This window comes from Stenotrophomonas sp. YJH_SMC_48-3 (assembly GCF_059369375.1).
Map to the genome: position 1 here is coordinate 52,314 of NZ_JCAFSQ010000011.1, position 57,477 is coordinate 109,790.

Here is a 57,477-nt window from a genome sequence, read left to right on the forward strand (position 1 = left end):
TCGCGGTGACCAGATGGAGGATGGCACTTACAGCGAGGCTCCGGACGGGCAGCAGCTGCTGTTGAAGTCACCCCCCGTGACGCCGGTTGTCGTGGACGCATCGAGCATCGGACCGAGCATGATGCCGGCGCGGTTGGAACAGGCGGTGGGTGATGTGATGGCCCGGTTGGGCCGGGCGGCGTGGTCGGCCAGCGACTGTGCGGATATCGACCACGCCACGGGTTACATGGGCCTCGGCTACTACGCAGGAACAGCCATCACCGGCCGCGCTGCGTTGAATTCGATCCTACCCAGCTACGGTGCCGGCTGCTACCAGGATCCATCCGGGGTGCTGCGCTTCGCCCGCGTGACCGCGCCCGAGACCTATGTCGGCGCGTTCGCCTTCGACCTGTCGGAGGATGATCTGGCGGCTGATCTGATCATGGTGCCCGATGATGCTCCGAACCTGACTCGACGCATGGCCTACCGACCCAACGGCCAAGCGCTGGGCGCGTCAGACCTGGTCACCGACGTTGTCGACGTGCCGCAGTCCAGGCGCGACGAACTGACCGGCCTTTACCGGGGGCAGGTGTATGGCGCTGGTCCGCTGCACGCCCACTACCAACGGGCAGAGGCTGCTGACCCGGTCATCTCATTGTTCTGGCATGCGGCCGACGCGCAGCAGGAGATTGATCGCGTCCTCGGCCTGTACCGGGTGCAGCGCCACTTCTACCAGCTGGCGGTGCGTGGTGATCAGGACTTGGCGCCCCTGCCGGGACAGATCGGCCGGATCACCTACGGACGTTACGGCCTCGACGACGGCAAGCCGGTGCTGGTGCGCCGTGTAGAGCGCAACCCTGCCACGGGGGACGTGGTGCTGACGGTGTGGGGATGATGACGTGTTGATTGGATATGGCATGCCGGCAGTCGCGACGGTGACCCTCACCGGTGGCACGTGGTTGAGTGCGGACCAGGGCTCGGCCCTCTTCGACGGAAAGCCTGGCAGGGCGTCGCGCATCCGCCGCACCAGCTCGCTGGCGATCACGATTACCCTGGCCGAGGCTGTTGTGCCGGGGATCATCGCGATTCTCGGCCTTAACATTCCGCCAGGCGTCCAGGTGAGCGCCGCCGGCGCGAGTGCCACCACCGTGCGACTGCCAGACGGCAGTGTCTGCGCCTGGCTGTTCCCGCAGGCCAGCGCCTTGGTATCGACGGTGTCCGTCGAGATCGACACAACTGCCACGAACGTCGACGTGGGCGAGATCGCGATCTTTCCGGCAGTCGAGGTGGGTATCAGCGACGGTTGGGCGGTGGCCACAACCGACAGCAGCGTGCACACCCGCACCAAGGGCGGCCAGGTCAACACGGTTCCCGGGCCTCTGTACCGCCGGCTCACCTGCACCTTGTCCGGCCGGGCGACAGCTGCCGTGCGCGGCGGTGGGCTGGGCGGGACCGATTGGGAGACGGTGGCGGCAGCGATCGCGGGGCGCCGGCGCTCCTGCGTTGTGCCGCAGTACCGGGACATGGTCAGCAAGGCATTCGACCCACTGCTAGCGGCGCGGTCGGCGCTCTACGGCTACCCGACACAGCTGCCATCGGCGGAGAACATCAGCCGGCAGTACTTCACGGGGTACATGGAATTTGAGGAAATCCCGACGTAACTGGCATGATCCCCGCAGATATCGGGAGGTTCTATGAAGCATCCAATCAGGTTGGCGCCGGTGCTGCTGCTCTCGCTGGCAGCTGGCTGTTCGACGGCACAGGACGATGGAGTCAAGCGCGGGTTGCTGAACTGCATGAGCGCGATTCAGGCGGCGTCAGCGGACCCGAGCCGCACCAAGGTGCCGTACGTAAAGGACATGGGATCCGCCAACGAACACTATTTCGCCTGGCCCGCCGGGGCCGGGCTGGTCCTTTCCGAAACAGGCGGTTCCACGAAGCCTGCATCCGCGTCGTGTGTCACGAACGCTGAGGGAACCGTGACACAGATGACCATCAACGGGTCGGAAATCCCGATTCCGTAGAACATCTTTCCATCAGCCCCAAGCCCGCCATGCGCGGGCTTTTTTTTTGGAAGCGCGATGAGCCTCTACACCCTTACCGTCGACCTGCTGCTGAAGTCGGGATCGTTCGAGCGCGACAGCGGGAAGGCCGCGCGCGTCGTGCAGCGCGACATGGCTACGATCCAATCGTCTATGTCAGACGCCGCACGCCGCGGCGCCGATGAGGTCGCGGCCGGATTTCGTCGGGTAGCGACTGAGGCGGTGGGTCTTACATCAGCCTTGGTGGCCGTAAAAGCCGCAATTGGCAAGGCCGACGAATGGACGAACCTCAACAACAGGCTGCGACTGGTCACGCAGGGCCAGGCGCAGTTCGCTGCCGCGCAGGCTGACGTGATCCGGATTGCCGGCGCAGCGCGACAGCCTCTGGGTGCGACTGCGGAGCTGTACCAGCGAATCGCGATGAACCAGGAGGCCCTCGGTCTGTCTGGGAGAGACTTGGCACGCGTTGTCGAGACCATCAGCAAAACGATGGTGATCAGCGGCACGTCCGCGGCGGGTGCCGATGCCGCCCTCGTGCAGCTGGGTCAGGCGTTTGCCTCTGGCACCCTTCGAGGTGAAGAGCTGAACTCGGTACTCGAGCAGGCGCCAGCCCTGGCCCAGGCCATCGCCAAGGGCCTGAACGTACCGATCGGGAAACTGCGTGAACTGGGCGCCGCGGGCAAGTTGTCGTCACAGCAGGTGATCAACGCGTTGCAGAGCCAGGCTGGCGCTGTGGACGAGGCGTTCGGCAAGATGGATTCCACCGTTGGGCAGGCAATGACGCTGTTCAACAACAACCTGCAGGTCATGATTGGCCGTGCCGACCAGGCAACCGGCGCATCCAAGGCGCTTGCAGCCGGCATCGGTGCCCTCGGCAGCAATCTGGAGATGGTAGCTGTCGCCGGAGCCGCAGTCGCATCTGGACCGCTGCTGAAAGCCCTACTGGCGCGGGTCGCTGCGGCCAACGCTGGTATGGCGGCAGATCGGGCCGCAGCGGTGCAGAACTTGGCCGCTGCGCAGCAGCTCGAGCTGCGGACCCGTGCCGCAATGCTCGATGCGGAGGCGGAGGTGCGCCGCACGGCTGCGATCGGCGGTAGCGTGTCCGTGAGCAGCAAAGCCGCTGCAGCGACCCTTGAGCATCGACAGGCCACGCTGCTGCTGGCTCAGGCGCAAACGCAGGCTGCAGCGGCCAACGCCGGCTGGCTTGCGCGTGCTGGATCAGCGACGCTTGCCATGCTGGGAGGTCCGGCGGGCATTGTGACGATGTTGGCCACTGCCGCCGCGGGCTGGTTGATCTTCCGCGACAACACGAAGATTGCGTCGGCTGCGCTGATCGATTTTGGTGGTGCGGCTGACACTGCCATCGAGAAGTTCAAGACCCTCAACGCCCAGATGCAGGCCGGCGAGATCCTTCGACTGCAAAAGGAGATCGACGAGAACTACCGGACCATCACCAGCTCGATTACGGAGATGGTCGCTGCGGCGACGAACTTTGCCACCGCGAGCCAGGCTTCAGAGTTCATCCAGGAGACGCAGCGGCTGGATGCCGCCTTTAAGGCCGGCAAGATTGGCGCCGACGAGTTTTCCAATGGTCTGGAGGCGGCATGGCGAGCAATGATCGCTGGCTCGCCAGCTGCCGCCACCGTGGCCAAGAGCCTCACGGAAGAAACCGCTGCCGCGGCGACTGCTGGCAGGGAGGTCGATCGTAAGCGTGCGATCCTCGACGCCTTCACGGGCAGCAGTAGCCAGGCGAAGAGCGCAACCGACGCCCTGTCGGGCTCGTTCAACGTTCTGGGAGACTCGGCAGGCGCGGCTGGCAAGCGCATCGCGTCGGCAATGCAGTCGCTGCCGGGTCAGCTCGCCCGCGTGGGCAAAAGTGCTGCCGAAGTTGCAAAGCTGGACGTGAACGACTGGTTCAAGGAGGCCCAAGCCAGCGGCGTCGACTTCTCCAAGCGCGATGACCCCAAGGTCAAGCAGTACATCGAGCAGGGCGCACAGTACATCCGGCTCCAGACGGAGCTGGCCGCTGCGCAGAAGAACTTCACGGAGTCGCGTAAGGCGTCGGCAGCCGCTGAGCGCGCAGGCGCCAAGGATCGCAAGGCAGACGCGGAAGCGATCAAGCGCTACAACGAGCAGGCTGCAATGGCGGCGGCAACGATGGCCGGGCCACTAGCCGAGGCCACCGAGCGACAGAAGCAGCTCGAGGACAAGCTGAAGGAGGCGCTGAAGGAAGGGCGCATCGAGCGGGCCGCGTACAACACGCTGATCCTGGAGTCGCAGAAGGCGTTGGAGCAGTCTAGCGCGGAGATTAAGAAGGCACTGGCCAGCCCCGAGGCGCTCCTTGCAACGATGGATGCCGAGGTCGCCATGCTGGGCAAGGTCGGCCGTGCGCGTGAGCTGTCGCGGCGCGAGATGATGAACGAGCGGGACATGCGGCAGGAGCTGCAAAAGGCGGTGGAGGCCGCTGGCGGCAAGGAGGCGCTGGCGCTGTCCAAGGGGGCGGCGAGCTACGAGCAGTACGAGCAGTCCATGCTCGGCGCCGCCCGGGCATCGGCCGATCTGTCGCTGCGTGCGGAGGAGGCTGCTGCCAACGTTGAGGCGTGGGCCGGCGTGGTCATCAACGGCGTGGGCGATGCCGCCGACGCCATGGCCGACTTCGTTGCCGGCGGCATGCGGGACTTCGACAACCTGTGGGACGACCTGAAGGACGCCGCCAAGCGCGGCCTGCGCGATCTCGCCCGCGAGTTCCTGCAGCAGAAGCTGGTGATCCCGATCCAGACGCAGATCCTCAACGGGATGAACGGGCAGGGCGGTGGCTTGAACCTGCAGAGTCTGATGGGGTTGTTCGGCGGCAATGGGTCTGCGGCCGGCGGCCAGAACGTGAGCACGGTGGCCGGGCTGCTTTCCAAGGGCCAGGGCCTGTTCGGGTTCGGCCGTTCCGCCGGGGCCGCAGCGGGAACCCTGACAGGCTTCGGCGACGTGACCAGCATGGCCGGGATGACCGGTTCCAGCTTCTCCGGGTTGATCGGTGGTGGCAGTGCAGGAGCCGGCGCAGGTGCGGCGGGTGCAGGCGCTGCTGGCTCGGCAGCGGCGGCGGTCCCCATCATCGGCTGGATTGTCGCCGGCATGATGAAGAACGCCCAGTTGTTCGACCAGGGCTGGAACATCGCCAATGGTGAGAGCTGGGCCGGCAAAATCGCCACCGCCGGGGCTGTCGGCTTGGCCGACAAGGGGTTCCGCGCCTTGGGCTTCAACGACAAAGTCGCGTCGATCCTGTCCGGCTCCAGCATCCACGCGAAGCTGTTCGGTCGGCAGGCTCCCAAGGTCACCGGGCAGGGCATCACGGGTAGCTATGGCTTCGGCGGATTCGATGGTCAGAGCTATGCCGATATCAAGGCCAAGGGCGGTCTGTTCCGCAGCGACAAGAAGTGGACGCAGTTCGGCGCGCTCGACCCCGGCATCGATCGCACGTTCGATATGGCCGCGCGCCAGGTCCGGGGTGCTGCAACCGATCTGGCCAAGCAGTTGGGTATGGATCTGACCCAGAAGCTCGGCAGCGTTAAGGTGGACCTGGGGAAGCTCCAGTTGTCGGCCGACTCCACTGAGGCCAAGGCGCAGCTGGAGGCATACCTCAGCGACATGACCAATCGGTTGTACACCGAGGCGGTCAAGGCGGCGGGGTTCGGTGGCCAACTCGACGGCTACTTCGAGGCGTCGGATGTGTTCACCGCGCTGAGTGCGTCGATCGCGCTGGCCGTTGGCAACGCCGATGAGTTGGGCCGGGCGCTTAACGGCCTGGAGGTCGACAAGGTCAACAAGGCGGTCGACTACTTCCAGGATCTGGCCGCCGTTGCCGGCACGGACCTGGCCAGCCAGGTGCAGAAGGTGACCGGGCTGCTCGGCAACTACGCCAGCCTCATGGCCGACGTGAGCACTCAGCTGATGACGGCCAACCTGACGCAGTACCAGTCGCAGGCACTGTCGATCGAGCGCACGTATCGCCAGCAGGTGAAGTCGGCGAACGACTACGCCAAGGCGCTCGGCTTGTCTGGCGCTCGGGCGGAGGACCTGGCCAAGATCGAGGCGCTGCGTGCCACCAACATGGGCAAGCTGCAGGCGCAGATCGACAAGGACAAGAAGGCCATGCAGTACGGCCTGTCGATCAGTGACCTGTCGCCGCTGACGGACCAGGAGAAGCTGGGCGAAGCGATGAAGGAGCTGGAGCGGGCGGTGTCCGGTGGCGACACCAGCGCCGCGCAGGCGGCCGCTCAGGCCGCACTGGGCTTCGGATGGAACCTGTACGCCAGCGGGCAGGACTACAACAGCCTGTATGGCCGGGTCACCGGCCTCATCGATGGCATGAAGGTCGGAGATCTCAATCAGCCTGACGGAACCAGCATGGGTGCGCTGGCCGACGCCATCGAGGCGCTGCCGGACAACTTCAGCCGGGCCGTGTTCGACCTGGTCGTGAACAACGACGCTCAGACGCAAACCACCGCCGCCATTCAGCAGAGCAACGCTCTGCTCGCCGAACAGAACCAGCTGCTACGCCAGCTCGTGTCTACCACTACCCAGGGCGTACGCAACGCCAGCAGTTCAGCGCTGCGCGAAGCACTCAACGCGAGGTAATCAGCAATGCAAGCAAGGAAACTCACGCTGGTAGAAATCGGCGTGGGCGGGCTGCCGTCCGCGTCTCCGGTGGCGCCGCGCTTTTCCACATGGTTCCCGGTGCCCTTCAAGGCGCCGGACGTGCCGCCGGCGAACGGGGTCAATCCCACGCCGGTAGCCGACGGCGTCGTGCTCGAATGGGACGCCGTCGATCTGGAGGGTGTGATCTACGTCATCTCGCGCAGCGAGAGCCAGGACGGCCCTTGGACGGAGATCCACCGCACCACCGAGACGCGGTACGTCTACAGCGACGGCAGCGGCAAGACGTGGTGGTTCCAGATCACGCCGACCGTACGCGGCAAGACAGGCACCGGAACCGTGGTGGGTGTTGTTCCGCCCACCACTTCGAAGGTCCTGGCCGAACAGCAGGCCAAGCTGGCGGCGGAGATCAGTGCCCGCATCCAAGCGATCGCAGACGAGGCGGCTGCTCGCGCCGCCGGCCTGGCGCAGGCCGCACAGGACTTGGTCGCCGAGGCGCTGCTGCGGCAGCAGGGCGTGACTGAAGCCATGCAGGCGATCAGTGCCGAAGCCCAGGCGCGGATTGATGCGCTCCTGAACGAGAAGATGGCGCGCGAGGCGGCGATCAGCCGCGAGGAGCAGCTGCGGCAGAGCGCCGATGAGTCGTTGGCGCGGGCGGTGTCGGAGGTCGCGGCCGGCAGCGGGACGCAGTTCGACAGCATCAAGCTCTGGCCGTTCAATCAGACCATTGAAGGGTGGACGGGCAACGGTGCGCCGACGCTCGTGGATGGCTGGCTGCGGCCCGCCAACCATGCAACCGCGCCGTGGGTGCAGTCACCGGTGGCCTTGGCCGTAGACGGCAGCGCATACCGCTTCGTGAAGCTGCGCGTGAAGCGCGTGGGCTCGCCGACGTGGAACGGATTCCTCCAGTGGATCACCACCACGGACCAGGCATGGAACACGCAGAAGCGTGTGGCCATCCCGGAACCGGCGTGGGACGTGAACGGCGTGGCGACCGTCGACGTGCAGGACATTGCGTGGTGGCCGGCCACGGTGGATGCGATTCGCCTGCAGCTGGGGGCGGCGCAGACCGTCGCCAACTACTACCTGATCGACTACATCGCCGTCGGTCGTCCGCAGCCCGGCGCGTCGGTGGCGTTGGTACAGGAAGAAACCCAGGCGCGTATCACCGCAGATGCCGCTGAAGCTCTCCAGCGCAACACGCTGGCCGTTCAGATGCGTGGCAACTACATCGGAACGGATCCGCTGCAGCTGACTGCAGGGCTGGCCTACGAGGAGCTGAAGGCCCGTGTGGCTGCGGACTCGGCGCAGGTGCAGCGCATCAGCACGATGGAGGCCCGCATGCCGGCCGGTGCCGGTTCGCTGGCAACTGCAGCATCGGTTACGGCGCTGCAGGAGGCGACCGCCACCACCACGAGTGCGCTGGCTCAGTCGATCACGACGATCAACGCCGCTTTGCCGGCGATGATTACGCAGGGCAGCAACATGGTCCTGAATGGCTCGTGGCAGTCCGGCAAGGACGTGGGTTGGACCTACGACCCGGGCGCAACCGGCACCAGCTGGCCGGCCACGGAGGGCCGTGCCGGTGGCATGTGTGTGCGCTTCGATCCAGGGGCCATCCGGCAGAAGGTTGCGTATGCAAATGGTCGCACCGCGATGCCGACGAGCCCCGGCAAGAAGTATCGCTATAGCTGCTGGTATCGCAGTACCCCGGACTTCAATGGCACGCCGGGCAATAGCAAGATGCGACTGGCGAACCAGAGCGGGGAGCTGCTCGGGGGGGCAACGTTCTTCGTCGCGGACAAAGCTGCCTGGACCTACCTCAGTGCCGTGTACGCAATCCCGGACAACACGTCGATCACCGGACTGCAGTTGGGCATCTATGCCGACAACACTGTCGGTACGTTGTGGGTTGACGATGTTGTGCTGGAGGAAGTGACCGAGCTGCTGGCGAATGCCCAGGCGATTTCGGACCTCAGCACGAAGGTGACGCAGCAGGGCGACACGATCACCTCCCAGGCAGGGCAGCTGACTTCGCTTCGCAGCGACTTGACCAACGTTTCCGGCAAGGCAGACGCCAACGCATCGGCGTTGCAGAACCTGACCACCCGAGTGACTACCGCCGAGGGCAAGATCGATTCCACCTCGACCAGCATCACCAAGCTGCAGAGTGACCTGTCTACGTCGATCCTCAGCGGCGCTAACCTGATTCAGGACGGAAGCTTTGAGACGCGTAAGGCGGGTGACGCCTATGGCATAGGGCGCATCACGGACACGTTCGCGCGTTCCGGGACCAAGGCTCTAAGCCTGACCGCCACGGGGGCGATCCGCGACGTGTCCCTGATCGAGTTCCGTACGAACGGCAGCCGCGTGTTCTACGCGGAAGTCTGGGTCCGCAACGATCCCGCGAACCCGCTGACCACCGGATCAGGTGACGGCACCGTCGGACTGCAGGCTACCGTGCGCCGCAACAATGGCACGGTGGCCTATCCGAACGTCCAGGTGATTCCTGCAAAGAACGTGGGGTCGGAATGGACCAGACTATCTGGGTACGTGCCCGTGGGGGACGACGTTTGGAGCTTCATCGTCCGTGCCACAATCCGCGGCGGGGTGACCAGCGGCGACGTGATCTACGACGACGCGTTCGTCATCGATGTAACCGACGCGTACACCGCCCAGCAGGGGGTCAACGCCACTGCAGATGCCGTGACCGGCCTGGCCACCCGTGTTACGGGCGCAGAGAACAAGGCTGCGGCGCAGGCCGAGCAGCTGACCGTCCTGTCCAGCACGCTCAATGCATCCTTCAACCGAGGCGAGAACCTCAACGTCAACGCGATGTTCGACGGTGACATGGCGCCGTTCGTCAAGGGGAACAGCAATCAGCAGAACGGTGATGTGACCTGGGTCTCTGGTGGCGGACAGCAGGGCAGCGCAATTCAGATGGTGCACAAGGCAGGTGCAGCCGGTTCGCCGTTCGTTTACGCCAACGGCGGTCGCTGGGTTCCACTGAAGACGGGGCGCACCGGTCGCAAGCTGCGTACTGTGATTGTTGCCAAGGTGGTGGCCGGTGGTGCAACGCTGACCGCGCGATGCCGGGCTCGGGATACCACAGGCGAGGGCAACAACGACCAGACCACACCGAACCTCACGAGTGCCTGGCAGCGGTTTGTGCTGGAGCACCCAGTGGGCGACGCTCGCACTGAGGTAATGAGCCAGGTCTGGATCACCAACCGCGGAACTGGCGACGCAACGGTCCTTGTCGATCGCATTGAGTTCTACGACGTGACCGACGAGCTACTGATCAGCGCCAATGCTTCGGCGACGGCCGGGCTGACCACGGCGGTTAACCAGCAGGGCAGCAAGCTGGACGCAACTGCGCAGGACCTGGTGAGCCTGAAAACGCAGGTAGGCAACGTCAACGCTACCGCGTTCAATCAGATGCAGACCACGGTGCAGCAGCACGAGGGCAAGATTAACGCTAACGCTTCGGCTATCCAGAGCGTACAGGCGGGTCTCAGCGGGAAGGCTGATGCCACGGTTGTGCAGGACATGCAGGCGACCGTGCGCAATTTGGGTGGTCAGAGTAACCTGATTCCTAACAGCACCTTCCCGGGGTGGAGTCCTTCCGGCTGGGCATGGCTGTCCAACGGCTACCACTGGCATGATCTTGGTAATCCGACCGGTGGCAGCGATTGGAATCCACCGGGTGTCTTCGGGCTGGGATCCGTCAGTGGCGAGACAATTCCCAATAACGCAGGCGATTACTTCTCCACCAACACTGACATAGCAGTGGAGGCAGGTAAAACTTACTGCGTATCTGCATACGTGGCATGCCACCGTTCCAAGGTGTACCTGTACGTCGAGTTCCTCAGCCAGACGGGGGGAATCTTGTCTCAAATTGGCTGCCCGGAAGTAGTAAGCCACCAACCGAGCCCGGTTACCTTGGATAGCCTGCGTCGAGTGTTCGGTATCGGCAAGGCCCCTCCCGGGGCTGTCAAAGCTCGCGTAGTCGGCCTCGTGCGAGGCACTGGGGAAGCAAACCCGTACTGGTGGATTTTCCGACCGATGCTTTCTCAGGTTGAAGAGGGTGCCACGCAGCCGCCCCCGTGGTCTTCCGGTGGTATGGAATCGAGTACCGAGTGGTCGGTGGACATGCGGGCGGACGGGTATATCGCGGGCGTTAAGTTGGGTATCCGCAATCAGACTAGCGAGTTCAATATCCTCGCCGACACGTTCCGCGTGTCCTCGCCCTCGGGCGGCCAGCGGACGGAGTTCAGCGACGGTCATTGGCGCACCTTCTACCCGAACGGGCAGCTCGCCACACGTGTGGGTTATTGGCCGTAGCAGGCCGGCGGGAGGCGCCTATGCCCTCCCGCCAATCAACAGAGGAGCAGACGCATGCCCGCAGGCATCCAGACCTTCAACCCTGACGGGTCGTTGGAGATTGATTACACGACCCGCTTGGGGTTGTTCATTGGCACGGTTCAGACCGACGCTGTGCACGGTAATTCGACTTGGGTGGGACCGCTGCCCCCTGGGGATTTCCTCTTCTATGTGGTGCCTCCGCCGGCACAGCCTGGTCGCACGCCAACCGTCTGGTACTCGGATGGCCGGGTCTACTGGGGAACGGATGTGGATGCCAACGGGCAACCAGTCTTCTCCCTGGTCCCGGCAACTGTGCTGTACGGAGTGCACTGATATGCCAGCAGGCTTTGAGGCGTACACCCCATCTGGAACAGTGCAGGTCCGCAGCGACCTGCTCAACTTCCACCTGCGCCACAAGTTCGATATCAACGAGGCGGGCGCCGTTGCCTACCAGGTGTCGGGGATCGTAGTAACCCGGTACGTCACGCGTGACTTTCAGGCCAAGAGCCCGGTGGTTGCCGTCACGGGTCCGAACAACAACTTCGGGCTCAGCGTGATTCTGACCAATCTCGGCGGCAACAACTGGCGCGTGTCAGCCTACACAGGTTCATCGTTTGTGTTCGGCACGGTGTGGGTATACGACTCGGTTGTGACTGGAACACCGGGCAAGACCGGCATCGAGGTCTACCGAGAGCACACCGGCGAGCTGGCTTTCGCTTCTTGGGCAAAGCCCCTTCGGATCGTAGGCGTGACAACTGCCCCGTTCGGGGCGGCGGAGGGCGCCTACATGCAGGTCCCGGCTGGTCGGCGCTACGCTGTGATCTCGTCTCGTTCGTGCCAGCGGATCGAGCGTGGTGTGGGGTTCCGGTTGACCGGGCCGCAGGGGGATGGAACGGGCGCAGCGGGGTCGGGACGCTTCTACTATGCCGGCGCGACTGCCCTGATACCGCAGTCAGACAACGCCACGCAGTTCAGTGCATCCGGCCACTTCGTGCTGATCGACGTGACCGGGCATTGACTTCGTAAAGGCAGCGTCTAGCCGCAGGTTCCGTCGTGCTTCGGTTGAACGCTATGCCACGGGTTGTAGTAGATCCTCGCGGTTGTTCCGCGGCGTGTTCACCGCCCGGGTCACCCGATAGGCTTCCATCGCCGGCGGCTCGCTGGCCAGCAGCATCGCCATCGCATCGTCCGGACTAGCGGCCATCCACTCATCGATCTGGCCGGCATGCAACCACACCGGCATGCGGTCGTGAATGTCGGCCGAGACGCCGCTGCTGTCGCCGGTGATGATGGTGAAGGTGCCCAGATTGCCCTCGGGCAGCAGGGGACTGGTGTCCTCCCACAGGCCAGCGGCCAGCAGTGGCCCGGTGGCGTGGATGAACCAAGGGTCCTTCTTCTCGTCGATCGGGCTCACCGACCACTCGTAGTAGCCGGCCATCGGAATCACGCAGCGGCGCTTCTTGAAGGCCGACCGGAACGCCGGCTTGGTGGCCACCGTCTCGATTCGGGCGTTGATGGTCGAGCCCTGCAGGCCCTTGGCCTTAGCCCAAAACGGTAGCAGCCCCCACGCCAAGCGGGTGACCTGCCGGCCTTCGCCCCGGTCCAGGATTACCGAGGCCCGCTGTGTCGGCGCGAGGTTGTAGCTGGGCTGGATTTCGGCCAGGCCGGGGGCAAGGTCAGCCAGCCCCGGCTGGCCGAAGTCGACAACGGGCAGCTGGACGAATCGGCCGCACATGGCAAGTCAGGCCGGCATCGCTTGGGGTAGCGTATGCCCCAGCACGTGGCCGCATTCAACCAGGCGGGCGTTGCTGACGGCCTGACGCTCGCCGCATCCGGCGCACGCGAGTAGCGTGCCGCCTGGCATGGTCTCCAGCTGCGGCGCCTTGGAATGGGTGATGTGCTTGCAGTGGTTGCAACGGACGCTGATTGCGCTGACTCGGTGGAGGTTGCCATCGCGGTCGCGTACTGCATCAAGATCGAGAACGTAGAAGAGGCCTGTATCGGGCATTGCGGTGTACCAAGAATTTTTGGGGATGCTGCCCTGATCGCTGCCTCCGTCTTGTGATGAAGGTCCGCATTCAGCATCACGCTTTCCTGAATTGTTGTGCAAGTTGTCGCCACCTCACGTAAACGTTCTCACGCGTCTGTTAGGGTCGTGCCTCATCAAGGAGGTGCGCAATGCCCATCAGGGCGGTTGTATACGTGAGCAGTGCTGGTGAGGAGATCGCTGGCGACAAGCTGGGCCTGTCCAACGGAAAGTTGGATCAGATTGTGGACGACGCGGCCCGGTTCAACCGTAATGCTGGGGTTACGGGGGTGCTCCTCTTCGATGGCCAACGCTTCCTCCAGTACCTGGAGGGGCCAGAGGATGGGCTATCAGTGGCCTATTCGAGAGTGCTGGGCGCCAGCAGCCACAACGAGATCGTAGAGCTGCAGAGGGGCAGGGTGGGGCAACGCCGCTTGCCGTTCTGGCCAATGAAGTGGCTTCCAGTCGAACTAGCCGAACTGAAACGGTTGGCTCAAGCGGACTGGACCAGATTCAATCAGCGCGGCGACGCCGAGGATGCAAACCCAGCGGCCATGGATCTTTTGGCCGGCCTGGTCGAGCCCTACGCTGTAGCCGCTTGATCCCCTTGCCGATGCTCCCCGATCTGCTCGGTGAGCACGGTGAGCGACTGCTGGAAAGCGGCGGCGAACAGATCGCCGTCGCTTTGCATGTGCTTAGAGGCGATGCTGGGCAAAAGACTTAGCCAAGTATCGGAGAGCCGTTCGGGTGCTGGATGAGTCAGCGTGAGTACTCGAAGCGCGTATTCCGCTGCCTTGAGATAGCCGCGGTGCATCTGAAGTTCGGACTCGCACGCATGCAGGCGATCGAGGATTTCCGTGATTTCGGTCGTCATGACGGTCTCGACAGTCGGTGGTGGGGGAGGCGATAGTCTGGCGACCTCCGGGCGAGTCCGCTATGAGCATCCTCAACGTTCTGTTACGTCCTGACCAGCTCTTGGTCGCGGTCGATACCCTCGCGGAGGACGCTCGCACCGGAGCGCATTCGTCCGGCGCAAAGATGCTGCTTATCCCGCAGTACAACTTGGTGTTGGCGGCACGCGGGTCCACTCAGTTCTTTCTTCGCATCTACGAGCTCGCGCTCCAAGCAAGCTTCCGGGCAGATTTCACAATGGAGCAGCTGACAAAGGAGCTCGGGCTTGTGATCGACAAGTTGTGGCCAAGCTATGAGAGAGCGGCTGCCGAGGCGAGTCTGCAAATGGACGCGTTGGGCACGGAGTTGGTGCTGGGCGGTTGGTCGCCAAAGAGCGGCCGGATGGTGGCTACTGCGTATGCCAAGAGCGACAGCTCTAGGCCAGCAATTGTGCAACCGCTGGAGGGTGGCTTAGCTTCGCCCGGAGAGCCTCTTGCCGGAAGGCCAGATAGCTTCGCTCCGGCTGATGTGCTCGCAGCTGGCAAGATCCAAGCGGCATGGCTTAATAAGCGGGTGGGGCGGCAGGTGGCCGGAGGGCGGCTTCTTGCTACGGTGCTTCGGGAAGGGCAGGTGGTGACCCAGGACTTAGGTCAGATCTAAGTCCTTTGGCGTGAGTCCTGCAAGCTCCTGGGTGGCAGGCAGCTCAACTCGGGGCGCGTGAGCAGCGTCGTGTCGGAGTGAGGTCGTGGCTGGGCTGAATCTCGGCCAGGCGGGGGCGAGGTCAGCCAGCCCCGGCTGGCCGAAGTCGATCACGGGGAGCTGGACGAATCGGCCGCACACGGACGGTTCCTGGGAGCAGGGCCTGCTCTGGTACGCTCAGCAGGCCAACTATAGGGAAGTGGATCCATGTCGGAGTACCCCGAGGATCATGAAATTCGTGTCAAGTGGAGTTGGTTCCAGATAGCGATTGTGGTGGGGGCCACCGCAATTCTCTGGCTCGCGTTTTGGCTCTTGATCGCACCTGAGCATGAGCGGGTGAAGACAATACTGACCTTGGCAGGCCTGAACATCGACATCGTGGGGGTGGTCTGGGCGTCGTTGACCCCGCCGTATTTCGGCACATTTCTCGATGGGGGGCTGGTTGAGTACAAGCGGCAGAAAGCGCAGGAGGGGGCCTTCCGCTTCGGCATGTCTCTGGTCGCCCTGGGCTTCTTGTTGCAAGGGTTGGCCACGATCCTGTGAAGGGTTAAGGCAGTGGTCTGAGGATCTGAGACTGCAAGTCGTATCCTTCCGACCATGCGCTCTTCCCACTGCTTCAGCACTGCCCCGATCCCCTCTGGCTGGGTCCAGACGGGTGAGCGCTGGGCGCTCTGGTACAACGGCCGCGAGACGGCCAGCGTCACACCCGACGGCGGTCCCGGGGTCAGGCTATGGATGGAAGGCCAGAAGATGTGGCAGGTGAAGGAAGTGCGCGCGGCCAACGTCCGGCAGGCGAAGCGGTACGCCGAGCGCTGGTGTGCGGCTAGGCTCTATCCCGATCTGCCCCTGCGCCAGGCAGTCGCCCGGCTGACCGACAGCACCCCGACCCAGCCGCCGGCGCCACTGCCGGGCCTGCCGCCAACCCGCGAGCAGCAGCAACAGGCCCGGCGCCTGGCCGAGGCCGGGGCGAAGGAGATCGAGCGCATCAAGGCAGCACTTGAACCGCGCAAGCCGCCGGCAGAGACGAAACCCCGAGCGAGGGACGCCCGCACCAAGGCATGGGTGAGGGCAGGGCTGGAGCAGATGCGCCGGGGGGTCTGAGTGGCGCCGAACTGCTCGCTTAGTGCTGTGGCGGTTGGTCTTTTCAGCTTGTCATCGCCGAGTGGGCAATGAACGCCAGGGAAGGCAGGGAGTAAGCGGACTCCAGAATCACTAACCACGGCCGATCTTCACGTTGTCTAGCATCATGCGAAGCAAGGATGGCCCTGTCCAGACCCGCTTCTGTAATTCGCACTGGGATGTGAGATTTGTGAAATATTCCCGGTCTGAGGTGACAATTTCCGTCACTTCTTGCCGTTGCTGAATGGCGTGGGATCCTTTGTGCGGCAGTACTTCCGGACTACTTGTAGTTGACACTTTTACATGAGAGAGTGCCCATCAAGGGTTGACAAAGTTATTTGGACCCTTGATGGCTCGGAAATTACGGGCTACAATAGGCGGCTCGCTGAGCCGCGAGTGTAATGGCAGGGGCGTCAAAAAGTTTGAGGCGAGTGCTCTCAACCCCCAGCTTCTATAGGAGTTCGTCATGGCTACCGAAATGAAAAATGCGCAGGAAATGCTCTACGGCGCAACGGGCCTGAGCGTATCCAATTTCAAACTATTCCCCGGCAGCAGCCGTGAAGTGACGGCTGAGCAGATCGCTGCCGAGATCACTCGGGCGATCTCCGAGATCGCCCAGATGCCGGTCACAGCTGACTGACAGATCGTGGTCGCCCCGATGGGGCGCATAGGGATAGTTTAGGAATTCGCCAAGGATGAGTTACCGCGAGCTGTATGAGTACTGTCAGAACTTGTCTACGCCGATCAGCCGCCGCGATTTGATCGCGAACGTCTGTCGACTGACGGGTAAGCCGAAGCCCCGCGTGATCCACCACAGCTTGAATCCCGAGATCGTGCGGGGCTTCATTGTCGTGCCTGGAAATGCTGAGCATGCTTTCTCAAGATGGGTCTACGGACCTGGCGGCAGCGTTATCGTTATTGCGCGAGAGATGACCTATTGCTGGCACCGCCTGGTTGTCGTCAAGGAATTGATGCACCTCTTTGATGAACCGCTGCAGATGGTAGGGGCGGCCGATATTTTCCATACCCTGGTATCTGAATTTGTTGCGCCGACGCCCGAGAGGTCAGAGGCATTTCGCTCAGAGGCTCAGGCGCTCTGGATGGCGCTGGGTGTGCTGTGTCCCGAGCAGCGCCGTCAAGAGTATGCACGGATGAGGACGGCTGGGGAGATCGACGACATGTCTATCGCCGAGGCGCTGAAGATTCCGATTCGGTATGTTCCTCACCTCTTCCACGATTCCTTCAGGAGGATCGTGGATAGCATCCAGTAAGTAACAACGCCCCTTAATATGGGGCGTTGTCCGTTTAGTGGGCGGGAGCGGTGGATCTTCTGCGTGGTGCTCTTCGGCTGTCAGTCGCGGGAGATGGGAAGGACCGAATAGCCTCGCCTTCGTGCGTAGTCGAGTCCTCCCCCGTGGAGCGTGTACAGCGGTACTAGATCTTGATTCCAACTCATTTTGACCCATTCCACTCTGTGGAGTGCTTGCAACGCCTGTTCAACGTCGGAGCTTGGATAGGCGGATGTATCCATCTCGTGATGCGCTAACAGCGCGGCGAGCTCAGTCACAGTCAGTGCCTTTCGGTCGACTAGCCGCAACCCCTTGATGCAGTCGATCTGAACCCTGTTAGGAAAGAAGAGCAGCTTCCTCGCACTTGAGCACAGCTGAGTCCACGCGCTGTCTTTCGTTGGCGCTTTGTTCGGGTCAGTCTTGGCGACAGGCCTCAAGATACTGTGCGCGTACCACCCCAAGGTCGTTCCTACGGCAAGCACCCAAAGAAACGCCCACGGGTGCTGCTGGATCAGCGGCCAGTATCGTTCAATCGAATCCATTCCTTTCCCCTGGCGCACAGAGGCGCTCCGCAATTGGTCGCTTAGGCTTAATTTTAGCCTGCATGTTTCGATCTTTTGACAACGCATTGCGGAGCTAAAAAGTTGGTTAAGTCATTGAATTTACAGAATTAGTGCTGAGCTTCCCAAGCTACTGACGTGGGTTCGATTCCCATCGCCCGCTCCATGTCTCCAGGGTATTCACCCCCGGCAGACGCGGCGTACTCGATGCACCACACCCAGCTCGAGCGTGTGGCAGCAGCGCCGCAATCTCCTCCTCAGTGTTGGGCTGTGGCCCCTTCGAACCATAGCTGGAGTGGCTTATGCGCCCGCTTGCGGCCGGGCGAAGTCCACCAGGTCGGAAGGATAGTGCGGGCAGGTGCGCAGCGCGGCATCGTCGCCGCCATACAGCACCACCAGCGCTGCTACCTCCAGCGCCCAGTAACCCCATGCATGCGGTCCGGTCAGCCGTCGGGTCCGCTTCTGAGCCTGGGGCGACAGTAGAAAGAAGTCACGGTAGTGCACCTGCAGGTAGCCGGTCAGCAGGGATGGAACGAACGCTTCACCGTCGCGCAACGGCGCGAACAGCTCGGCGAACGGGCGCGGATGGAATATCGCATCGCTGGCTTCGGCAAGGCCCAGTGCCGGTGCGCTGAGGCAGTCCAGCACGCGGTCGGTGTCGAAGCAGAGCACCTTCTCCACCAACGCTGGAAGACGGTCCTGCGCATCCAGCAGCACGCCCAGTGACAACAGCTGCAGGGCGTACTCGTAGTGCTGCGTTGTGCGAGGTTGCAACGGCGCGGCAAGCGCGATGTCGTGGCCCTGCTGTTGCAGGCTGTTCCGGGCAATGGCCAGCAAACGTGCATGCTCGAGCCAGAGTTCTGCAACGTCGGCATGCATCTGCTGCAATGCCGTGGGGGCGAATCCATGGTCGATGCCTTTCAGCAGCAGGTTGCTGCCGGTCTGGGCAACCGCTTCCCAGCCGTACGCATGTTCCAGCGCCGCATGCCCCTGCAGCGGTTCCTCCGCAGGGTCACCGCCATTGCGCGCATGACGCGCAAGCAGGGCCATGCCCGCGTTCCAGTCTGCCTGCCAGTCCGGCAGGCGAAGCATGCGGCGCGGTACTCCCGGATCCTTGGCCAGTGCTCTCCATCGCGGTAGTACGTCCAGCAGCAGATTCCGGCGGTTCACGGCAGTCATCGGTTCCATCATCAGGGAAAGTCTAGCGGCAATGCCGGTTCGACCCCCATTGCCTGGCACCGCGTTGAAGGTTTGAATGGTGCGCAATCGCAGTCACCATGCCCGCATGACCGTTGATCGAATCGCCCTCCGCCGTTTCACCCAGTGGCTGCCGTTCCTGGTCCTGGTCGCCATCTGCGTGGCCTGGTGGTCGCCGCTGGGCGTGGTTGTCGCCCTGGCCGCGTGCCTTGCAGTGGGTGGTGTGCTGCAGCGCCTTGATCTGGTCGGCGATACCGTAGGCGGCGCACTGCTGCGCTCGCGGGCGACGCTGCCCTTTGCTACCCGGCCGCCCACGCATGATGTCCTGTTGGATTGGGGCGAACTGGGCATGGGAGGTCCGGCCTACAGCACCCAGATGCTGCGCGATGGCGCCATTGTCGAGGGCGTATCCACTGGAGGCAGCCACGACGCCAGTGGCGAGTGGCAGACGCTGGCGGGAAGCGGGCTGCGTGTGGCCAGTGGCTATGTTGATCGCAGCGAAGCGGTGATCGTCTACGACGAAGCGGACAAGCGGGTGATGCACCTGCAGGCGATTGTTCCCAGCCTGTTCTGGCAGGAACTGCACGAGCGCCGGCAGCTTGGCGGGGATGCCGAAGCCGCAATGTGGTTGCGGGATATCCCCTGTCGATCGACCACACTGCGGCCCTGCCGGGGTCTATGGCTGGAACCGGAGCATCCCGCGCTGGCCGCCGGGTTGCCGCAGGCATTGCGGCATGTCCTGCCGGATGCCCGGGTGCTGCAGGCCATACCGCTGCCGCCCGACGATCTGCGCCTGACCGCGCATCCGACGCTGTTCGCGCGCATCTGCCCGTACGCGCTCTGTCTTGATGGCGAGCTCAGTGACCGTCACGCTTGCGATCTGGAAACGGTGATTACCAGCCCGTCCGGACGGTGCGTGGCGGTGGCGGGCAGCGTGCTTGATGGGGATCTGCGTCCCATCGAGGGCGTATGGCTCGTCCACTGGCAGGGGTGTTGGCAGGCCATTGGGCGCCGTGCGACGGGCGGCAGCGGCAAGGCCCGCAGTGGTGCCTGGATCGATGTGATCGAGGCCGGCGATGACGGTTCGCTTCGCTGCGAAGCCTATGAGGAACACTGGACGTTCGACGCGATCACACGCATCCCCACGCCACACACGGCGCTCGCCCTGCCTGTGGAATGGCGGGAAACCGCGCTGGCCGTGCGTGTCCGCGATGGGCACTTCTCGCTGCGCCTGCCCCCGCGCTGATCAGCGGCGGCAGGCATCCCTTGGATGAGCCATGAGGATGTCCCCGGCGACGGTGCGGTCATCGCCGGAGACGGTGCGGCGACTATCGGCTGTCAGTCTGAGTAGAAGCCGTTGCCAAGGGTGCCGGGCAGGCTGGGTTCCGGCCACGGCATCAGTGATGTGCAAGCGTCATACAGCGTGCAGAAGTCCTGCCGCAGTTGCGCAGGCACCCAGCTGCCGTAGGACACGTCGGTCGAGTCGCCCTGGCAGGCGTAGGAAACATCGATCCAGCGGGTATTGGCGTGTGAGGCAACGCCTTGGTGCTGTGTCTTGCCCGTGCAGTAGCGCAGGCCCTGGCCGATCAGGGTGTTGTTGGCATCGAAGTAGAGCCGGGAGACTGCGTGGGTCGGCGCAGCCCGTACGTCTGCGGCGCCTCCCACCAGGCCAAACAGCAACAACAGCGGAATTCCCATTCGCATCTGTGGTTCTCCTTGGATTGTGCAAGCCGGCCGTTTATGTCCATCAGCCGGCAACGGCATATTCGCACAGCCCCGGCAGGCATGCAGATGCGGTGGCCTGCGGGGCATCATCCACCCGCCACACGCCCGCGCTATGCTGCGCGCCTGCCGCCCGATCCTGCCGCGATGAAGCTCGCCATCCTGTCCCGCAACAGTTCCCTGTATTCCACCCGCCGGCTGGTCGAGGCGGCACGCACGCGTGGCCATACCGTTCGCATCCTCGACCCGCTGCGCTGCTACATGCGCATCGCCGCCGATGGTTTTTCGATGCACTACAAGGGCCGGCCGATGACCGGCGTGGACATGGTCATCCCGCGCATCGGTGCCTCGATCACCCGCTATGGCACCGCCGTGCTGCGGCAGTTCGAGCTGATGGGCGCACGCACCCCAAACCCCTCCGACGCGATCCTGCGTTCGCGCGACAAACTGCGTGCGCACCAGCTGCTGGCCGCCAAGGGCATCGACATGCCTGTCACCGTGTTCGGTGACAACCCGGATGACACCGTCGACCTGTTGTCCATGCTCGGCCCGCCGCCCCACGTGGTGAAGCTCAACGAGGGTACCCAGGGGCGGGGAGTGATCCTCACCGAAAAGGCCAGCGCATCGCGCGGCATCGTCGAGGCCCTGCGCGGGCTGTATGCCAATTTCCTGATGCAGGAGTTCATCGGTGAGGCCAAGGGCGCCGACCTGCGCTGCTTCGTGGTGGGCGACCAGGTGGTGGCCTCGATGCAGCGCCAGGCGCCGGAAGGCGACTTCCGCTCCAACCTGCATGCCGGTGGCACTGCGGTGGCGGCCAAGGCCAGCCGCGCCGAACAGCAGGTGGCGGTGCGTTCGGCCAAGGCGCTGGGCCTGTCGGTGTGCGGGGTGGATCTGATCCGCTCCGCGCGCGGCCCGCTGGTGCTGGAGGTCAACTCCACGCCGGGGCTGGAGGGGATCGAAGCCGCCTGCGGGGTAGATGTGGCCACGCGCATCATCGAGCACGTCGAGAAGCTGAAAAAGCCATGACAAATCAATATTTTGAGATTCTCATGGGCAAATGAGGCCGGCTTTAACATGCCTTTAATCGGCGCCGGCGTAGCCTTCAGCGAACCGCAGCTCTGCCTCTCAGCAGGATCGGTATCGGGATACGACTTCAGACCCAGGCGGGCCACCGCCTGGGTCTTTTTTATACCTGCCGGAAGTCCCTTGTGGAGGCCGCGTGACGGCCGTAGAGTGGCCATCGTTCCTGGATGGATCCGGAGGCTGGCGATGTACCGCATCACGATGATCGCGTTGTTGCTGGGGTTGTCTGGCACTGTCTCCGCCAAGCCGGAGAAGACCGCCATACAGATGGACGGGCAGGCACCGGTGGCCGAGCAGGTCCGGCGGGTTGAAAGGGCCCTTGATGATGGCGAGTACAGCGAGATTTCCGCTGACGACCGCGCCCAGGTGCAGCAGGCACTGGTGCGCATCACCCAGCGCATGGGGGACCACAGCACGCTTCAGGAGCTCCCGCCGCAGGTCCAGGCAGAGGTCTTCAACGACCAGGAGCGGATCAACACCGTTCTTGTCCGCGCCCACGAAGACAGCCGCCAGATCTGCCAGCACACCCGCACCACGGGCAGCAACATGCCCAAGAGCCGCTGCCTGACGGTGGCCGAGCGCCGCCGGATCGAGGAAAAGGGCAAGGCCCTGCTCAACGACCAGCGCACCTTCAACAATCTCACGCCTCCCAGTAACCGCTAGCCGGGCCGATTGCCGCCCGAGCGACCGGCACTTGCTCGCGTGAAGGCGGTGCGAATACAGTCAACCCTCAACTCAAACAAGGATTCGTTTGTCATGAAGTCCCTCCTGATGTCGGCGGTCCTGGTCTCGGGCCTGACCCTGGCCACCGCCGCCTCCGCATCCAGCCAGGCCGGTGAGGTCTTTATTCCGGGCAAGCCGCTGCAGCAGCAGATCGAGCGCATCGAAATCGAACTCAACGATGGCGAGACCTACAGCGAGCTGAAACAGGCCGACCGCAGCCGCGTGCGCGAGGCGCTGGTGCGCATGCGTACGGCCGTCGAGCAGCATCCCGACCGCGATTCCATGCCTGAACAGGTACGAACCGATGTCTTCAACGATCAGCAGATCGTGAACACGGTTTTGACACAGGCCCGTGAAGATAGTCGTCTAATATGCCAACGTGAAAAGGCCACGGGTTCGAACCGGTCCACGACGCAGTGCACGACCGTAGCCGAGCGCGCGCGACGGAAGGACAAGGCACAGCGTGATATGGGCCAGGCCCAGCGCGTCGGCAAATTCGTCAATTAGAGGTGACAGTGAGAATCCTGGTAATCGAAGACAACAGCGACATTGCGGCCAACTTGGGCGACTACCTGGAGGACCGGGGCCACACCGTGGACTTCGCGGCTGACGGGGTTACCGGTCTGCATCTGGCCGTGGTGCACGAGTTCGACGCGATCGTGCTGGATCTCAACCTGCCAGGCATGGACGGCATCGAGGTCTGCCGCAAGCTGCGCAACGAAGCGCGCAAGCAGACCCCGGTACTGATGCTCACCGCCCGCGACTCGCTGGACAACAAGCTGGCCGGCTTCGATTCCGGCGCGGACGACTACCTGATCAAGCCGTTCGCGCTGCAGGAAGTGGAAGTGCGTCTGAACGCCCTGTCGCGACGCGGCAAGGGCGTGCAGACCCGCGTGCTGGAAACCGGCGATCTGGAATACAACCTGGATACGCTGGAAGTGCGCCGCCAGGGCAAGCTGCTGCAGCTCAACCCGACTGCACTGAAGATCCTGCAGGCGCTGATGGAAGCGGCCCCGGCCGTGGTGACCCGCCAGGAACTGGAAACCCGCGTGTGGGGCGAAGAACTGCCCGATTCGGATTCCCTGCGCGTGCACATCCACGGCCTGCGTGCGGTGGTCGACAAGCCGTTTGAAGTGCCGCTGATCCAGACCCGCCATGGCATCGGATACCGCATCGCCACCCCGGAAGCCTGATTCGGTGGCAAGCAAGGGGGAGCGCCGGCGCACGCCGTATCGGCGGCGCCTGCGCAGCCGCATCATCGTTTCGTTCGTGTTGTTGGGCTTCTGCCTGACAACGCTGTTCGCGTTCGCCACCAACTGGGCCCGCTTGCGCGTGGAAAACCAGCTGGTGGAAGAGCTGATGAACCGCAACATCGACGAGTATGCGCGCCGCTATTACGAGCACCCCGGGCATAACCCGGATGCACCGGTGCTGCAGATCAGGGCTTATGCCTATTCGAAGGACAAGTTCGACCGGGTGCGCGAAGAACGCGCGCAGTGGGCGGGCTTCTCCGATGGCATCCACAGCGTCAGCGGTGATGAGCACGGCGAGCCGTACTCCTACAAGCTGGCCGTGCGCAAGACGCCGGACGCCTGGTTCTTCCTCGCCTATGACATGACCGACAGCGTGCGCGGCGGCAAGCAGCTCAACCGCGCGCTGGTGCTGTCGGTGCTGGTGTTCAGCCTGCTGTCACTGGTGCTGGGCTGGTGGTCGGCCTCGAAGGTGATGAAGCCGGTATCGGACCTGGCCGCACGGTTGCGCGCCTACCGTGGTGGTACCAGTGACCCTGAGCCGCTGGCGCCGCGTTTCCCCGATGACGAAGTGGGGCAGCTGGCACAGGCACTGGACGACTATTCCTCGCGGCTGACCGAAGTTGTGCAGCGCGACCGTGAGTTCAATGCCGACGTCAGCCATGAGCTGCGCACGCCGCTGGCGGTGATCCGGGGTGCCACCGAGCTGCTGCTGACCCGGCCCGGCCTGGACGAAAAGGTGCTGCAGCGCCTGCAGCGCATCCAGCGTGCCGAACAGCAGTGCAGCGATCTGATCGGCGCGTTGCTGCTGCTGTCGCGCAACGAACGCGGTCAGGGCACCAGCAACGTGGCCCGCGTAGCCGAGCAGCTGCTGGACGCGCACCGTGCGCAGCTGGGTGGCAAGCCGCTGGAGCTGGTGCTCGAAGGTGAGCGCAACCTGGTGATCGATGCGCCCGAGGCGGCGCTGTCGGTGGCACTGGGCAACCTGATCGGCAATGCGGTGAAGTACTCGCAGGACGGCGAGGTGCGCGTGTTCGTCGGCGCCAATTCGGTCTCGGTGACCGACAGTGGCCCGGGCCTGAGCGAGGAAGATGCCGCCAAGCTGTTCCAGCGTGGCTACCGCGGCACGCATGCTGGCCATTCGCAGGGCGGCGGCATCGGCTTGTCGATCGTCAGCCGCCTGTGCGATCTGTACGGCTGGCAGGTGAGCGTGCGCCCCGGTGGCGAGCGTGGCGTGATCGCCACCCTGACGTTCTCGCCGAAGCCGTTGTAAGGGCCCCTGCTTTGGTGGGTGCCGACCTTGGTCGGCACGGACCCTGCCGACCTTGCATCGCGCTCTGTGTCGCTTGTGCCACTGAATTACCCTCGCGCGATGATCAGGCATCAGGCCCAACGCGACACCACCGTGATCGCTGCCGCGCCCCGCGCGTGTTCCAGTGCACGCATTGGCAAGCCCGCGCCGCACTTGAGAATTTCCTTACAGATCGCCGCGTGCGGCGATGGCCTGATGACCTGGCCGGGGCAGGTGCCTTGGCCGGGATTGGCGTCCTGAAATCAACTGTTAGATGGAAAGCTTCCGATGCCTCGCGCGGCATCGCGGACAATGCACTGTGCCCGCTTCATGGCGGGCGGTGCGTGGGGATTCCCGGGAATCCGCCGGAGTTTCCATCCATCTGGGAGTTGTCCGGTACGCCAACCCGCACCGTCCGCCACCTTGCATCTGCAGGTGGTCTGCCGACTGCGAGGAGCTCCACCATGTCCACCCGCCCGCTGTTCCCCCAGCTGCACGCCCTGATCGGCGATGCGGCCCACCTGCTGCCTGCCGACGTCGCCGAGCGTGTCGAAGTGCTGCTGGATGACCCCAAGGACCTGCTGCCCGCCCTGCTGGCGCGCATGGATGGCCGCGACGCCGCCGACGGCCAGCGGCTGGACGTGCAGGGGGCCAGCCCGGCGCAGGCCGCCACGATGGCCGGCCTCAGCCGCACGCTTGCCGGTCTGAACACCCTGATCCAGCTGTTGCACGCCGCCGAAATCGCGCGGGAGCAGGGCGGTGCCCGTCAGCAACTCAATCCCGATGTCGTCGACGGCCTGCTGCTCGGCGCCCGCGAACTGGCCCGCTACGCCCGCCTGCAGCTGGAGTAGATCCGCGCCACGCGTGGATGCAGAGCGTTTTGTAGAGCCGAGCCGATGCTCGGCTTGATGGTCGCAGCCGAGCATCGGCTCGGCTCTACAGCAGATCCCCAGATCCATACCATGCGTGGATGCACTTCGGTAGCGCGGGCCGCTGGCCGGCAACCTGGCCTCACCCCCCGGCCAACTTCAGATACCGCGCGTGCAGCTGTTCCACCTGCACCTGCAGGTCCTCCGGCTGCCCATCATTGACCACCACGTCATCGGCCAGCGCCAACCGCTGCGCGCGGCTGGCCTGCGCAGCAATCATCCGGTCGGCCAGCGCAGCATCAATGCCATCGCGCTGCATCAGCCGGGCATGCTGCACGGCCTCCGGCGCGTCCACCAGCAGCACCCGGTCCAGCCATGGGTAGGCCTTCCGCCCGCCCACCTCGGTCAGCAGCGGAATGGCGGCAACCGCATAGGGGCTCTCAGCCTGCTCGCACTGCTGCTGCATCAGCAGGCGGATGGCCGGGTGGGTGATCGCTTCCAGCGCCGTCCGTTCGGCCGGGTCGGCGAACACGTGAGCGCGCAGGCGGGCCCGGTCCAGGCTGCCATCGGCCAGCAGCATGTCGGCGCCGAAGCGCTCGGCGATGCGGGCCAGCGCCGGGCTGCCGGCGGCCACCACGGCCCGTGCGGCCAGATCGGCATCGGCCACCACAATGCCCAGCGCCTCGAAGCGCCGGGTTACTTCGGTCTTGCCGGAGGCGATGCCCCCGGTCAGGCCAACCACATAGCGGCTCATGGGGACTCCCCTCAGCGCAGCCCGCTCATCATCAGGTACTGATCCACCAGCGGTGCGCCCCACATGAAGTACAGCCAGCCGGCGATGGCCAGATACGGCCCGAAGGGAATGGGCGTGGCGCGGTCACGGCCCCGGCTGTACAGCCAGATCGAGCCGATGATGGCGCCCAGCACCGACGACAGCAGGATGATCGGCAGAATGCCCTTCAGCCCGCACCAGGCGCCGAGCGCGGCCAGCAGCTTGAAATCACCGTGGCCCATGCCTTCCTTGCCGGTCAGCTGCTTGAACAGCCACCAGACCATCCACAGCGACAGGTAGCCCACCGCCGCGCCGACCAATGCAGGCTTTGCCGGCATGTACAGGTTGTCGATGTTGCCTATCAGGCCCAGCCACATCAGTGGCAGGGTCAACTGATCGGGCAGCAGCTGGGTGCGCAGGTCGATGCCGGACAGGGCGATCAGGAAGCACGTCAGCACGATGGCGCCGAAGCCCTGCCAGCCGAAGCCGAACTGCCAGACGCAAGCCAGCACCAGCACCGAGGTCAGCGCCTCCACCAGCGGGTACTGCAGCGAGATCGGCGCCTTGCAGTGGCGGCACTTGCCGCCCTGGATGATCCAGCTGAACAGCGGGATGTTCTCGTACCAGCTCAGCTTGTGCTTGCAGTGCGGGCAGTGCGACGGCTCCACCACGATCCCCGGTGGGGGGGGCTCATAGAAGTCCGGTTCCTCCAGGACCTCGCGCGCATCGCGCTTCCACTGCCACTCCAGCCGCTTGGGCAGGCGCAGGATGACCACGTTGAGGAAACTGCCCAGCAGCAGTCCCAGGGCGGCCGCGGCGGGGTAGCCGAGGCCGGGATGCTGGTCGAGAAATGCCATGTATGTGTTATCCGACGACGGAAGCGAGCTTGAAGATCGGCAGGTACATGCCGATGACCATGCCGCCGACGATGGTACCAATGATCACCATGATGATCGGTTCCAGCAGGCTGCTGAGGGCATCAACGGCATTGTTGACCTCCTGCTCATAGTACTCGGCCACCTTGAACAGCATGGCATCCAAGGCGCCGGCCTCTTCACCGATGCCGGTCATCTGGATGACCATGTGAGGGAACAAGTTGCGCTGTTTCATCGCCACGTTCACCGGATAGCCCACGGAGACGTCGTCGCGCATGCGCAAGACGGCTTCCTCGTACACCGTGTTGCCGGTGGCCCCGGCAACGATACCCAGTGCTTCCACCAGGGGCACACCTGCCTTGAAGGTGACTGCTGTTGTACGTGCGAACCGCGCAATGGCGCTGTTGTGCATGAGTTGACCGATAACCGGCACCCGTAGGACCAGCCGATCTATGCTGTGTTGCAGCGCTGGTGAACGTTTGTAGGCGGCAATGAACCCCGCAATGGAGCCGATGATGACGATCAGGATCAGCCACCACCAAGACACCATGAACCGGGACATATTCACGATCATCTGGGTGAAGGCGGGGAGGTCTGCGCCGAAACCCTTGAATACGTCTTCAAACTGCGGAACCACCCACACTAGCAGAATGCCGCTGACAATCAGTGCGACCGCCAGCACCATTGCCGGATAGAACATCGCCTTGCGTATTTTCCCCTTCAGGGCTTCGATGTTCTCTTTGTACGTGGCGACGGTGTCCAGCACCGTTTCCAGTACGCCAGCGCCTTCGCCAGCCTTGACCAGGTTGCGGTACAGCTCGTCGAACTGCACCGGGTGCTTGCTGACCGCTTCATAGAGCGACGAGCCGCCCTCGATATCGGTGCGAAGCGAGTCCACCATCTTTTTCATGCGCGGGTTCTTGTGCCCGCTGCCAATGATGTCCAGTGCCGAGACGATTGGCACACCGGATTTCATCATCGTCGCCATTTGGCGGCTAAAGAACGCAATGTCCTTCGGCGATATCTTGCTGCCTGCTGCGCCGAACAGCGGTTTGGGCTTGGCCTTGACCTGGCCCGGATTGATCCCTTGTCGGCGGAGTTCGGCCCTGAGCAGATTGGCGTTCTTTGCCATCTGCTCACCCTTCATCTTCACTCCGCGCTTGTCGGTCCCCTCCCAGACAAACGGCTGCAGCTCCGTGGTGCTGCGCGCCACGGGCTCCTTCTTGATCGCACTGCCACTGACAGACATATAGGCTCCCCAAGACCCGCCATCCCCAGCGGGCGTCTAGCCGTCGATGGTAGCCGGTTCATCGCCATCTGGGCAGCTGGAAGGCGGTCCGGCGTGCGATTTCGTGCCGGCGGACGGCCAAAGGTGACGTACTGCGTCACATTGCCGCGTCCATCGCAGATTCGGATGTGGGGGGTTCCCATTCGCAGAATTACTGCCATCATTGGCAGGGGGAGTCTTGGGGAGGCGTGCCGGGGTTGGCACGCAACCTGCGTTGATCTACCCGCAGGGGGCGGGACCCGCTCACCGGCGCTGGCCGGACCGAACCTGTCCACCGAAATCAACCACCACTATCTTGGGGATGTACCACAATGAAGAACCAGAAGGGCTTCACCCTTATCGAACTGATGATCGTCGTCGCGATCATCGCCATCTTGGCCGCCATCGCTCTGCCGATGTACCAGGATTACGTGGCCAAGTCGCAGGCAACTGCCGGCCTCGCCGAAATCACCCCAGGCAAGACCCAGGCCGAAGTTCTACTGAATGAAGGCAAGAACTACGCCGACGCTGCTGGTATCGGTCTGACCGCGTCGACTGAGCGCTGCGCAATCTCCGGTACCGGCGATGCCGAGGACGGTACCGCTTCGATTGCTTGCGTGCTGAAGGGCAATTCCAAGGTTGCTACCAAGAATGTCACCCTGAACCGCAGTGCAGCCGGTGCTTGGACTTGCACCACTGATTTGGAAAGCAAGTATCGTCCGGCTGGTTGTGGCGAAGCTGCAGCAAACCCGTAATCGGATAGCTGTTTTCATCGTGTGAGCAAGAGCCCCGCTACGCGGGGCTCTTGTGTATGGGGTATCGGGACGCTGACGCAAACGGCCCGAAGGTGAGATTTTGACAATCTGTTTGGGGACAGACTGGTCATGAAGCATCCAAACGAAGCGGGGTTCACCCTCGTCGAACTGATGATCGTCATCGCGATCATTGCAATCCTCTCTGCCATCGCTGTGCCTCTTTACGAAATCTACATTGCCAAGGCGCAAGTAGGTGCCGCGTTGGCCGATATCCGACCAGGGAAAACCACGATGGAGTACGTGGCCCAGGACGCAAAAGATGCCAGTGTTGTAACGGCAGCCTACATTGGCCTGATGCCGACTCAGCGTTGCCCGACGATTGAAGCGGAGCTGGACAGCGTCGGGATCGGCAGCATTCGCTGCACGCTGCAAGGCGGTAGCGCGGTGCAGGGCAAAGATATCATCCTCCGCCGTGCGGCGAATGGCGTCTGGAGCTGCGATGGCAGTGCCTTTGAAGCGCGGTATCGTCCGGCAGGCTGTTGACTGAAATTCTGGTCCGCCAATGGGATGTTGGCGGATCGTTGACGGGGCTATCATGCTTGGGGGAGTCAGGATCATGCCTGCCGGGCCGGAAGGTTCAGGCACGGCAGTGTTGCTTATGGATGGGCGATGCCAACGGCTACGGGGCCGTGGCAGGTTCTGCTGCCCGGTGCTTCGCCTCGGGAAGGTGCGTGGTACTGCCAGACCCATGAGCCAAGGATTCATATGAGTGCTTTAACCACCGCCAACCTCGTCGGCATCACCGGCCTGGCCCGCCGCCTGGTCCAGGACGGTGCTCTGGACGAGGCCTCCGCCCGCGATGCCATGGCCAAGGCCACGGCCGCCCGCCAGCCGCTGCCCACTTGGTTCGCCCAGAACAAGCTGGTCAGCGCCTCGCAGCTTGCCGCCGCCAATGCGGTCGAGTTCGGCATGCCTTTGTTCGACGTGTCCACGTTCGACGCCAGCCAGAACGCCATGAGCCTGGTCAGCGAGGAGCTGCTGCGCAAGCACAACGTGCTGCCGCTGTTCAAACGCGGCGGCAAGCTGTTCGTGGGTACCAGCAATCCGACCCATGCGCTGGACGAGATCAAGTTCCATACCAACCTGGTGGTGGAGCCGATCCTGGTCGATGAGGACCAGATCCGCCGCACGCTGGAACAGTGGCACGCCAGCCATGACACCATCGGCGACGCGCTGGGCGGCGACGACGAGGGCATGGCCAACCTCGATGTCGGCCTGGGCGACGACGAAGGCGCGGGCACCGACGCCGGCATCGACGCCAAGGGCGACGACACCCCGGTAGTGAAGTTCGTCAACAAGGTACTGGTCGATGCGATCCGCAAGGGGGCCTCGGACATCCACTTCGAGCCCTACGAAGACGATTACCGCGTGCGCCTGCGCATCGACGGCCTGCTGAAGATGGTGGCGCGCGCGCCGGTTAAGTTGAACCAGCGCATTGCCGCGCGCCTGAAGGTGATGGCGCAGCTGGACATCGCCGAAAAGCGCGTGCCGCAGGACGGGCGCATCAAGCTCAACCTGTCCAAGACCAAGCAGATCGATTTCCGCGTCAGCACGCTGCCGACCCTGTTCGGTGAAAAGGTGGTGCTGCGTATCCTGGATGGCAGCGCGGCCAAGCTGGGCATCGACAAACTGGGCTACGAGCCGGACCAGCAGAAGCTGTTCCTGGATGCGATCCACAAGCCTTACGGCATGGTGCTGGTGACCGGCCCGACCGGTTCGGGCAAGACCGTTTCGCTCTATACCGCGCTGGGCATCCTCAACGACGAGACGCGCAACATTTCCACCGCCGAAGACCCGGTGGAAATCCGCCTGCCCGGCGTCAACCAGGTGCAGCAGAACAACAAGCGTGGCATGACGTTCGCTGCGGCGCTGCGCTCGTTCCTGCGACAGGATCCGGACATCATCATGGTCGGCGAAATCCGCGACCTGGAGACGGCCGAGATTGCGATCAAGGCGGCGCAGACAGGCCACATGGTGCTGTCCACGCTGCATACCAACGACGCGCCGCAGACCATCGCGCGTCTGATGAACATGGGCATCGCGCCGTACAACATCACCAGCTCGGTGACGCTGGTGATCGCGCAGCGCCTGGCACGCCGGTTGTGCCCGAACTGCAAGCGCCCGGCGAACCTGCCGGAGCACGCACTGCTGGCCGAGGGCTTCACCCAGGCGCAGCTGGATGCGGGCATCCAGTTGTATGAGGCGGTGGGCTGCGATGAGTGTACCGAGGGCTACAAGGGCCGAACGGGTATCTATCAGGTGATGCCGATGACCGATGAGATCGCCACCATCGTGCTGGCCGGTGGCAATGCACTGCAGATTGCAGAGGCGGCGCAGCAGATCGGGGTGAACGACCTGCGGCAGTCTGCGTTGAAGAAGGCTGCGGCCGGGATCACCAGCCTGGCGGAGATCAATCGCGTTACCAAGGATTGAGGTAGAGCCGAGCCCATGCTCGGCTGAGGTACCGAAGAGCAGCCGAGCGTGGGCTCGGTTCTACAGTAGATCCACGCCATGCGTGGATGATCGGCCACGGATGCCATAGTAGTTCCACGCCATGCGTGGATGGCGCGGTCCCGACCACCGCGCATCCGGGCATGGGCTCGGCTCTACTCCATCCCCAGCTTCTTCAGCTTGTAGCGCAGCGCGCGGAAGGTAATCCCCAACTGCGCAGCCGTGCGGGTCTTGTTCCAGCGGTTCTCCTCCAGCGCGCGCTGGATGGCGCTGCGCTCCAGCTGCTCGATGTACGAGGGCAGGGCGGCGCTGCCGGGCTGCAGGTCGGCCACGGCTTCGGCGGGCGCGGCACTGCCCGGCGCACGCGGGGCGTGCTGCGGCAGGCGCAGGTCGTCGGCACCGATGCGGTCTTCTTCGGCCAGTGCCAGCGCGCGTTCCAGGATGTTCTCCAGCTCGCGCACATTGCCCGGGAACGCATAGTGGGCCAGCGCTTCCAGCGCCGACGGCGCCAGCAGCGGGGTGGCGCGGCCGTGGCTGCGGGCCAGCCGCGCCAGTACGGCGGCGGCCAGTTCCGGCAGGTCCTGGCGGCGCTCGCGCAGTGGCGGCACCTTCAACTCGATCACGTTGATGCGGTAGTACAGATCGTGGCGGAAGCGCCCGTCCTCGACCAGCTCGGCCAGGTCCTTGTGGGTGGCCGATAGGATGCGCACATCCACCGGTTCCTCGTTGGCCGCACCCACCGCACGTACCGACTTTTCCTGGATCGCGCGCAGCAGCTTCACCTGCATCTGCAGCGGCAGCTCGGCCACTTCGTCCAGGAACAGGGTGCCGCCGTGCGCGGCCTGGAACAGGCCGGGCTTGTCGGCATGCGCGCCGCTGAAGCTGCCTTTGCGGTGACCGAAGAATTCGCTTTCCATCAGCTCGCCGGGAATGGCGCCGCAGTTGACCGGCACGAACGGCCCGGCCGCGCGCGCGCCCTGGGCGTGGATGGTGCGAGCAACCAGTTCCTTGCCAACTCCGGATTCACCGAGGATGTAGACCGGCGCCTGGCTGCGCGCGACCTTGCTGATGGTGGTGCGCAGTACGTCCATGGCCGGCGAAGCGCCGAGCAGGCGTGCTGCCTGTTCGGTGGCGGGGCCGGGCGCAGGGCGCTCGCTGTTGTTGAGTTCCAGCGCGTGCTTGACCAGGCCACGCAGTACCGAGATGTCCACCGGCTTGCTGACGAAGTCGAAGGCACCGGCCTTCAGCGCTTCCACGGCCAGATCCATGCTGCCGAACGCGGTGATCATCGCCACCGGCGTGCGCGGGTAGTGCTGGGCGATCTCGCTGACCAGCTCGATACCGTTGCCATCCGGAAGCCGCATGTCGGTGATGCACAGATCGTACGGATTGCTGGCCAGCAGCTCGCGGGCTTCGGCCAGGTTGGCGGCGGTACTGATGCGCAGGCCCATGCGGCCAAGGGTCAGTACCAGCAGTTCGCGGATGTCGCGTTCATCGTCGACGACGAGGGCGCTGCGGGTTTCGTTCATGGGCGTGAAAGATAAACGAGGGGGCTGGAAGCGACAAATGTTTGACGCACAGATCTGCAATCAGGTGGGCAGCAAGGTGTGGGGGCCGGGCAGCACCAAACGGAAGCAGGAGCCGCCGGCGGGCACGGGAATGTAGTCCAGGCGTGCCTGGTTGGCCCGGCACAACTCGCGGGCGATATACAGGCCCAGCCCGGTGCCGTGCTCGGAGGTGGTGAAGAACGGACGGAACAGCTGTGCGGCCACGCTCTCGGGAATGCCCGGGCCACGGTCCATCACGTCGATCACCGCGCTGCGCTCGTGCTGGGCCACGCGCAGGCGCACCCGCGCCGGCTGCTGGCCGATGCGGCCGTACTTCAATGCGTTGTGCACCAGTACGGTGAGCACCTGGTACAGGTGCTTGGTATCGACCTGCGCCATCACCGCCGTACCGCTGATGATCGGTTCGATGCTGTCGGTTTCCAGCGTCTGGCCTTGTTTGTACTCCAGCACGAAGCGGCGCACGAAGGCGACCAGGTCGACGTTCTCGGGCGTGGCGCGTTCGCGCCGTGCCAGCCCCAGCACGCTTTCGACGATGCCATTGGTGCGCTGGCATTGCTGGCGGATGATCTGCAGCAGGCGGCGGTCGCTTTCGTTGAAGCCGGTGCCTTCTTCCAGCAGCTGCACGGCATAGTTGATCGCCGCCAGCGGGTTGCGGATTTCATGGGCGAGGCTGGCGGAGAAGCGGCCCATGGCCGACAGGGTGAGCGATTCGGCGCGCCGCGAGACCACGCTGGAATCGTCCAGGAACACCAGGGCCAGCTCGCTGCCCGCCAGCAGGCGGGCGAAGCGCGGTTGCACTTCCGGCTGGTCGGGGTTGAGCTGCAGCGGCAGTTCGTCCTGCGCCCAGCCGTTGCGCCAGCGCTGCAGGCGGCGCGCCAGTTCCGGCGCGGCACTGGCCAGATCCAGGCGTCCTGTCTCACCGATGCCGTCATTGTCACCGAGCAGCATCGAGGCCGCTTCATTGGCCAGGGTGATGCGGTTGTCGGCGTCTACCACCAGCACGCCAGTGCGCATGCGGCGGATGATCAGTTCGTTGATCTGGAACAGGTTGGCTACTTCGTCGCCGCGCTGGTTGGCCAGCTGCTGGTTGCGGCGTGCGCGGCTGCCCACCTGGTAGCTGATGAAGGCCAGCGCCAGGTAGCTGGTGGCGAACATGGCCAGCTCGGCCAGCGTGCGGGTGGGATCGCCGCCTTCCAGCACTTTCCACAGGTATTCGGTACCGGTGGCCAGGCTGGCCGCGACTGCCAGGCCCAGCCCCCAGCTCAGCGGCAGCAGGGTGGCGGCCGCGGCGATGTTGAACAGCAGCGACATCGAGATGCCGGCGCTGGCGCCGGGCAGGGCGTGCGCCAGCAGGGTGGCGGCGATGATATCCACCAGCACGCTGGTGACCACGATGGGGCGCAGCCAGCGTTCGTTGCGGCCGATCGCCAGGGCCAGCAGCGACAGCACCAGATAGATGGCCGCAACGGTATCGGCCAGGCGCGGGTGGTGGGCCTCGCCGACCATGCCGGACAGGGGGCTGTAGAGCAGGCCGGCGATGACTGCGGCGATCAGCACCCGGTACAGCGCGAAGAAGTACAGCTCACGCCGCGGAATCGATTCGATGCGGTCGATCAATGAAGCACTGGGTGACACGCCGGAACTCCCCTTCTGGCTGCCTGGGTCTGGAATCTGCGGCGGGCCTGCCTGGCATCCCCTGAGGCCGGGCGGGCACGTCGCGTCGATGTAGTGTCGAGCGTGCTCGAGAGGGCCAGTATAGGGCCCCTGCGCTGGCGCCGCGGGACCGCCCCGCATCGCGCATTTGGCCCGCCGCGGAGACCGGAGGCCAGCGCCAGGGCGGGCGCAACTGCCTGAATGACCGCGAAAATCCGCCCGCGTCTGGCGTTTTGTACAGACTTCTTTGCGCCCCGGCGCCGGCTCGGCCACAATAGTGGGCCCGCCGCGGTCCGTGCCGGTGCCTCTTCCAGGGGGCCCTGAGGAATTGCGTGCGGTCGTTCCTATTCCCACGGTGACGCATGAATTTCCACGAATACCAGGCAAAACAACTGCTTGCCGAATACGGCATCCCGGTCCCGGCCGGCAAGGTCGCGGCGACCCCGGACGAGGCGGTTGAAGTCGCCCAGTCGCTGGGCCAGGGCCCCTGGATGGTCAAGGCGCAGATCCACGCTGGCGGCCGCGGCAAGGCTGGCGGCGTCAAGTTCTGCAAGACCGTCGATGATGTGAAGGCCGCAGCGGCCAAGATGCTCGGCACCAAGATGGCCACCTACCAGACCGCCGGCGTCGAGCTGCCGATCAACCTGGTGCTGGTGACCACCGCCGGTGAGATCGTCAAGGAGCTGTACCTGTCGGTCCTGGTGGATCGCGGCACCCGCACCATCAGCTACATCGCCTCTTCCGAAGGCGGCATGGAAATCGAGCAGGTCGCTGCCGAGACCCCGGACAAGATCCACACCCTGAACGTGGACTTCGTCGAGGGCGTGCAGGGTTACCACGGCCGTGACATCGGCTTCAAGATGGGCCTGACCGCCAAGCAGGCCGGCCAGTTCGCCAACATCATGGTGAACCTGTACCGCATCTTCAACGAAAAGGACCTGGCGCTGGTTGAGATCAACCCGCTGGCCATCCTGGACGATGGCAACCTGTACGCGCTGGACGGCAAGTTCAACAGCGACGACAACGCCAACTTCCGCCACAAGGAACTGGTCGCGATGCGCGACAAGTCCCAGGAAGACGAAACCGAAGTGACTGCTTCGGAGCTGGACATCAACTACGTCACCATGGACGGCAACATCGGCTGCATGGTGAACGGTGCCGGCCTGGCCATGGCCACCATGGACGTCATCAAGCTCAACGGCGGCGAGCCGGCGAACTTCCTGGACGTGGGCGGCGGTGCGAACAAGCAGCGCGTCATCGAAGCGTTCAAGCTGATCCTGTCCTCGGACAAGGTCGAAGGCATCTTCGTCAACATCTTCGGCGGCATCGTCCGCTGCGACATGATTGCCGAAGGCATCATCGCCGCCGTGAAGGAAGTGGGCGTCAAGGTTCCGGTCGTGGTGCGCCTGGAAGGCACCAACGTGGAAGAAGGCAAGCAGCTGCTGCGTGACAGCGGCATGGCCATCATCCCGGCTGACAACATCAACGACGGCGCCAAGAAGGTCGTTGAAGCGGTCAAGAACGCCGCCTGATCCACGACACCGAAGGAAATTCCCATGTCTGTTTTGATTAACAAGAACACCAAGGTGATCGTGCAGGGCTTCACCGGCCAGCAGGGCACCTTCCACGCCACTCAGATGATCGAGTACGGCACCCAGGTTGTTGGCGGCGTGACCCCGGGCAAGGGTGGCACCACCCACATCGACCTGCCGGTCTTCAACACCGTTGCCGACGCCGTGCAGAGCACCGGCGCCAACGCGTCGGTCATCTACGTGCCGCCGCCGTTCGCGGCCGATGCGATCCTGGAAGCCGCTGCTGCCGGCATCAAGGTCATCGTCTGCATCACCGAAGGCATCCCGGTGCTGGACATGCTGCGCGTCAAGAACGTGCTGACCCGTTCCTACCCGGACACCGTCCTGATCGGTCCGAACTGCCCGGGTGTCATCACCCCGGGTGAGTGCAAGATCGGCATCATGCCGGGCCACATCCACAAGCCGGGCAAGATCGGCATCGTGTCGCGTTCGGGCACCCTGACCTATGAAGCGGTCAAGCAGACCACCGAAGTCGGCCTGGGCCAGTCCACCTGCATCGGCATCGGTGGCGACCCGATCAATGGCCTGAACTTCGTCGACTGCCTGAAGCTGTTCAACGAAGACCCGCAGACCGAAGGCATCATCATGGTCGGCGAAATCGGCGGTGACGCCGAGGAAGCCGGTGCCGAGTACATCAAGAACCACGTGAAGAAGCCGGTCGTCGGTTTCATCGCCGGTGCGTCGGCTCCGGCCGGCAAGCGCATGGGCCACGCCGGCGCGATCGCCTCGGGCGGCAAGGGCACTGCCGAAGGCAAGTTCGCCGCCATGGAAGCTGCTGGCGTCGTCACCGTCCGTTCGCCGGGCGACCTGGGCGCTGCCATCGCCAAGCTGGTGAAATAAGAACGACTGCCTCTGGCAGCCGATTCTGTAGAGCCGAGCCCACGCTCGGCTTGCTTTGGAAAAGCCGCCCTCGGGCGGCTTTTCTGCGTCTGGCGGCCGCCTGGTCGGCCCATCCACGCATGGCGTGGATCTACTGAGCCGGGGCTGTCCACGCAGTGAACGCCCCCGGCGCGCGCACGACGCGGCGCTACAATGGGCGCATTGCAACCACAGGCTGATTCCCATGGCTTCGATCCGCATCGCGATGGCGCAGTTCGATTTCCCGGTCGGCGATGTCGCCGGCAACACCGAGCGCATCATCGAGATGATCGGACAGGCGCGCGACGAGTATGGCGCCGAGCTGGTGATGTTCCCCGAGCTGGCAGTGAGCGGTTATCCGCCGGAGGACCTGCTGCTGCGTCCCGGCTTCCTGTACGAATGCGAGCAGGCGATGGGCCGTATCGCTGCTGCCTGCCGTGGCATCACCGCCGTGGTCGGCTGGCCGCAGGCGGCTGGTGCGGTGGTCTACAACGCCGCCAGCGTGCTGCGCGATGGCCTGCTGGAGCAGACCTACCGCAAGCGCGAGCTGCCCAACTACGCGGTGTTCGACGAGCGTCGCTACTTCGATGTCGATCCGGACGGCGGCAGCTGTGTGTTCGAGGTCAATGGCATTCCGGTGGGTTTGCTGATCTGCGAGGACCTTTGGTTCGCCGAGCCGCTGGCCGACACCGTGCGCGCGGGGGCGCAACTGGTGGTAGTGCCCAATGCCTCGCCGTACGAGCGGGGCAAGCACGCCCAGCGCGACGCGGTGCTGGCCGCACGCACCCGCGAGAGCGGGGCGGCCATCGCCTATCTCAACGTGGTCGGTGGCCAGGATGCGCTGGTGTTCGACGGCGCGTCGGTGGTGGCCGATGGTGACGGCACGGTACACCCGGCTGCCGCTGCCTTCGTCGACCAGTGGCTGGTGGTGGAGTACGACGGTGAGACCCGCCGCTTCATGCCGCACGTGTGGATGGACGATGGCGACGAGAGCATGGACGCGCTGGCCTGGCGTGCCGTGACCCGTGGCATCCAGGACTACTGCCGCAAGAACGGCTTCAAGAAGGTGTGGCTGGGGCTGTCCGGTGGCATTGATTCGGCGCTGGTACTGGCGCTGGCGGTCGACGCGCTCGGCGCTGGGAACGTTACCGCCGTGCGCCTGCCGTCGCGCTATACCGCCGGCATGTCCAACGACCTGGCCGCCGAGCAGTGCCAGGCACTGGGCGTGAAGCTGGAAGCGGTCTCGATCGAGCCGGCGTTCAAGGGCCTGATGGAATCGCTGGCGCCGATGTTCGAAGGCACCGCGCCGGACGTGACCGAAGAGAACCTGCAGTCGCGCAGCCGCGGGGTGATCCTGATGGCACTGGCCAACAAGTTCGGCGGCCTGTTGCTGACCACCGGCAACAAGAGCGAGTACGCCGTCGGCTACGCCACCATCTACGGCGACATGTGCGGTGGCTATGCGCCGTTGAAGGACCTGTACAAGACCGAGGTGTTCGGCCTGTCCAAATGGCGCAATACCGTGGGCGGCGCGCCGGTGATTCCGCCGGCGGTGATCAGCCGCCCGCCATCGGCCGAGCTGCGCGAGAACCAGCTGGACCAGGATTCGCTGCCGGCCTATGACGTGCTGGACGGCATCCTGTACCGCTACATCGACCAGGAACAGTCGCGCACGGAGATCGTGGCCGCCGGCTACGACGCGGCCGTGGTTGACCGCGTGCTGCGCCTGGTACGCATCAGCGAGTGGAAGCGGCACCAGGCCGCGCCGGGGCCGAAGGTGTCGCGCCGGGCGTTCGGTCGCGAGCGTCGCTACCCGATCAGCAACGGCTACAAGGGCTGAGGCAACGGTGGGTGGGCAGTGCCGGCCGCTGGCCGGCGACCCGTCGGCCCTCTCCGGTGGGTGCGGACCTTGGTCCGCACGGTGGTCGAAGATCATCCACGCGTGGCATGGATCTACGGGACTTCGTCGAGCAGCTGTTCGATGCCGGCAGTTTCCGCAGCGTCGCTGAAGTGGCCATCCTCAAACCGCGCACGTACGAACGCCAGGCCATCCGCCGCCGCCGCGTCCAGCGTGCCGCGGTGATCGACCGGATAGCGCCGGAACGCGACCGGCTCGCCTCGCAGGGCCAGGCCTGCGGCATACAGCAGGGTGGTCAGATAGGGCACATCGCGGTCCTCGCTGCCGTGGCCCAGCATCAGCGGTTGGCTGAAGCCGCGGCGCGGTACGCCAAGGTAGTCGTACAGCACGGCCCAGATGCCCGGCACGTGGGTCAGCGGTGCAGTGAACATGCTGCCGGTGTCCGCGCCGTCCAGGGTGACGGCCAGTTCGCCCAGGCACTGCTCGCGTGCCACCGCCACCCGCGCGCGGCCTTCATCGCTGAGGACGCGGTCGATCTGCGGCGCGGCCTGCAGCAGGCCATCGAGCAGATACGCGTGATACGCGTTGAGCGCGCCCGGATTGGCGGTGCGGTTGTCGGGCTTCATCACCAGCGCGGTCAGTTCGACTGCGGTGGGCGTGCCGGTGGTGAAGCTGCCGCGGTACTGCAACGACGGCCCACCATAGGAGGGGGCGATGTGGCCCGCCGTGAGCGCGGCGGCACCGCCCTGCGAATGGCCGACCGAGACCCAGCGCGGCGACAGCGCCCCGTTGCCGAGGTACTGGCGGCTGGCCTTGATCATGTCGATGGCGTTGCGCGCGGCAGTGCGCACATGCAGATAGGCATGGCTGCCTGGACTGCCCAACCCCTGGTAATCCGCCGCGACCACGGCATAGCCCTGCGCCAGGAACTGATCGAGGAAGCGCCCGTCGCGCGCGGGCTGGTACGGGCCGGAGACCGAAGGCGCACAGCGATCGGCGATGCCCTGCGTGCCATGCGCCCAGGACACGACCGGCCAGCCGCCCGCCGGCGCCGTGCCGGCGGGCAGGTACAGCAGGCCGGTGCCTTCGGCCAGTTGGCCGCGATGATCCGGGGTACGGTAGTACAGCTTGTAGGCGTGCGCGGCCTTGGAGGGCACCCACGACGCGCGATAGGGGGCTGCAGACAGCAGATCGCCCGGTGCTGCCGGTGCGGCAGCCAGGGAGGCCGAGGACAGCGCCAGCAGGGCAGTGGCGAGGAGGCAGGCGCGGGGACGGAAATGGCGTGGCGGTGGGGTCATGAGGCGCTCCTTCACGGCCGGGATGGCCGTTGCGCCGCAGTGTGGAGGGGCTCGCCCGCGCCGATTGGGACCGGCGTCGCATCCGCCGGGGATTCGTAGAATTCCTAGTGTCGTGGTCCATGGGCGCACGAACCATCCACGCATGGCGTGGATAACCGACAAAGAAAAGGCCCCTTGCGGGGCCTTTTTCTTATTTCTTTTCCAGTCGCGCGTTGCGCTGGCCGGTGCTGGCGGACTTCTCGCCAGCGAACGGGTTCAGCTTGCGGATCATCCACGGGTACTTCGGCCACTTGCCTTCCAGCCACGGGTGGTCTGGCTGGTTCAACTGCAGGACGCGGCGCGCATCATCGGCCAGGGTCTTGTTGCCCAGGTGGGTGTAGGAATCGGCCAGGACAGCAACGGCGTCGTACTGGAACGCGCTCTGCGGATAGGTTTCCAGCAGGTAGTTGGCGCGGCCGGCGGCCGAGACCCAGGCGCCGCGGCGCATGTAGTACAGGGCGTTGTCCAGTTCGTGCTGGGCGAACACGTCACGCAGTTCCAGCATGCGCTGGCGCGCATCGGCGGCGTAGCGGCTGTTCGGATAGCGGTCCACCACGATGTTGAAGTCCGAATACGCCTGGTGCGGCGTGGACAGGTCGCGGCGGCTGGCATCCAGCGACCATACGCGACGCAGGAAAACCGTACTGCGGTTGGAGTTCGCCAGGCCGCGCAGGTAGTACAGGTACGCGATGTTGCGGTGGGTCGGGTAGGTACGGATGAAGCGGTCGATGCTGGACACCGCGTCATCGTGCTTGCCGGCCTTGTACTGGGCGTAGGCGGTCTCGATCATCGCCTGCTCGGTGTACGGACCGTACGGATACTGGGCCACCAGGCGGCGGAAGCTGGCCTCGGCGCCGCTCCAGTTGCCGCCCTGCATCAGCTTGTGGCTTTTCTCGTACAGCTGTTCGACCGGCACGCCTTCATCGGGGCGATCACCCTTCTTGGCGCCGCGATGGCAGCCGGTGGCGGCGATGACCAGCACCAGCAGCAGGGCGGTGAGGCGGACGGGCGCGGAGAGCATGGCGGAGCGTCGGATCATGGGGTCGAGGCGGGACGCGGCTGGAATACGAAGGGTCGATGATAGCCTAGTGTCCTGTCCAGCGACTGAAACCGGCCGCCGGGACCCCAAAATTTCAAAGAATGCCCCCTGCCATGTCTGAACAACCCTCTGAATCGGCCCGCCAGGCCATCGTCCCCGACACCGCTGCCGGGCGCCGTTTCGACGCCGTCGTGGCCGAACTGTTCCCCGAATACTCGCGTTCGCGCCTGACCGAATGGATCAAGGCCGGGGAGGTGCTGCTGGACGGTGCCCAGGTGCGCCCGCGCGATCCGCTGCGCGGCGGCGAGGTGGTGACGCTCAACGTGGTGCTGGAAACCCAGACCGACGCCCAGCCGGAGGACATTCCGCTGGACGTGCTGTTCGAGGACGAGCACCTGCTGGTGATCAACAAGCCGGTCGGCCTGGTGGTACACCCGGGCGCGGGCAACCACAGCGGCACCCTGGTCAACGCCCTGCTGTTCCGCGACCCGTCGGTGGCGGTGCTGCCGCGCGCCGGCATCGTGCACCGCCTGGACAAGGACACCAGCGGCGTGATGGTGGTGGCCAGGACCCTGGAAGCGCAGACCGCGCTGGTCGAGCAGCTGGCGGCACGTGACGTGCACCGCCAGTACCTGGCCATCGTGATGGGCGCGCTGGTGGCCGGTGGTACTGCCGATGCCCCGATCGACCGCCACCCGCGCGATCGCCTGAAGATGGCGGTGCGTGAGGACGGCAAGGAAGCGGTGACCCACTACCGCCTGCGCGAGCGCTTCCGGGCACACACCGCGCTGGAGTGCCGCCTGGAAACCGGTCGTACCCACCAGATCCGCGTGCACATGGCGCACGTGCGCCATCCGATCATCGGCGACCCGCTGTATGGCGGCGCGCTGAAGCTGCCCAAGGGCGCCAGCGACGAGCTGGTGGCCGCGCTGCGCGGCTTCAAGCGCCAGGCCCTGCACGCCGAGACGCTGGAGTTCACGCACCCGATCACCGGTGAGCCGGTGCGCAACACTGCGCCGGTGCCGGAGGACATGCTGCACCTGATGAAGGTGCTGCGCGAAGACAGCGAAGCCTTCGCCGCACGCGAGCGGGACCGCTGGTGATGGCCGCCGCGCTGCCCTTGCTGCAGGCGGACTGGCCGGCGCCTCCGGGCGTCCATGCGCTGACCACGCGCCGGCACGGTGCGGGCATCTCGCCGGCGCCGTTCGCGCAGTTCAACCTGGGCAACCGGCACGCGGCCGATGGTGATACCCCCGCCAACGTCGAGCACAACCGCCAGCTGCTGCAGCAGGGGTTGGCGCTGCCGTCGGCCCCGCACTGGCTGCGCCAGGTGCACAGCAGCACCGTGCTGCGATTCAACGCGCCGCCGGTGCCGGGTGCCGCCGAGCCGGTGGCCGACGCCGCGGTGACCTCGGTGCCCGGCGTGGTGCTGGCGATCCTGACCGCCGACTGCCTGCCGGTGGTGTTCGCCGCCGCTGATGGCAGTGAGGTGGGCGCGGCGCATGCCGGCTGGCGTGGCCTGGCCGACGGCATGCTGGAGGCCACCGTGGCGGCCATGCAGACGCCGCCGGCGCAGTTGCGCGCCTGGCTGGGACCGGCAGCCGGGCCGGCCGATTACGAGATCGGTGAAGAGGTCTACCACGCCTTCGTCGGACACGATCCGGCCGCCGAAGCAGCGTTCGTCGCGACCCGTCCCGGTCACTGGAAGGTGGACCTGTTCGCGCTGGCGCGGCAGCGTCTGCAGTCTGTGGGGATGGACCCGGCACAGGTGTATGGCGGCACGGTGTCGACCATGGCCGACCCGGACCTGTATTCGCATCGGCGCGATCGTCGCACCGGGCGCATGGCGACCCTGGCCTGGATCGCGCCCTGACTCCGCCGCTGTTCGCGCGTGTGCTGGGGCCGGCCTTCGCCACCCTGGCAGGACCGGTGCAGGCGCTGCATGCCGCGCCGTTGCCGTGCCGCTACGTGGGGCAGGCCTGCATCGTGAGGGGGCGGCACTGGCTGGTGCCGCTGCTGGCTGCGTTGGCGCGGTTGCGACAGGACGGTGACGCGCTGCCCACCGAGGTGGCGTTCAACCGCTACCGGCAGGGCGAGCAGTGGGCGCGGCGGTTCGGCCGCTGGCCGATGGTGTCGCGGCTGTGGGTGTACGAGGGATGCCTGCGCGAGCAGTTGGGCGCGGTGCGCTTCGAATTTGATCTGCAGGCCCGCGAGGGTGGCATCGACTGGTCGGTGCGGCGGGTCTGGGCGTTCGGGCTGCTGCCGCTGCCAAGGCGCTGGTTTGATGGCGCGCGTTGCCGCGAAGCCTGGCAGGGCGAGCGTTACACTTTCCTGGTCGATGTGACGCTGCCCTGGGTGGGAGCCCTGATCCGCTATGAAGGCTGGCTCGAACCGCGGTGAGGCCGCCGCCGAGGCTGGGACCGCGGTGATCGTATTCGATGGCGTATGCGCGCTGTGCAACCGCTGGGTGCGCTTCCTGCTGCGCTTCGACCGCAGGGGGCGCTATCGCTTTGCGGCGATGCAGGGCGCACAGGGCAGCGCGATGCTGCGTGCGTACGGGCTGGACCCGCAGGACCCGATGTCGTTCCTGCTGCTGGACGCACAGGGTGCCTGGACCGATACCGATGCGATGCTGCGCGTACTTGAGGGGCTGGGCGGCGCCTGGCGCCTGGCCGGCGTGCTGCGGCTCGTGCCGCGCGGCTGGCGTGATGCGGCGTATCGCGCGCTGGCACGCAACCGCTACCGCTTGTTCGGTCGGCATGAGGCCTGTTACCTGCCCGCACCGGAGCAGGCCGCGCGGTTCCTGGATTGATCGCCTGTCTTTTGTAGAGTCGAGCCATGCTCGACTTGCTTTTTTCTCCTGCCAATAGCAGCCGAGCATGGCTCGGCTCTACAAAACGCAGCCGAGCATGGCTCGGCTCTACAGGAACGCGTGCTTCAACCCTCCAGCGCGTCCAGGTAGCTGCGGCGCCAGTGGTTGATGTCGTAGGTGCGCAGGTGCTCCATCATCGCGTGCCAGCGCTCCTTGCGCCTGCTCAGCGACATCGTGGCTGCGGTGGCGATCGCATCGGCCACGCCGTCCAGATCATGCGGGTTCACCAGCAGTGCCTGCTTCAGTTCGTCGGCGGCGCCAGCCAGCAGTGACAGCACCAGCACGCCCGGATCCTCCGGGTCCTGCGACGCCACGTATTCCTTGGCCACCAGGTTCATGCCATCGCGCAGCGGCGTGACCAGGCCGACCGCCGCCGCCCGGTAGAAGCCGGTGAGCGTGGCATGTGTGAAGTTCTGGTTGACGTACCGCAGCGGCGTCCAGTCCGGCTCGGCATGGCCGCCGTTGATGTGGCCAGCGATCTGCTCCAGCTGGCTGCGCAACTGCCGGTACTCGGTGACATCACCGCGCGAGACCGGGGCGATCTGCAGGTAGGTCAACGAGCCGCGCTGGTCAGGGTGGCGCTGCAGGTAGCGCTCGAAGCCAAGGAAGCGCTCGGGGAGGCCCTTGGAATAGTCCAGGCGATCCACGCCGATTGCCAGCTGGCGGTCGCGCAGGCTGGCGCGAAGATTCTTCACGGCGGTCTTGGTGGCGGCTGTGCCGGCCTGGCGTGCGATCAGCTCGGTGTCGATGCCGATCGGGAAGGCTGCTGCACGGAAGCGGCGCCCGCCCGGCGCTTCCAGCTCGCCATTGTCGAGCACGCGCCCGCCGCCGAACAGGCGCAGGTAAGTCTGGAAGCGATCGGCATCGCGCTGGGTCTGGAAGCCGACCAGGTCGTAGGCGTACAGCGCGGAGAACAACCGCAGGTGATCGGGCATCGCCTGCAGCAGGTCGGCCGACGGCATCGGGATATGCAGGAAGAAGCCAATGCGGCAGCCGATACCGCGCTCGCGCAGCAGTGCGCCGAGCGGGATCAGGTGATAGTCATGGATCCAGACGATGTCATCCTCGCGCAGCAATGGCGCGAGCTTGTCGGCGAACAGCGCATTGACCTTGTGGTAGGTCTCGCGGGTACCGCGGTCATAGTCGACCAGATCCAGGCGGAAGTGCAGCAGTGGCCACAGCGTGCGGTTGGCAAAGCCGTTGTAGTAGCCATCGACCTCGCGCTTGCTCAGGTCCATGGTGACGTAGTCGATGTCACCGTCCTTCTGCCGGTGCAGCGTGCCGCTGCCTTCCTTTACGGTCTTGCCACTCCAGCCGAACCACAGGCCGCCGCGCTCCTTCAGGGCGGCCAGCAGGCCGACCGCCAGGCCGCCTGCGCGGTTCTCGCCGGGCACGGCCACACGGTTTGAAACCACGACCAGACGACTCACGATGCCTCCTGCCAGGACCGCGACAGGCGCATCGCGGCGGTGATCAGGCCGACGTGCGAATAGGTCTGCGGGAAATTGCCCCAGGCCTCGCCGCTGTCGAAGGCCAGATCCTCCGACAGCAGGCCCAGGTGGTTGCGCTGCTTCAGCAGCAGCTCGAACATCTCGCGTGCTTCATCCATGCGCCCGATCGCCGCCAGCGCATCGATGTACCAGAACGTACAGATGGTGAAGCTGGTTTCCGGTTCGCCGAAGTCATCCGGCGCGACGTAGCGGTACAGCGAATTGCCGTGCTTGAGGTCGCGGCCGATGGCATCGACGGTGGCAATGAACCGGGCGTCCATCGCGTCGATGAAGCCGATGTCGGCCAGCAGCAGCAGCGAGGCATCCAGGCGATGGCCGCCGAAGGTATCGGTGAAGTGGCCCAGCTCCTCGCTCCAGGATTCGGCCATGATGCGGGCGTGGATGGTGTCGGCGCGCTCGCGCCAGTAGTGTGCGCGGTCATCACGCTTCAGGCGCACGGCGATCTTGCACAGGCGGTCGCACGCAGCCCAGCACATCGCGCTGGTGTAGGTGTGCACTTCGGTGCGGCCGCGGAATTCCCACAGGCCGGCATCGGGGACGTCGTGCAGGGCGAAGGCCTGTTCGCCCAGGGGTTCCAGGCGGGCAAACGTGTGCGCGTCGCCGGGATCCTGCAGGCGACGGTCAAAGAAAAGCTGCGTGGACGCCAGCACCACGCTGCCGTACACGTCGTGCTGGCGCTGCACCCAGGCCAGGTTGCCGCGGCGCACCGGGCCCATGCCGCGGTAGCCGGACAGGCTGGGCACTTCGTCTTCGTCCAGCTTGGCTTCAAAGCCGATGCCATACAGCGGCTGCAGCGTGCCGTCGGTGGTGGCCAGGTTGAAGATGTACCCGAGGAACTGTTCCATCGTGCGCGTTGCGCCGAGACGGTTCAGCGCGCGCACCACGAAAGCTGCGTCACGCAGCCAGCAGTAGCGGTAGTCCCAGTTGCGCACGCTGCCGGGTGCTTCCGGAATGGAGGTGGTCATCGCCGCGATGATCGCACCGCTGTCCTCGTACTGGCACAGCTTCAGCGTGATCGCGCTGCGGATCACCGCGTCCTGCCACTCCAGGGGAATGGACAGGTAGCGCACCCATTCGCGCCAGTAGTCGCGGGTGCGCTGGAAGGCTTCCTGCACGTAGCCGCTGATCGAGCGGTTGAGCGATTCGTCCACGCCCAGGATCAGGTGGACGGGATGGCTGAGCACGAAGGGCAGGCCGTCGCGCACGAAGCGGACCGGCACATCGGTGGTCAGCCGCAGCACGTGCTCGGGCAGGATCCAGCGCACATGGTTGCTGCCCCAGGTGGACTCCGGCACGCGCGCGCCCCAATCGGCCAGCGGGCGGGCGCGCACGGTGATGCGTGGGCTACCGGCCAGCGGGCGCACCTGGCGGATCAGGCTGACCGGCCGGTAGAAGCGGTCGTTCTGCCGCCAGCGGGGCGCGAAGTCGAGGATCTCCAGTTCGCCGCCGTGCGTGTCGCGCAGGACGGTGCGCAGGATCGCCGTATTGGTCAGGTACTCCTGCTCGCTGCTGGCGAAGTCTTCCAGCTCGATGGCGAAGTCACCACCGGTCTGCTGGTTGGGGCCGAGCAGGGCACAGAAGGTGGGGTCGCCGTCGAAGGTGGGCAGGCAGCTCCAGACAACGCGGGCACGTTTGTCGACCAGGGCGCCGAAGCTGCCGTTGCCGACCACGCCCAGATCAAGATCGGGTTGGGTCATCACGCGGTACATCTCGGTTGCGGCCGTGGGGGGGCCGGGTCAATAGGCATTCTCACGCAGCCACGCGTGCACGCTGCGTATGTCGGGCAGCGCGAACACGGCCACGCTGGGTTCGCGTTCGCCCACCAGCACGCTCCAGCCATGCTGGCCGTTGGCAGCGTCGAAGCCGAATTCGTCGGTGAGGTCGTCACCGAGGAAGACGGGCAGGCGGCCACGGAAGGGCAGGTACTGCATCATCCTCCGTACCGCACGGCCCTTGTCGCTGCCAACCGGGACGAACTCGACCACGTGGTCGCCGGGTTGCAGGCGGTAACTGGAACGGCCGCGCACGTGGCGGTCGGCGAAGGCGCGCACATCGCTGGCGGCGTGCGGCGCGCCGCGCCAGTGCAGCGCCAGGCCGACACCCTTGTCTTCCACCAGCACGCCGGGGTGGCCATGGGCGAAGCGCATCGCCTGCTGGTGCAGCGCGTGCAGCCACTCGGCGGTGTCGTCGTCGTGCTCCTCGCGCAGCACACGACCGTCCTCGCCGCGCAATTCATGGCCATGCAGGCCCGCGGCAGGCAGTTGCAGGGGAGCGAACAGTTGATCGAGCTGCTCAAGCGGGCGACCACTGACCAGTGCTACGGCACCTTCCAGGCGGTCGCTGATGCGGCCGATGGCGTCACGCACATCCGGCAGCAGCTGCACGGCATCCGGGCGCGCAGCGAACTCGATCAGGGTGCCATCGACATCGAGGAACAACGCACAGGCGTCGTCCAGCAATGGCGGTGGCGGACGCAGGGGGAGCGGTTCAGCCATGCCGCCCACCTTGCCAGCGTGGGCGTGTACGTGGGGTCGAGGGCAGGCTACGGATCAGCTTCGGTGGGTGCCGACCGTTGGTCGGCACAAAGGGTCAGCCTGCATTGAACCCAGACAGTGCGGACCAACGGTCCGCACCCACCGAGAGCGATCACTTCCGGTGGGTGCCAACCGTTGGTTGGCACAAAGGGTCAGCCTGCATTGAACCCGGGCAGTGCGGACCAACGGTCCGCACCCACCCAAGGCAATTACACCCAGAGCAATCAGAAGGTATAGCGGACGCGGCCGTAGTAGTACGCGCCATTGCTGCCGATCGGCGACAGCACGTCATACGGCAGGTTGCCGAAGTAGTGGATATCGCTGTTGGACCGATCCGGGTAGTTGTCGGTCAGGTTCTGCCCGCCGATGGCCACGCTCCACTGCGGGGTGATGCGGTATTCGACTTCCGCGTCCAGCTGCCACTCGGCCTGGTAGGTCTGGCGCGGGATGTAGCCATCACCGAAGTTGAACACGCGGGTGGCGCTGCCGTAGCGGTTCACGCGGCTGCTCAGCGACCAGTGGTCGTTGCTCCAGGCAGCCGAGAAACTGCCACGTGTACGCGGTGTGGCATCGGTCAGCGTGTTGGTCTCTTCAATCCCGAACAGCACATAATCCGGGTCCAGCGCCTGCAGCTGGGCCGGCGTGGCCAGCACGTTCTTCAGCGTGGTCTTGGTATACGCATAGGTGCCGGTCAACAGCAGCTGGCCATCGCCCAGCGACTGGCGCCAGTTGGTCACCAGCTCGGCGCCACGGGTGCGGGTATCGGCGGCGTTGACGAAGAAGCTGGCGCTCTGCAGGCCGCTGACACCGTAGTTGGCTGCCACGTAGCCGGTCAGTGCATCACCGGTGATGCTCTCCGACAGTGCGATGCGGTCGTCGATGTCGATCTGGAAGAAGTCCAGCGAGAGGTCGAAGTGTTCGCCGATGCGGCTGGTGAAGCCCAGCGACGTGTTCAGGGATTTTTCCGGTTTCAGGTCCTGCGCGCCAAGGCCACGCGCGATCGGATTGTTGACCGACAGCAGTCGGCCCTGCACCAGCTGGCCACCAGCGTTATAGCCGGTGGAGGTGGATTCGTAGCCGATCTGCGCCAGTGAAGGTGCGCGGAAGTTGTTGGAGATAGCACCGCGCAATGCAAACGCCGGCGTGAACTCGTAGCGCAGGCCGAGCTTGCCGGTCAGCTCGCCGCCGAAGTCGTCGTTGTGCTCGTAGCGCGCGGCCAGATCGGTGGAGAACTTCTCGCCGAACTGGCTGGACAGGCTGGCATAGGCGCTGGCCACGTCGCGCGACAGGGTGGCGGCGTCCTGTGGGGTCAGGCCGCCACCGGCCTGCGAGCCGGTCGGGCGGTCGGTGTACGGGCCCGCCGCATAGCTGGCCGGGTCGCCGGGGCGGGTCTGGTAGCGCTCATGGCGCGCTTCCACGCCCAGGCCCAGCGTGTGGCTGATGCTGTCGCTCTGGGTGAACACGCGGCTCAGGTCGAGGTTGCCCACGGTCTGCGCGTACTCGTAGTCGGCGGTCTTGAAGCGGGTCGGGCTGGTCGGGCCCAGCGAGGCGTTGAGCGAATCACGCAGGCGGTAGGTGAAGTCGTTCTGGCCGTAATCCAGGCTGCCGTCGTAGCTCCACTCGCCCCACTGGCCGCGCACGCCGGCCACGGCCTGTACGTCGCGGTTCTCGCCTTCGGAGATCGGTCGGTAGCCGTTCGGATAGACCTGCTTCCAGTTGGCATCGCCATCGGGATAGCGGAAGTAGTTGGCGCCTTCGGTATCGCGCTGGTTGAAGGTACCGAACGCGTAGAACGTCGAGGTCTGGCCGACCGGAATCTCGGTGTTCAGCCACAGGTTGATGTCCTTGCTCTTGCCATCACCCAGGACGTAGTTGCGCTTGCCCTGCAGTGCCAGGTTGCCCGGGGTCTGGTCCCACGGCGGAATCTGGTCGAAGCCGGCGCGGTTGGTGCCGTTGCGGTGCTTGTACTCCAGGCCGACGCGCAGGAAGCCACCGTCTTCGCCCAGCGAGGTGCCGACCTTGGCGCTGATGTTGCCGGTCTGGCCATCGGTGAGGGTGCGGCCGATCGGCTGGAGGTCGGTGTGGTTGGCACCGTAGCTGGCCTCGATCTCGCCGCCGTCGCCGCCGTTGTCGAGGATCACGTTGATCACGCCGGCCACGGCGTCCGAGCCGTACAGCGCACCGGCACCGTCGCGCAGCACTTCGATGCGCTTGATCGCGCTGACCGGGATCGAATTGAAATCGACCGGGGTGGTGCCCTTGCCGATCTTGCTGTCGGTGTTGACCAGCGCGGTGTGGTGGCGGCGCTTGCCGTTGACCAGTACCAGCACCTGGTCCGGCGACAGGCCGCGCAACTGCGCGGCGCGCACATGGTCGGCGCCACCGGAGTTGGACTGGCGCGGGAAGTTGAACGACGGCAGCAGCGCCTGCAGCGCGCTGCCCAGTTCACCGTTGACCACGCCGGCCTTGCGGATGTCCTCGGCGGTGAGCACGTCCACCGGCGAGGTGGATTCGAGCACGGTGCGGTCGGCGGCACGGGTGCCGGTGACGATCACCGTGTCCAGGTTGGTGGCGTCCTGGGCCAGGGCTGGGGCGGCGGAGGAAAGCGCGATGGCGATGGCGAGGCCGAGCGGCGACGCGGGCAGGCGGAAGGACATGGGGGCTCCAGCAACAACGACGACGGGGAAGGGGAGATAGTTTCACTTACATCCATCCGGATGAAGCGATATATTATCTTCGCGTGATGGCCGGTGCCGATGCAAGCCCCTGCCGGCCTGGCATGAGTTGATGCCCTGCTGGCATCAGCACGCCGGGCCGGTGGCGCTGTACGCTGCCGGCTCGCCTTGTCCCCCCTTCCCCGGAGCTGTACCGATGAAACACCTTGGCCTCGTCTTTGCCGTGCTGCTGGCCACCAGCGGCTGCGCCAGCCTTTCTTCGCAGGCGCCCAGCGCCTATGCCACGGCCACTACCGCCGAACTGAAGGGCGATGCCGCCCGCCCGTCTTCCGCGCACGGCTGGGTGCGCAGCGAGCTGTATTTTGGCGTCGGCGAGGAGCAGGGCGCCGGCAACCGCCCGCAGGCCGACACCATCAGCGACGCGCAGTGGCGCACCTTCCTGGACAAGGAGGTGACCCCGCGCTTCCCGGATGGCCTGACCGTGTTCGATGCCTATGGCCAGTGGCTGTTCCGCGGCGATGCCGCGCCCAACCGCCTGCGCACGAAGGTGCTGGTGGTGCTGCATGAGGACACCCCGCAGCGCCGCGCCGATATCGAAGCGATCCGCCTGGCGTGGAAGCAGCAGACCAGGCATCAGTCGGTGCTGTGGTCGCGGCAGCCGGTCGAGGTATCGTTCTGAGTTGAAGGCGCCGCCGCGGTGCCGCAGGGAGCAATGATGAACTACAGGGAATGCCTGCTGGGCCTGGTATTGGTGGGCGTGCTGGCACCGCCGGCGCAGGCGGGTGGGGACGACGGCGAAACGCTACGCTTCCAGGTGGCCGCTCATGTGCAGGCGCATGCCGATCCCCAGCAGGACGGAAGCATCGTGGTGCAGCTGTCACCGTCGGGCAAGCGCCAGACGCTGGCGGGCGCGGCCGATGCCGACGGCAATTCGCGCTGGGGTCTGGAAGACGTCGATTTCGATGGCTACCCGGAACTGGTCGCGCGCGCCCCGGTCGGCATGGTCAACGAGGCGGTGGCGGTGTACCGCTTCGATCCGACCAGTGCCGGTTTCCGCGCGCTGCAGGCCGGTACCCACGGCAAGGACAGTTGTGGTGACCTGATGGGGCTGAGCGTGGACGTTGCCACCCGCACCCTCACCAGCAGTTGCCGCAGCGGCCCGATGTGGTACACCGACCAGTACCGGTTTGCAGGCGCGAAGCTCCATCTGTACCGCTCTGAGAGCGTGCTGATGCTGGCCGATACGTTGAACGCCGCGCTGCAGTGGGAACAGACCGAAGAGCAGGGCCCGTTGGCGGTCTGGCGCACCTATGACCCCGCCGGCCGTGTGTTGGAAAGTGCCATCGCCGATGGCCTGGGAGCACCGCCGGACGGGCCGTTGCAGGGGCAGCAGGCCACCGTGGTGCCCGCGCGCCTGTTCCTCTTCGACCGACCCGGCGCGTCCAGCACCAAGCGTTACCTGGTGCAGGGGGATCGCGTGGAACTGCTGGATGAACAGGACGGCTGGGTGAAGCTGCGCTACCGCAACCCGAAAAGCGGTGCAGTGGAGGGTTGGATCAACGTCAATGATTGACGAGACGTCTACCCGCAGTTTGCACATCGAGGCAATGGGCAACTTGCCCACGGGGGCATCACTTCATCGGGTCTAGCCTCGGACGTTCCCCCGTTCGAGGATGTATCCGATGAGCAAGCGCGTGGCCGAAATCGTGGTGGACGCCCTGCAGCAGGCTGGTGTCCGCCGTTGCTACGGCATCGTGGGCGATACGCTCAACCATGTGACCGATGCGATGCATGGCAGCGAGATCGCCTGGGTGCACGTGCGCCATGAAGAAGTGGCAGCGTTCGCCGCCGGCGCCGATTCGCTGGTGAGCGGCGAGTTGACCGCCTGTGCGGGCTCCTGTGGTCCCGGTGGCCTGCACTTCATCAACGGTGTGTTCGAGACCAACCGCAACCGTGCACCGATGGTGCTGATCGCCAGCCAGGTGGTGACCAGCGAGCTGGGCATGGAATTCCCGCAGGAAGTGGATTTCAAGGCGGTCTATGGCAGCTGCACGGTGTTCTGCGAGCAGGTGCACAGCCCGGAGCAGGCGCGACGCGTGGTGGCCCTGGCCTGCCAGGCGGCGATCAGCCGGCGTGGCGTGGCGGTAGTGATCCTGCCGGCCGACATCAGCCAGGCTGAGGTGAAGCACGATGTGCCGTTCTCGGTGCACTACACCCAGCCGGTGCTGCGCCCGTCCGACGCCGAACTGCAGCGCATTGCCGAGCTGCTGGGGCAGGGCAAGCGTATCGGCATCTATGCCGGTGCCGGTTGCCAGGGCGCGCACGCGCAGCTGCTGGAACTGGCCCGGCACCTGCAGGCGCCGGTTGCGCACACTTCGCGCGCCAAGGATTTCGTCGAGCCGGACAACCCGTACAACATGGGCATGACCGGAATCTTCGGCATCGAGTCTGGCTTCCACACGCTGATGGAGTGCGACACGCTGCTGCTGCTCGGCGCCGACTTCGCCTGGGGCCAGTTCTACCCCGACAAGGCCACGATCATCCAGGTCGACCGTGATGGCAGCCACCTTGGCCGCCGCCACCCGGTGAACCTGGGCGTGGTCGGTGACATCGCACCGACGCTGGATGCCTTGCTGCCGATGTTGCCGCCGCGCGAGGACAGCAGTTTCCTGGACGAATGTATCGAACGTCGCGACAAGGCGCTGAAGAAGCGCGAACAGGAAGAACAGCCGGGCGAGGGCAAGCTTATCCACCCGCAGCATCTGACCGCGCTGCTGTCGAAGCATGCCAGCGACGATGCGCTGTTCACCGCTGACGGCGGCTCGCCGATGGTCTGGGTGCTGCGCCATATCCGCGTCAACGGTCGCCGCCGCACGCTGACCAGCCTGCTGCACGGCACGATGGCCAATGCAATGCCGCAGGCCCTGGGCCTGCAGAAGGCGTTCCCCGGCCGGCAGGTGATTTCGCTGTCCGGCGATGGTGGCCTGGCGATGCTGTTGGGTGACCTGCTGACCGCGGTGCAGGAAAACCTGCCGATCAAGGTGGTGGTGTTCAACAATGGCTCGCTGAACTTCGTCGAGCTGGAGCAGAAGGTGGAAGGCCTGCTGGACAACTACACCGACCTGAAGAACCCGGACTTCGGGCGCCTGGCCGAGGTGATCGGCTTCCACGGCCGCACGGTGACCCGTAGTGAGGATCTGGAGGAAGCGGTGCAGGATTTCCTGTCGCAGCGCGGCCCGGCACTGCTGGACGTGCACACCAGCCGCGCCGAGCTGGTGATGCCGCCGCAGATCGAGGCCAAGCAGGTCGCCGGCACGGCGCTGTATGCGGCCAAGGCAGTGTTGAACGGTCGCTTCGATGATGTGAAGCATCTGCTGGTGGACAACTTCCTGAAGAAGTAGGGGGGGCGATGCAGGGCTGCGCCCTGCACCTGCAGAGGCCAAAGCAACAGCCGAAGCAACAGCAACAGCTGGGTATCCGTGGGATGGCGGGGTGGGTCCGGTTGCGGGGGGCGCTGCAAGTCCCCCTCCGGGGCCCGGCCCAGCCGCTGGCGGCTGTGCGTTCGGGCGCTTGCGAAGCAGTGCTTCGCAAGCAAAGCGCCCTCACCCATGTAAGCTCGGTCGCCGCTTGCTCGTGTGCGCAGGATTGCGCACACGAGCAAGCGGCGACCGAGCTTACAGGGACGTACTTGCAGCGACCCCTGCGCAGCCTACCCGCCCGGCCCACCCCCTGAGGTCCGCTGTCCGCGACCAACCCAGCCACGAGGGGCCCCGCCGTTGGCTGGAACCCATCATTCCACGACGGAATTGGCGCGCCAGCCCCGCTGGGCCTACCATCGGCGGTCCCCACCCCCACCGCCCCTTCCATGTCCGCTCCCGCTTCCGCCGTACCGCGTCGCTGGTTCGTCGCCGGCGACTTCAACGGCTTCTTCGGCCTAGTCGTCGACAACCTCTCCATCCTCGGCTTCATCGCCATGGCTCTGGTCGGGATCTTCCAGTTCCCCGCCGACGTGGTGTTCGGCCGCATGTTCCCCGGCACCGCCTTCGGCGTGCTGATCGGCAACCTGCTGTACACCCTGATGGCACGCCGGCTCGCCGCGCGTACCGGCCGTGACGACGTCACCGCCATGCCGCTCGGCCTGGATGCCCCGACCAGCATCGGCATGGCCCTGCTGGTGCTTGGCCCGGCCTTCATCGCTTTCAAGCAGCAGGGCATGGACCCGCACGCGGCGGGCATCGCCACCTGGCAGCTGGGCATGGCCGCGCTGGTCATCATGGGCGTGCTCAAGTTCGTGCTGTCGTTCTTCGGTGAAGCGGTCACCCGTGCGCTGCCGCGTGCCGCGCTGCTGGGTTCCATCGCCGGCATCGCGCTGGTGCTGATGGGCCTGTTGCCGCTGCTGGAAACGCTGCGCTCGCCGCTGGTCGGCTTCACCACGCTGGGCCTGCTGCTGTACGTGCTGATCGCCAAGGGCAAACTGCCGGTGCGTGGCCCGGGCGTGCTGCTGGCCTTCGTGTTCGGCACCGTGCTGTATTACGGCCTCGGCCTGGCCGGGCTGGGCGCGCCGGGCTTCCATGTGCCGGCGTGGGTGCCGCCGCAGGTGGTGCTGCCGCTGCCGACGCTGGGCTTCCTCGATGGCCTGCCCACCGCGATGACCTACCTGCCGCTGCTGCTGCCGTTCGGCCTGCTGATGGTGGTGGGCGGCATCAATGTGTCTGAAAGCGCACGCGCGGCTGGCGATGACTACCGCACCCGCGACATCCTGCTGGTGGAAGCGGTGGCCACGCTGGTGGCGGGTGTCTGTGGCGGTGTCGCGCAGACCACGCCCTACATCGGCCAGCCTGCCTACAAGCACATGGGCGCGCGCAGCGGCTACACGCTGCTGACCGGCCTGTTCGTCGGCATTGGCGGCATGCTCGGCATCATCTCCGGGTTGGTGCAATGGCTGCCGCTGGCGGTGCTGGCACCGATCATCGTGTACGTGGCCATCGACATCACCACCCAGGCCTTCCAGGCCACGCCGCGCCACCATACCGGCGCGATGGTGTTCGGTTTCCTGCCGTCGGTGGCCTACCTGCTGGCGATCAAGGCGCCCGGCTGGATCGCACCGGACCAGCTGCCGCAGCTGCTGACCAAGCTCGACGGCCATGGCCTGCCCGAGCTGGCGGTGATTTTCACCCTCGGCAACGGCTTCATCATCACCTCGATGCTGTGGATCTCGGCGGTAGCCGCGATGGTCGATGGCCGCCTGCGCCGTGCCTGCGGCTTCCTGCTGGTGGCGGCGGTGCTGACCCTGTTCGGCCTGATCCATTCGGTGGACCCGCGTGGCGGCATCTACCTGCCGTGGGATCTGGACGGGCTGGCACGCATCATCAGCTTGCAGTTCGCCGGCGCCTACGTGGCATTGGCGCTGCTGCTGGGCCTGCTGTCGCTGCAGAAGCAGCCGGTGAAACCGCTGGCTGATCGCACCGATCCTTGACTGGTGACGCCGGGCATGGCCCGGCGTTACCGCTCCTTCCACTTCTGGTGCTCTGTTGAGCCGAGCCTGCGCTCGGCTGCTCTGAGCCGAGCATGGCTCGGCTCTACAGGGGCGTGTTGCAGGCGGCGAATGATCACAGCGCGCTCTGCCGGCCAGGGCCGGCACTACCGTTCGGCGTCCAGCTCCGGGTAGTGGCGGAAGATGCCATTCGTGTTGAACGCCAGACGTCGTTCCGAGGCCAGATAGGCGGCGATGTTCGGCCGCTTCGCCACCCGCGCCTGCAGCGCGCGCAGCAGGGGCAGGGTGGACGCCAGTGCCTGCATGCGGCGTGGAAACATGTAGTCCAGCCCACTCAGTAGCTGGAACAGCGACAGATCCACGTACGAATGCTCGCGCAGTGCATGGCGGCCACCGTTGGCGGCCAGCACCCGTTCGAAGTAGCCCAGGAACTTCGGCAGGCGCTCGCTGCGCAGCGACGCGGCACGTGCCTTGGCCTCGGTCTTCTGCGCTTCGTAGTACTTCGATGCGGCAATCGGATGGTGGGTGTCGTGCACCTCGGCCACCAGGTCGGC

50 protein-coding genes (2 of these 50 running past the window's edge) are annotated in these 57,477 nt (G+C 65.3%); 33 read left to right on the top strand and 17 right to left on the bottom strand.

Annotated features, from left to right (window positions below):
* The 6 genes from AC5P65_RS16710 to AC5P65_RS16735 form a co-directional block, all read left to right on the top strand.
* Positions 1–874, top strand: partial view of a hypothetical protein gene (locus AC5P65_RS16710; protein ID WP_495215761.1) — the end only. The gene continues 1,094 nt to the left of window position 1, outside the view; the window shows 874 of its 1,968 coding nt (coding positions 1,095–1,968); its start codon lies off the left edge, out of view; it ends in the stop codon at positions 872–874.
* 22 nt (positions 875–896) lie between these two features.
* Positions 897–1,640 (top strand): hypothetical protein, encoded by a 744-nt coding sequence (locus tag AC5P65_RS16715; RefSeq protein WP_495215762.1) that lies wholly within the window; start codon positions 897–899, stop codon positions 1,638–1,640.
* Positions 1,641–1,673: 33 nt separating this feature from the next.
* A complete protein-coding gene (locus AC5P65_RS16720) occupies positions 1,674–2,003 on the top strand; it encodes a hypothetical protein (protein WP_188250162.1) in 330 nt (109 codons plus the stop codon).
* A 57-nt stretch (positions 2,004–2,060) separates the two neighbouring features.
* Positions 2,061–6,650 (top strand): tape measure protein, encoded by a 4,590-nt coding sequence (locus AC5P65_RS16725; protein WP_495215763.1) that lies wholly within the window; start codon positions 2,061–2,063, stop codon positions 6,648–6,650.
* A 6-nt stretch (positions 6,651–6,656) separates the two neighbouring features.
* Positions 6,657–11,012, top strand: a complete 4,356-nt coding sequence (locus AC5P65_RS16730) for a hypothetical protein (RefSeq protein WP_495215764.1) — start codon at positions 6,657–6,659, stop codon at positions 11,010–11,012.
* A 394-nt stretch (positions 11,013–11,406) separates the two neighbouring features.
* The gene (locus AC5P65_RS16735) at positions 11,407–12,051 is read left to right on the top strand and encodes a hypothetical protein (protein WP_188250166.1); all 645 of its coding nucleotides are present in this window, start codon (positions 11,407–11,409) and stop codon (positions 12,049–12,051) included.
* A 51-nt stretch (positions 12,052–12,102) separates the two neighbouring features.
* Here the strand turns inward: AC5P65_RS16735 and AC5P65_RS16740 are convergent, their stop codons facing one another.
* Positions 12,103–12,768, bottom strand: a complete 666-nt coding sequence (locus AC5P65_RS16740) for an SOS response-associated peptidase (RefSeq protein ID WP_483017371.1) — start codon at positions 12,766–12,768, stop codon at positions 12,103–12,105.
* Between the two features lie 6 nt (positions 12,769–12,774).
* A complete protein-coding gene (locus AC5P65_RS16745) occupies positions 12,775–13,143 on the bottom strand; it encodes a hypothetical protein (protein WP_495215765.1) in 369 nt (122 codons plus the stop codon).
* 68 nt (positions 13,144–13,211) lie between these two features.
* Here AC5P65_RS16745 and AC5P65_RS16750 point away from each other — a divergent pair, with 68 nt between their 5' ends.
* Positions 13,212–13,661, top strand: coding sequence for a BLUF domain-containing protein (locus AC5P65_RS16750; protein WP_495215766.1), 450 nt, complete (start codon positions 13,212–13,214; stop codon positions 13,659–13,661).
* Here the strand turns inward: AC5P65_RS16750 and AC5P65_RS16755 are convergent.
* Positions 13,643–13,933 (bottom strand): hypothetical protein, encoded by a 291-nt coding sequence (locus AC5P65_RS16755; RefSeq protein WP_346483638.1) that lies wholly within the window; start codon positions 13,931–13,933, stop codon positions 13,643–13,645. The genes AC5P65_RS16750 and AC5P65_RS16755 overlap by 19 nt on opposite strands.
* 62 nt (positions 13,934–13,995) lie before the next feature.
* Between AC5P65_RS16755 and AC5P65_RS16760 the strand changes: the two genes are divergently transcribed.
* From AC5P65_RS16760 to AC5P65_RS16780, 5 genes are all read left to right on the top strand, one after another.
* The gene (locus AC5P65_RS16760; RefSeq protein ID WP_021203823.1) at positions 13,996–14,610 is read left to right on the top strand and encodes a hypothetical protein; all 615 of its coding nucleotides are present in this window, start codon (positions 13,996–13,998) and stop codon (positions 14,608–14,610) included.
* A 246-nt stretch (positions 14,611–14,856) separates the two neighbouring features.
* The gene (locus AC5P65_RS16765; RefSeq protein WP_440977482.1) at positions 14,857–15,192 is read left to right on the top strand and encodes a hypothetical protein; all 336 of its coding nucleotides are present in this window, start codon (positions 14,857–14,859) and stop codon (positions 15,190–15,192) included.
* A 54-nt stretch (positions 15,193–15,246) separates the two neighbouring features.
* The gene (locus tag AC5P65_RS16770) at positions 15,247–15,750 is read left to right on the top strand and encodes a hypothetical protein (protein WP_495215767.1); all 504 of its coding nucleotides are present in this window, start codon (positions 15,247–15,249) and stop codon (positions 15,748–15,750) included.
* Between the two features lie 484 nt (positions 15,751–16,234).
* Positions 16,235–16,408 carry a hypothetical protein gene (locus AC5P65_RS16775; protein WP_495215768.1) on the top strand — a complete coding sequence of 58 codons (174 nt, stop codon included), beginning with the start codon at positions 16,235–16,237 and terminating at the stop codon, positions 16,406–16,408.
* Positions 16,409–16,463: 55 nt separating this feature from the next.
* Positions 16,464–17,039, top strand: a complete 576-nt coding sequence (locus AC5P65_RS16780) for a hypothetical protein (protein ID WP_495215769.1) — start codon at positions 16,464–16,466, stop codon at positions 17,037–17,039.
* A gap of 878 nt (positions 17,040–17,917) precedes the next feature.
* Here AC5P65_RS16780 and AC5P65_RS16785 read toward each other — a convergent pair.
* Positions 17,918–18,808 carry a PoNe immunity protein domain-containing protein gene (locus AC5P65_RS16785; RefSeq protein ID WP_495215770.1) on the bottom strand — a complete coding sequence of 297 codons (891 nt, stop codon included), beginning with the start codon at positions 18,806–18,808 and terminating at the stop codon, positions 17,918–17,920.
* A gap of 94 nt (positions 18,809–18,902) precedes the next feature.
* Here AC5P65_RS16785 and AC5P65_RS16790 point away from each other — a divergent pair, with 94 nt between their 5' ends.
* A complete protein-coding gene (locus AC5P65_RS16790) occupies positions 18,903–20,060 on the top strand; it encodes a hypothetical protein (RefSeq protein ID WP_258014319.1) in 1,158 nt (385 codons plus the stop codon).
* Between the two features lie 92 nt (positions 20,061–20,152).
* Here the strand turns inward: AC5P65_RS16790 and AC5P65_RS16795 are convergent, their stop codons facing one another.
* Positions 20,153–20,518 carry a hypothetical protein gene (locus AC5P65_RS16795; protein ID WP_227852960.1) on the bottom strand — a complete coding sequence of 122 codons (366 nt, stop codon included), beginning with the start codon at positions 20,516–20,518 and terminating at the stop codon, positions 20,153–20,155.
* A 165-nt stretch (positions 20,519–20,683) separates the two neighbouring features.
* Here AC5P65_RS16795 and rimK point away from each other — a divergent pair, with 165 nt between their 5' ends.
* The 6 genes from rimK (at position 20,684) to AC5P65_RS16825 (ending at position 25,734) form a co-directional block, all read left to right on the top strand.
* Entirely contained in the window at positions 20,684–21,562 is an 879-nt protein-coding gene (gene rimK, locus AC5P65_RS16800; protein WP_026347043.1) for a 30S ribosomal protein S6--L-glutamate ligase, read from the top strand.
* A gap of 243 nt (positions 21,563–21,805) precedes the next feature.
* Positions 21,806–22,282 (top strand): hypothetical protein, encoded by a 477-nt coding sequence (locus AC5P65_RS16805; protein WP_021201976.1) that lies wholly within the window; start codon positions 21,806–21,808, stop codon positions 22,280–22,282.
* Between the two features lie 93 nt (positions 22,283–22,375).
* Complete coding sequence (locus tag AC5P65_RS16810) at positions 22,376–22,849, top strand: hypothetical protein (protein WP_021201975.1); 474 nt, start codon at positions 22,376–22,378, stop codon at positions 22,847–22,849.
* Positions 22,850–22,857: 8 nt separating this feature from the next.
* Entirely contained in the window at positions 22,858–23,535 is a 678-nt protein-coding gene (locus tag AC5P65_RS16815) for a response regulator transcription factor (protein ID WP_005410804.1), read from the top strand.
* A complete protein-coding gene (locus tag AC5P65_RS16820) occupies positions 23,498–24,865 on the top strand; it encodes a sensor histidine kinase (protein ID WP_031269244.1) in 1,368 nt (455 codons plus the stop codon). The genes AC5P65_RS16815 and AC5P65_RS16820 overlap by 38 nt, the downstream gene beginning before the upstream one ends.
* A 482-nt stretch (positions 24,866–25,347) precedes the next feature.
* Complete coding sequence (locus AC5P65_RS16825) at positions 25,348–25,734, top strand: hypothetical protein (protein ID WP_019660175.1); 387 nt, start codon at positions 25,348–25,350, stop codon at positions 25,732–25,734.
* Between the two features lie 160 nt (positions 25,735–25,894).
* On the opposite strand, the gene coaE is transcribed toward AC5P65_RS16825, so the two are convergent.
* From coaE to AC5P65_RS16840, 3 genes are read right to left on the bottom strand one after another with little or no spacing between them, the layout of a single operon-like run.
* Entirely contained in the window at positions 25,895–26,506 is a 612-nt protein-coding gene (coaE, locus tag AC5P65_RS16830) for a dephospho-CoA kinase (protein ID WP_111098286.1), read from the bottom strand.
* An 11-nt stretch (positions 26,507–26,517) separates the two neighbouring features.
* Complete coding sequence (locus AC5P65_RS16835; RefSeq protein ID WP_021204211.1) at positions 26,518–27,381, bottom strand: prepilin peptidase; 864 nt, start codon at positions 27,379–27,381, stop codon at positions 26,518–26,520.
* 7 nt (positions 27,382–27,388) lie between these two features.
* A complete protein-coding gene (locus AC5P65_RS16840) occupies positions 27,389–28,648 on the bottom strand; it encodes a type II secretion system F family protein (RefSeq protein ID WP_021204210.1) in 1,260 nt (419 codons plus the stop codon).
* A 350-nt stretch (positions 28,649–28,998) separates the two neighbouring features.
* On the opposite strand from AC5P65_RS16840, the gene AC5P65_RS16845 reads away from it, so the two are divergent.
* From AC5P65_RS16845 to pilB, 3 genes are all read left to right on the top strand, one after another.
* Positions 28,999–29,421: a pilin gene (locus tag AC5P65_RS16845; protein WP_021204209.1), complete on the top strand. Its 423-nt coding sequence runs from the start codon at positions 28,999–29,001 to the stop codon at positions 29,419–29,421.
* Between the two features lie 129 nt (positions 29,422–29,550).
* Positions 29,551–29,964 carry a pilin gene (locus AC5P65_RS16850; protein ID WP_111098287.1) on the top strand — a complete coding sequence of 138 codons (414 nt, stop codon included), beginning with the start codon at positions 29,551–29,553 and terminating at the stop codon, positions 29,962–29,964.
* Positions 29,965–30,186: 222 nt separating this feature from the next.
* Complete coding sequence (gene pilB / locus AC5P65_RS16855; protein WP_021204207.1) at positions 30,187–31,914, top strand: type IV-A pilus assembly ATPase PilB; 1,728 nt, start codon at positions 30,187–30,189, stop codon at positions 31,912–31,914.
* A gap of 173 nt (positions 31,915–32,087) precedes the next feature.
* Here the strand turns inward: pilB and AC5P65_RS16860 are convergent, their stop codons facing one another.
* Together AC5P65_RS16860 and AC5P65_RS16865 are read right to left on the bottom strand one after the other, a co-directional pair.
* On the bottom strand, positions 32,088–33,461 hold the full coding sequence (locus AC5P65_RS16860) for a sigma-54-dependent transcriptional regulator (RefSeq protein ID WP_021204206.1): 1,374 nt from the start codon (positions 33,459–33,461) through the stop codon (positions 32,088–32,090).
* 60 nt (positions 33,462–33,521) lie between these two features.
* Entirely contained in the window at positions 33,522–35,135 is a 1,614-nt protein-coding gene (locus tag AC5P65_RS16865) for a sensor histidine kinase (protein ID WP_111098288.1), read from the bottom strand.
* A 380-nt stretch (positions 35,136–35,515) separates the two neighbouring features.
* On the opposite strand from AC5P65_RS16865, the gene sucC reads away from it, so the two are divergent.
* From sucC to AC5P65_RS16880, 3 genes are all read left to right on the top strand, one after another.
* Complete coding sequence (gene sucC, locus AC5P65_RS16870) at positions 35,516–36,685, top strand: ADP-forming succinate--CoA ligase subunit beta (RefSeq protein WP_005418614.1); 1,170 nt, start codon at positions 35,516–35,518, stop codon at positions 36,683–36,685.
* A 24-nt stretch (positions 36,686–36,709) separates the two neighbouring features.
* A complete protein-coding gene (gene sucD, locus AC5P65_RS16875; RefSeq protein WP_005418610.1) occupies positions 36,710–37,585 on the top strand; it encodes a succinate--CoA ligase subunit alpha in 876 nt (291 codons plus the stop codon).
* 223 nt (positions 37,586–37,808) lie between these two features.
* Positions 37,809–39,443, top strand: a complete 1,635-nt coding sequence (locus AC5P65_RS16880; RefSeq protein ID WP_021204204.1) for an NAD+ synthase — start codon at positions 37,809–37,811, stop codon at positions 39,441–39,443.
* A gap of 113 nt (positions 39,444–39,556) precedes the next feature.
* On the opposite strand, the gene AC5P65_RS16885 is transcribed toward AC5P65_RS16880, so the two are convergent.
* Both AC5P65_RS16885 and AC5P65_RS16890 read right to left on the bottom strand, forming a co-directional pair.
* A complete protein-coding gene (locus tag AC5P65_RS16885; RefSeq protein WP_111098289.1) occupies positions 39,557–40,759 on the bottom strand; it encodes a lipase family protein in 1,203 nt (400 codons plus the stop codon).
* Between the two features lie 190 nt (positions 40,760–40,949).
* On the bottom strand, positions 40,950–41,837 hold the full coding sequence (locus AC5P65_RS16890; RefSeq protein WP_026347042.1) for an outer membrane protein assembly factor BamD: 888 nt from the start codon (positions 41,835–41,837) through the stop codon (positions 40,950–40,952).
* A 113-nt stretch (positions 41,838–41,950) separates the two neighbouring features.
* On the opposite strand from AC5P65_RS16890, the gene rluD reads away from it, so the two are divergent.
* Genes rluD through AC5P65_RS16910 form a run of 4 tightly spaced genes read left to right on the top strand, consistent with a single transcriptional unit; the run spans position 41,951 to position 44,649 of the window.
* Entirely contained in the window at positions 41,951–42,940 is a 990-nt protein-coding gene (rluD, locus tag AC5P65_RS16895; protein WP_111098290.1) for a 23S rRNA pseudouridine(1911/1915/1917) synthase RluD, read from the top strand.
* Entirely contained in the window at positions 42,940–43,710 is a 771-nt protein-coding gene (gene pgeF, locus AC5P65_RS16900; RefSeq protein WP_111098291.1) for a peptidoglycan editing factor PgeF, read from the top strand. The genes rluD and pgeF overlap by 1 nt, the downstream gene beginning before the upstream one ends.
* A gap of 20 nt (positions 43,711–43,730) precedes the next feature.
* Positions 43,731–44,237: a DUF4166 domain-containing protein gene (locus AC5P65_RS16905; RefSeq protein WP_111098292.1), complete on the top strand. Its 507-nt coding sequence runs from the start codon at positions 43,731–43,733 to the stop codon at positions 44,235–44,237.
* Positions 44,212–44,649, top strand: coding sequence for a thiol-disulfide oxidoreductase DCC family protein (locus tag AC5P65_RS16910; RefSeq protein ID WP_111098293.1), 438 nt, complete (start codon positions 44,212–44,214; stop codon positions 44,647–44,649). The genes AC5P65_RS16905 and AC5P65_RS16910 overlap by 26 nt, the downstream gene beginning before the upstream one ends.
* Positions 44,650–44,774: 125 nt before the next feature.
* On the opposite strand, the gene otsA is transcribed toward AC5P65_RS16910, so the two are convergent.
* From otsA to AC5P65_RS16930, 4 genes are all read right to left on the bottom strand, one after another.
* Positions 44,775–46,139, bottom strand: coding sequence for an alpha,alpha-trehalose-phosphate synthase (UDP-forming) (otsA, locus tag AC5P65_RS16915; RefSeq protein ID WP_021202062.1), 1,365 nt, complete (start codon positions 46,137–46,139; stop codon positions 44,775–44,777).
* Positions 46,136–47,917 carry a glycoside hydrolase family 15 protein gene (locus AC5P65_RS16920; RefSeq protein ID WP_031269310.1) on the bottom strand — a complete coding sequence of 594 codons (1,782 nt, stop codon included), beginning with the start codon at positions 47,915–47,917 and terminating at the stop codon, positions 46,136–46,138. Before AC5P65_RS16920 ends, otsA begins: the two co-directional genes overlap by 4 nt.
* A gap of 39 nt (positions 47,918–47,956) precedes the next feature.
* Positions 47,957–48,715: a trehalose-phosphatase gene (otsB, locus tag AC5P65_RS16925; RefSeq protein WP_021202060.1), complete on the bottom strand. Its 759-nt coding sequence runs from the start codon at positions 48,713–48,715 to the stop codon at positions 47,957–47,959.
* Positions 48,716–48,978: 263 nt separating this feature from the next.
* Positions 48,979–51,411: a TonB-dependent receptor plug domain-containing protein gene (locus tag AC5P65_RS16930; protein ID WP_111098294.1), complete on the bottom strand. Its 2,433-nt coding sequence runs from the start codon at positions 51,409–51,411 to the stop codon at positions 48,979–48,981.
* A 214-nt stretch (positions 51,412–51,625) separates the two neighbouring features.
* Here AC5P65_RS16930 and AC5P65_RS16935 point away from each other — a divergent pair, with 214 nt between their 5' ends.
* The 4 genes from AC5P65_RS16935 to AC5P65_RS16950 all read left to right on the top strand — a co-directional run bounded on the left by AC5P65_RS16935 (position 51,626) and on the right by AC5P65_RS16950 (position 56,905).
* Positions 51,626–52,108: a DUF3574 domain-containing protein gene (locus AC5P65_RS16935; RefSeq protein WP_021202058.1), complete on the top strand. Its 483-nt coding sequence runs from the start codon at positions 51,626–51,628 to the stop codon at positions 52,106–52,108.
* Between the two features lie 36 nt (positions 52,109–52,144).
* Positions 52,145–53,002, top strand: coding sequence for an SH3 domain-containing protein (locus tag AC5P65_RS16940; RefSeq protein WP_111098296.1), 858 nt, complete (start codon positions 52,145–52,147; stop codon positions 53,000–53,002).
* A 109-nt stretch (positions 53,003–53,111) separates the two neighbouring features.
* On the top strand, positions 53,112–54,830 hold the full coding sequence (locus tag AC5P65_RS16945) for a thiamine pyrophosphate-dependent enzyme (RefSeq protein ID WP_111098295.1): 1,719 nt from the start codon (positions 53,112–53,114) through the stop codon (positions 54,828–54,830).
* Positions 54,831–55,294: 464 nt separating this feature from the next.
* Positions 55,295–56,905: a SulP family inorganic anion transporter gene (locus tag AC5P65_RS16950; protein ID WP_111098912.1), complete on the top strand. Its 1,611-nt coding sequence runs from the start codon at positions 55,295–55,297 to the stop codon at positions 56,903–56,905.
* Between the two features lie 164 nt (positions 56,906–57,069).
* Here the strand turns inward: AC5P65_RS16950 and AC5P65_RS16955 are convergent, their stop codons facing one another.
* A protein-coding gene (locus tag AC5P65_RS16955; RefSeq protein WP_111098911.1) for a glutathione S-transferase crosses the window boundary here: on the bottom strand, positions 57,070–57,477 show its 3' portion. It continues 303 nt past the right edge of the window; only the last 408 of its 711 coding nucleotides appear in the window; its start codon lies beyond the right edge, outside the window — the gene reads right to left on this strand; its stop codon occupies positions 57,070–57,072.

Coding starts and splice junctions, on each gene's coding strand:
- AC5P65_RS16730 (WP_495215764.1), top strand. CDS start 6,657: ATGCAAGCAAGGAAACTCACGCTGGTAGAAATCGGCGTGGGCGGGCTG.
- AC5P65_RS16880 (WP_021204204.1), top strand. CDS start 37,809: ATGGCTTCGATCCGCATCGCGATGGCGCAGTTCGATTTCCCGGTCGGC.
- pilB (WP_021204207.1), top strand. CDS start 30,187: ATGAGTGCTTTAACCACCGCCAACCTCGTCGGCATCACCGGCCTGGCC.
- AC5P65_RS16840 (WP_021204210.1), bottom strand. CDS start 28,648: ATGTCTGTCAGTGGCAGTGCGATCAAGAAGGAGCCCGTGGCGCGCAGC.
- AC5P65_RS16795 (WP_227852960.1), bottom strand. CDS start 20,518: ATGCGAATGGGAATTCCGCTGTTGTTGCTGTTTGGCCTGGTGGGAGGC.
- AC5P65_RS16820 (WP_031269244.1), top strand. CDS start 23,498: ATGGCATCGGATACCGCATCGCCACCCCGGAAGCCTGATTCGGTGGCA.
- AC5P65_RS16775 (WP_495215768.1), top strand. CDS start 16,235: ATGGCTACCGAAATGAAAAATGCGCAGGAAATGCTCTACGGCGCAACG.
- AC5P65_RS16805 (WP_021201976.1), top strand. CDS start 21,806: ATGTACCGCATCACGATGATCGCGTTGTTGCTGGGGTTGTCTGGCACT.
- AC5P65_RS16850 (WP_111098287.1), top strand. CDS start 29,551: ATGAAGCATCCAAACGAAGCGGGGTTCACCCTCGTCGAACTGATGATC.
- AC5P65_RS16765 (WP_440977482.1), top strand. CDS start 14,857: ATGTCGGAGTACCCCGAGGATCATGAAATTCGTGTCAAGTGGAGTTGG.
- AC5P65_RS16945 (WP_111098295.1), top strand. CDS start 53,112: ATGAGCAAGCGCGTGGCCGAAATCGTGGTGGACGCCCTGCAGCAGGCT.
- AC5P65_RS16790 (WP_258014319.1), top strand. CDS start 18,903: ATGACCGTTGATCGAATCGCCCTCCGCCGTTTCACCCAGTGGCTGCCG.
- AC5P65_RS16825 (WP_019660175.1), top strand. CDS start 25,348: ATGTCCACCCGCCCGCTGTTCCCCCAGCTGCACGCCCTGATCGGCGAT.
- AC5P65_RS16715 (WP_495215762.1), top strand. CDS start 897: ATGCCGGCAGTCGCGACGGTGACCCTCACCGGTGGCACGTGGTTGAGT.
- AC5P65_RS16920 (WP_031269310.1), bottom strand. CDS start 47,917: ATGACCCAACCCGATCTTGATCTGGGCGTGGTCGGCAACGGCAGCTTC.
- sucD (WP_005418610.1), top strand. CDS start 36,710: ATGTCTGTTTTGATTAACAAGAACACCAAGGTGATCGTGCAGGGCTTC.
- AC5P65_RS16780 (WP_495215769.1), top strand. CDS start 16,464: ATGAGTTACCGCGAGCTGTATGAGTACTGTCAGAACTTGTCTACGCCG.
- AC5P65_RS16755 (WP_346483638.1), bottom strand. CDS start 13,933: ATGACGACCGAAATCACGGAAATCCTCGATCGCCTGCATGCGTGCGAG.
- pgeF (WP_111098291.1), top strand. CDS start 42,940: ATGGCCGCCGCGCTGCCCTTGCTGCAGGCGGACTGGCCGGCGCCTCCG.
- AC5P65_RS16935 (WP_021202058.1), top strand. CDS start 51,626: ATGAAACACCTTGGCCTCGTCTTTGCCGTGCTGCTGGCCACCAGCGGC.
- coaE (WP_111098286.1), bottom strand. CDS start 26,506: ATGAGCCGCTATGTGGTTGGCCTGACCGGGGGCATCGCCTCCGGCAAG.
- AC5P65_RS16770 (WP_495215767.1), top strand. CDS start 15,247: ATGCGCTCTTCCCACTGCTTCAGCACTGCCCCGATCCCCTCTGGCTGG.
- AC5P65_RS16950 (WP_111098912.1), top strand. CDS start 55,295: ATGTCCGCTCCCGCTTCCGCCGTACCGCGTCGCTGGTTCGTCGCCGGC.
- AC5P65_RS16740 (WP_483017371.1), bottom strand. CDS start 12,768: ATGTGCGGCCGATTCGTCCAGCTGCCCGTTGTCGACTTCGGCCAGCCG.
- AC5P65_RS16940 (WP_111098296.1), top strand. CDS start 52,145: ATGAACTACAGGGAATGCCTGCTGGGCCTGGTATTGGTGGGCGTGCTG.
- AC5P65_RS16845 (WP_021204209.1), top strand. CDS start 28,999: ATGAAGAACCAGAAGGGCTTCACCCTTATCGAACTGATGATCGTCGTC.
- AC5P65_RS16720 (WP_188250162.1), top strand. CDS start 1,674: ATGAAGCATCCAATCAGGTTGGCGCCGGTGCTGCTGCTCTCGCTGGCA.
- AC5P65_RS16860 (WP_021204206.1), bottom strand. CDS start 33,461: ATGAACGAAACCCGCAGCGCCCTCGTCGTCGACGATGAACGCGACATC.
- AC5P65_RS16890 (WP_026347042.1), bottom strand. CDS start 41,837: ATGATCCGACGCTCCGCCATGCTCTCCGCGCCCGTCCGCCTCACCGCC.
- AC5P65_RS16885 (WP_111098289.1), bottom strand. CDS start 40,759: ATGACCCCACCGCCACGCCATTTCCGTCCCCGCGCCTGCCTCCTCGCC.
- AC5P65_RS16810 (WP_021201975.1), top strand. CDS start 22,376: ATGAAGTCCCTCCTGATGTCGGCGGTCCTGGTCTCGGGCCTGACCCTG.
- AC5P65_RS16760 (WP_021203823.1), top strand. CDS start 13,996: ATGAGCATCCTCAACGTTCTGTTACGTCCTGACCAGCTCTTGGTCGCG.
- AC5P65_RS16835 (WP_021204211.1), bottom strand. CDS start 27,381: ATGGCATTTCTCGACCAGCATCCCGGCCTCGGCTACCCCGCCGCGGCC.
- rluD (WP_111098290.1), top strand. CDS start 41,951: ATGTCTGAACAACCCTCTGAATCGGCCCGCCAGGCCATCGTCCCCGAC.
- AC5P65_RS16785 (WP_495215770.1), bottom strand. CDS start 18,808: ATGATGGAACCGATGACTGCCGTGAACCGCCGGAATCTGCTGCTGGAC.
- AC5P65_RS16910 (WP_111098293.1), top strand. CDS start 44,212: ATGAAGGCTGGCTCGAACCGCGGTGAGGCCGCCGCCGAGGCTGGGACC.
- rimK (WP_026347043.1), top strand. CDS start 20,684: ATGAAGCTCGCCATCCTGTCCCGCAACAGTTCCCTGTATTCCACCCGC.
- sucC (WP_005418614.1), top strand. CDS start 35,516: ATGAATTTCCACGAATACCAGGCAAAACAACTGCTTGCCGAATACGGC.
- AC5P65_RS16750 (WP_495215766.1), top strand. CDS start 13,212: ATGCCCATCAGGGCGGTTGTATACGTGAGCAGTGCTGGTGAGGAGATC.
- AC5P65_RS16930 (WP_111098294.1), bottom strand. CDS start 51,411: ATGTCCTTCCGCCTGCCCGCGTCGCCGCTCGGCCTCGCCATCGCCATC.
- AC5P65_RS16725 (WP_495215763.1), top strand. CDS start 2,061: ATGAGCCTCTACACCCTTACCGTCGACCTGCTGCTGAAGTCGGGATCG.
- otsB (WP_021202060.1), bottom strand. CDS start 48,715: ATGGCTGAACCGCTCCCCCTGCGTCCGCCACCGCCATTGCTGGACGAC.